50 protein-coding genes, 1 other RNA gene and 2 pseudogenes are annotated in these 41,546 nt (G+C 65.5%); 24 read left to right on the top strand and 29 right to left on the bottom strand.

The genetic code is table 11. The features are described 5' to 3' along the window. Positions 1–100: 100 nt before the first annotated feature. The 7 genes and pseudogenes from KBY83_RS11230 to KBY83_RS11260 all read right to left on the bottom strand — a co-directional run. Positions 101–421 carry a PAS domain S-box protein gene (locus tag KBY83_RS11230; protein WP_255019610.1) on the bottom strand — a complete coding sequence of 107 codons (321 nt, stop codon included), beginning with the start codon at positions 419–421 and terminating at the stop codon, positions 101–103. 71 nt (positions 422–492) lie between these two features. Next, positions 493–1,866, bottom strand: coding sequence for a class II fumarate hydratase (fumC, locus tag KBY83_RS11235; RefSeq protein ID WP_255019611.1), 1,374 nt, complete (start codon positions 1,864–1,866; stop codon positions 493–495). Next, entirely contained in the window at positions 1,866–2,480 is a 615-nt protein-coding gene (locus KBY83_RS11240; protein WP_255019612.1) for a thylakoid membrane photosystem I accumulation factor, read from the bottom strand. Before KBY83_RS11240 ends, fumC begins: the two co-directional genes overlap by 1 nt. 40 nt (positions 2,481–2,520) lie before the next feature. Next, positions 2,521–4,137, bottom strand: a complete 1,617-nt coding sequence (locus tag KBY83_RS11245; protein ID WP_255019613.1) for a DUF3685 domain-containing protein — start codon at positions 4,135–4,137, stop codon at positions 2,521–2,523. Positions 4,138–4,209: 72 nt separating this feature from the next. After that, positions 4,210–4,572, bottom strand: a complete 363-nt coding sequence (locus tag KBY83_RS11250; RefSeq protein WP_106501595.1) for a transcriptional repressor — start codon at positions 4,570–4,572, stop codon at positions 4,210–4,212. A 159-nt stretch (positions 4,573–4,731) separates the two neighbouring features. Next, positions 4,732–5,499: a 1-(5-phosphoribosyl)-5-[(5-phosphoribosylamino)methylideneamino]imidazole-4-carboxamide isomerase gene (gene hisA / locus KBY83_RS11255; protein ID WP_255019643.1), complete on the bottom strand. Its 768-nt coding sequence runs from the start codon at positions 5,497–5,499 to the stop codon at positions 4,732–4,734. Positions 5,500–5,529: 30 nt separating this feature from the next. Beyond that, a pseudogene (locus tag KBY83_RS11260) lies at positions 5,530–5,730 on the bottom strand (TIGR02450 family Trp-rich protein); the annotation flags it as partial. A 97-nt stretch (positions 5,731–5,827) separates the two neighbouring features. Here KBY83_RS11260 and KBY83_RS11265 point away from each other — a divergent pair. The 3 genes from KBY83_RS11265 to KBY83_RS11275 are packed head-to-tail and all read left to right on the top strand — an operon-like array spanning position 5,828 to position 7,924. Beyond that, positions 5,828–5,977, top strand: a complete 150-nt coding sequence (locus KBY83_RS11265) for a hypothetical protein (protein ID WP_255019614.1) — start codon at positions 5,828–5,830, stop codon at positions 5,975–5,977. 60 nt (positions 5,978–6,037) lie between these two features. Next, positions 6,038–6,955 carry an NAD-dependent epimerase/dehydratase family protein gene (locus KBY83_RS11270; protein WP_255019644.1) on the top strand — a complete coding sequence of 306 codons (918 nt, stop codon included), beginning with the start codon at positions 6,038–6,040 and terminating at the stop codon, positions 6,953–6,955. A gap of 45 nt (positions 6,956–7,000) precedes the next feature. Next, positions 7,001–7,924: an oxidoreductase gene (locus KBY83_RS11275; RefSeq protein ID WP_255019615.1), complete on the top strand. Its 924-nt coding sequence runs from the start codon at positions 7,001–7,003 to the stop codon at positions 7,922–7,924. Here the strand turns inward: KBY83_RS11275 and KBY83_RS11280 are convergent. Next, positions 7,910–8,437, bottom strand: coding sequence for a CDP-alcohol phosphatidyltransferase family protein (locus KBY83_RS11280; protein WP_106501598.1), 528 nt, complete (start codon positions 8,435–8,437; stop codon positions 7,910–7,912). The genes KBY83_RS11275 and KBY83_RS11280 overlap by 15 nt on opposite strands. Positions 8,438–8,515: 78 nt before the next feature. Here KBY83_RS11280 and KBY83_RS11285 point away from each other — a divergent pair, with 78 nt between their 5' ends. Then, the gene (locus tag KBY83_RS11285) at positions 8,516–8,953 is read left to right on the top strand and encodes a CBS domain-containing protein (RefSeq protein WP_254929578.1); all 438 of its coding nucleotides are present in this window, start codon (positions 8,516–8,518) and stop codon (positions 8,951–8,953) included. 23 nt (positions 8,954–8,976) lie between these two features. Here KBY83_RS11285 and KBY83_RS11290 read toward each other — a convergent pair whose 3' ends face one another. From KBY83_RS11290 to KBY83_RS11305, 4 genes are read right to left on the bottom strand one after another with little or no spacing between them, the layout of a single operon-like run. Next, complete coding sequence (locus KBY83_RS11290) at positions 8,977–10,371, bottom strand: hypothetical protein (RefSeq protein WP_255019616.1); 1,395 nt, start codon at positions 10,369–10,371, stop codon at positions 8,977–8,979. 38 nt (positions 10,372–10,409) lie between these two features. After that, the gene (gene pdeM / locus KBY83_RS11295) at positions 10,410–11,096 is read right to left on the bottom strand and encodes a ligase-associated DNA damage response endonuclease PdeM (protein WP_255019617.1); all 687 of its coding nucleotides are present in this window, start codon (positions 11,094–11,096) and stop codon (positions 10,410–10,412) included. Next, complete coding sequence (locus tag KBY83_RS11300; protein ID WP_255019618.1) at positions 11,093–11,707, bottom strand: glutathione S-transferase family protein; 615 nt, start codon at positions 11,705–11,707, stop codon at positions 11,093–11,095. Before KBY83_RS11300 ends, pdeM begins: the two co-directional genes overlap by 4 nt. 18 nt (positions 11,708–11,725) lie before the next feature. Continuing rightward, on the bottom strand, positions 11,726–11,941 hold the full coding sequence (locus KBY83_RS11305; protein ID WP_106501601.1) for a hypothetical protein: 216 nt from the start codon (positions 11,939–11,941) through the stop codon (positions 11,726–11,728). 6 nt (positions 11,942–11,947) lie between these two features. On the opposite strand from KBY83_RS11305, the gene KBY83_RS11310 reads away from it, so the two are divergent. Beyond that, the gene (locus KBY83_RS11310; RefSeq protein ID WP_161956100.1) at positions 11,948–12,085 is read left to right on the top strand and encodes a hypothetical protein; all 138 of its coding nucleotides are present in this window, start codon (positions 11,948–11,950) and stop codon (positions 12,083–12,085) included. 1 nt (position 12,086) lies between these two features. Here KBY83_RS11310 and KBY83_RS11315 read toward each other — a convergent pair. Together KBY83_RS11315 and KBY83_RS11320 are read right to left on the bottom strand one after the other, a co-directional pair. Further along, positions 12,087–12,290, bottom strand: a pseudogene (locus KBY83_RS11315) (GGDEF domain-containing protein); the annotation flags it as partial. Positions 12,291–12,302: 12 nt separating this feature from the next. Then, complete coding sequence (locus KBY83_RS11320; RefSeq protein ID WP_255019619.1) at positions 12,303–12,602, bottom strand: hypothetical protein; 300 nt, start codon at positions 12,600–12,602, stop codon at positions 12,303–12,305. A gap of 145 nt (positions 12,603–12,747) precedes the next feature. On the opposite strand from KBY83_RS11320, the gene KBY83_RS11325 reads away from it, so the two are divergent. Beyond that, the gene (locus tag KBY83_RS11325; RefSeq protein WP_255019620.1) at positions 12,748–13,182 is read left to right on the top strand and encodes a cupin domain-containing protein; all 435 of its coding nucleotides are present in this window, start codon (positions 12,748–12,750) and stop codon (positions 13,180–13,182) included. 76 nt (positions 13,183–13,258) lie between these two features. On the opposite strand, the gene KBY83_RS11330 is transcribed toward KBY83_RS11325, so the two are convergent. The 4 genes from KBY83_RS11330 to nadA all read right to left on the bottom strand — a co-directional run bounded on the left by KBY83_RS11330 (position 13,259) and on the right by nadA (position 19,594). Next, positions 13,259–15,760 (bottom strand): ligase-associated DNA damage response DEXH box helicase, encoded by a 2,502-nt coding sequence (locus tag KBY83_RS11330; protein WP_255019621.1) that lies wholly within the window; start codon positions 15,758–15,760, stop codon positions 13,259–13,261. Next, a complete protein-coding gene (locus KBY83_RS11335; RefSeq protein WP_255019622.1) occupies positions 15,757–17,388 on the bottom strand; it encodes an ATP-dependent DNA ligase in 1,632 nt (543 codons plus the stop codon). The genes KBY83_RS11330 and KBY83_RS11335 overlap by 4 nt, the downstream gene beginning before the upstream one ends. A gap of 7 nt (positions 17,389–17,395) precedes the next feature. Further along, complete coding sequence (locus tag KBY83_RS11340) at positions 17,396–18,409, bottom strand: ligase-associated DNA damage response exonuclease (RefSeq protein ID WP_255019623.1); 1,014 nt, start codon at positions 18,407–18,409, stop codon at positions 17,396–17,398. Positions 18,410–18,640: 231 nt separating this feature from the next. Beyond that, positions 18,641–19,594 carry a quinolinate synthase NadA gene (gene nadA, locus KBY83_RS11345; RefSeq protein WP_255019624.1) on the bottom strand — a complete coding sequence of 318 codons (954 nt, stop codon included), beginning with the start codon at positions 19,592–19,594 and terminating at the stop codon, positions 18,641–18,643. Positions 19,595–19,641: 47 nt separating this feature from the next. Here nadA and KBY83_RS11350 point away from each other — a divergent pair, with 47 nt between their 5' ends. Together KBY83_RS11350 and KBY83_RS11355 are read left to right on the top strand one after the other, a co-directional pair. After that, complete coding sequence (locus tag KBY83_RS11350) at positions 19,642–20,544, top strand: TIGR04168 family protein (protein ID WP_255019625.1); 903 nt, start codon at positions 19,642–19,644, stop codon at positions 20,542–20,544. After that, positions 20,538–21,611, top strand: coding sequence for a hypothetical protein (locus KBY83_RS11355; protein ID WP_255019626.1), 1,074 nt, complete (start codon positions 20,538–20,540; stop codon positions 21,609–21,611). Before KBY83_RS11350 ends, KBY83_RS11355 begins: the two co-directional genes overlap by 7 nt. Positions 21,612–21,639: 28 nt before the next feature. Here the strand turns inward: KBY83_RS11355 and KBY83_RS11360 are convergent, their stop codons facing one another. Next, entirely contained in the window at positions 21,640–21,867 is a 228-nt protein-coding gene (locus KBY83_RS11360; RefSeq protein WP_255019627.1) for a hypothetical protein, read from the bottom strand. On the opposite strand from KBY83_RS11360, the gene KBY83_RS11365 reads away from it, so the two are divergent. Beyond that, complete coding sequence (locus tag KBY83_RS11365) at positions 21,866–22,600, top strand: glycoside hydrolase family 104 protein (protein ID WP_255019628.1); 735 nt, start codon at positions 21,866–21,868, stop codon at positions 22,598–22,600. The genes KBY83_RS11360 and KBY83_RS11365 overlap by 2 nt on opposite strands. A gap of 5 nt (positions 22,601–22,605) precedes the next feature. Here KBY83_RS11365 and KBY83_RS11370 read toward each other — a convergent pair whose 3' ends face one another. Beyond that, positions 22,606–23,427 (bottom strand): TPM domain-containing protein, encoded by an 822-nt coding sequence (locus KBY83_RS11370; protein WP_106501610.1) that lies wholly within the window; start codon positions 23,425–23,427, stop codon positions 22,606–22,608. A gap of 47 nt (positions 23,428–23,474) precedes the next feature. Between KBY83_RS11370 and KBY83_RS11375 the strand changes: the two genes are divergently transcribed. Next, positions 23,475–24,653: an SAM-dependent methyltransferase gene (locus tag KBY83_RS11375; protein ID WP_255019629.1), complete on the top strand. Its 1,179-nt coding sequence runs from the start codon at positions 23,475–23,477 to the stop codon at positions 24,651–24,653. Here KBY83_RS11375 and KBY83_RS11380 read toward each other — a convergent pair. Beyond that, on the bottom strand, positions 24,613–25,311 hold the full coding sequence (locus tag KBY83_RS11380) for an SDR family oxidoreductase (protein ID WP_255019630.1): 699 nt from the start codon (positions 25,309–25,311) through the stop codon (positions 24,613–24,615). The genes KBY83_RS11375 and KBY83_RS11380 overlap by 41 nt on opposite strands. Then, entirely contained in the window at positions 25,308–25,493 is a 186-nt protein-coding gene (locus KBY83_RS11385; protein ID WP_315858971.1) for a DUF4079 family protein, read from the bottom strand. The genes KBY83_RS11380 and KBY83_RS11385 overlap by 4 nt, the downstream gene beginning before the upstream one ends. Before the next feature lie 95 nt (positions 25,494–25,588). On the opposite strand from KBY83_RS11385, the gene KBY83_RS11390 reads away from it, so the two are divergent. The 4 genes from KBY83_RS11390 (at position 25,589) to KBY83_RS11405 (ending at position 29,550) form a co-directional block, all read left to right on the top strand. Next, entirely contained in the window at positions 25,589–26,581 is a 993-nt protein-coding gene (locus KBY83_RS11390) for an ATP-binding cassette domain-containing protein (RefSeq protein ID WP_254999337.1), read from the top strand. Next, positions 26,578–27,366 carry an ABC-2 family transporter protein gene (locus KBY83_RS11395; RefSeq protein ID WP_255019631.1) on the top strand — a complete coding sequence of 263 codons (789 nt, stop codon included), beginning with the start codon at positions 26,578–26,580 and terminating at the stop codon, positions 27,364–27,366. Before KBY83_RS11390 ends, KBY83_RS11395 begins: the two co-directional genes overlap by 4 nt. After that, a complete protein-coding gene (locus KBY83_RS11400; RefSeq protein WP_255019632.1) occupies positions 27,363–28,175 on the top strand; it encodes an ABC transporter permease in 813 nt (270 codons plus the stop codon). Before KBY83_RS11395 ends, KBY83_RS11400 begins: the two co-directional genes overlap by 4 nt. A gap of 64 nt (positions 28,176–28,239) precedes the next feature. After that, positions 28,240–29,550: a Rieske 2Fe-2S domain-containing protein gene (locus tag KBY83_RS11405; RefSeq protein ID WP_255019633.1), complete on the top strand. Its 1,311-nt coding sequence runs from the start codon at positions 28,240–28,242 to the stop codon at positions 29,548–29,550. On the opposite strand, the gene aroB is transcribed toward KBY83_RS11405, so the two are convergent. Continuing rightward, positions 29,547–30,650: a 3-dehydroquinate synthase gene (gene aroB / locus KBY83_RS11410; RefSeq protein ID WP_255019634.1), complete on the bottom strand. Its 1,104-nt coding sequence runs from the start codon at positions 30,648–30,650 to the stop codon at positions 29,547–29,549. The genes KBY83_RS11405 and aroB overlap by 4 nt on opposite strands. A 37-nt stretch (positions 30,651–30,687) precedes the next feature. Here aroB and KBY83_RS11415 point away from each other — a divergent pair, with 37 nt between their 5' ends. The 4 genes from KBY83_RS11415 (at position 30,688) to ssrS (ending at position 34,382) form a co-directional block, all read left to right on the top strand. Beyond that, positions 30,688–31,578, top strand: coding sequence for a carbohydrate ABC transporter permease (locus KBY83_RS11415; protein ID WP_255019635.1), 891 nt, complete (start codon positions 30,688–30,690; stop codon positions 31,576–31,578). A 54-nt stretch (positions 31,579–31,632) separates the two neighbouring features. Continuing rightward, complete coding sequence (locus KBY83_RS11420) at positions 31,633–32,961, top strand: hypothetical protein (RefSeq protein ID WP_255019636.1); 1,329 nt, start codon at positions 31,633–31,635, stop codon at positions 32,959–32,961. Positions 32,962–33,012: 51 nt separating this feature from the next. Beyond that, positions 33,013–34,185, top strand: coding sequence for a 5-(carboxyamino)imidazole ribonucleotide synthase (locus tag KBY83_RS11425; RefSeq protein ID WP_255019637.1), 1,173 nt, complete (start codon positions 33,013–33,015; stop codon positions 34,183–34,185). A gap of 15 nt (positions 34,186–34,200) precedes the next feature. Continuing rightward, positions 34,201–34,382: non-coding RNA, 6S RNA (gene ssrS, locus KBY83_RS11430), on the top strand. A gap of 8 nt (positions 34,383–34,390) precedes the next feature. On the opposite strand, the gene KBY83_RS11435 is transcribed toward ssrS, so the two are convergent. After that, positions 34,391–35,038 (bottom strand): NAD(P)H-dependent oxidoreductase, encoded by a 648-nt coding sequence (locus tag KBY83_RS11435; RefSeq protein WP_255019638.1) that lies wholly within the window; start codon positions 35,036–35,038, stop codon positions 34,391–34,393. Between the two features lie 81 nt (positions 35,039–35,119). Between KBY83_RS11435 and KBY83_RS11440 the strand changes: the two genes are divergently transcribed. Then, positions 35,120–35,518: a hypothetical protein gene (locus tag KBY83_RS11440; RefSeq protein ID WP_254961288.1), complete on the top strand. Its 399-nt coding sequence runs from the start codon at positions 35,120–35,122 to the stop codon at positions 35,516–35,518. On the opposite strand, the gene KBY83_RS11445 is transcribed toward KBY83_RS11440, so the two are convergent. Together KBY83_RS11445 and clpS are read right to left on the bottom strand one after the other, a co-directional pair. Continuing rightward, positions 35,473–35,790 carry a DUF2103 domain-containing protein gene (locus tag KBY83_RS11445; RefSeq protein ID WP_106501619.1) on the bottom strand — a complete coding sequence of 106 codons (318 nt, stop codon included), beginning with the start codon at positions 35,788–35,790 and terminating at the stop codon, positions 35,473–35,475. The two genes, KBY83_RS11440 and KBY83_RS11445, sit on opposite strands and share 46 nt — an antisense overlap. Then, complete coding sequence (gene clpS / locus KBY83_RS11450) at positions 35,790–36,086, bottom strand: ATP-dependent Clp protease adapter ClpS (RefSeq protein WP_127431955.1); 297 nt, start codon at positions 36,084–36,086, stop codon at positions 35,790–35,792. Before clpS ends, KBY83_RS11445 begins: the two co-directional genes overlap by 1 nt. 70 nt (positions 36,087–36,156) lie before the next feature. On the opposite strand from clpS, the gene petN reads away from it, so the two are divergent. The 4 genes from petN to KBY83_RS11470 are packed head-to-tail and all read left to right on the top strand — an operon-like array spanning position 36,157 to position 39,057. Next, positions 36,157–36,258, top strand: a complete 102-nt coding sequence (petN, locus tag KBY83_RS11455; protein ID WP_106501620.1) for a cytochrome b6-f complex subunit PetN — start codon at positions 36,157–36,159, stop codon at positions 36,256–36,258. Between the two features lie 20 nt (positions 36,259–36,278). Beyond that, positions 36,279–36,431, top strand: a complete 153-nt coding sequence (locus KBY83_RS11460; RefSeq protein ID WP_193486092.1) for a hypothetical protein — start codon at positions 36,279–36,281, stop codon at positions 36,429–36,431. Beyond that, positions 36,428–37,765 carry a CofH family radical SAM protein gene (locus tag KBY83_RS11465; protein WP_255019639.1) on the top strand — a complete coding sequence of 446 codons (1,338 nt, stop codon included), beginning with the start codon at positions 36,428–36,430 and terminating at the stop codon, positions 37,763–37,765. The genes KBY83_RS11460 and KBY83_RS11465 overlap by 4 nt, the downstream gene beginning before the upstream one ends. Next, positions 37,762–39,057, top strand: coding sequence for a hypothetical protein (locus tag KBY83_RS11470; RefSeq protein ID WP_255019640.1), 1,296 nt, complete (start codon positions 37,762–37,764; stop codon positions 39,055–39,057). The genes KBY83_RS11465 and KBY83_RS11470 overlap by 4 nt, the downstream gene beginning before the upstream one ends. On the opposite strand, the gene psb29 is transcribed toward KBY83_RS11470, so the two are convergent. Beyond that, positions 39,017–39,733, bottom strand: a complete 717-nt coding sequence (psb29, locus tag KBY83_RS11475) for a photosystem II biogenesis protein Psp29 (RefSeq protein ID WP_255019641.1) — start codon at positions 39,731–39,733, stop codon at positions 39,017–39,019. The two genes, KBY83_RS11470 and psb29, sit on opposite strands and share 41 nt — an antisense overlap. Positions 39,734–39,809: 76 nt before the next feature. Here psb29 and clpP point away from each other — a divergent pair, with 76 nt between their 5' ends. Further along, positions 39,810–40,400 carry an ATP-dependent Clp endopeptidase proteolytic subunit ClpP gene (gene clpP / locus KBY83_RS11480; protein ID WP_106501623.1) on the top strand — a complete coding sequence of 197 codons (591 nt, stop codon included), beginning with the start codon at positions 39,810–39,812 and terminating at the stop codon, positions 40,398–40,400. 22 nt (positions 40,401–40,422) lie between these two features. On the opposite strand, the gene KBY83_RS11485 is transcribed toward clpP, so the two are convergent. Both KBY83_RS11485 and KBY83_RS11490 read right to left on the bottom strand, forming a co-directional pair. Continuing rightward, entirely contained in the window at positions 40,423–41,028 is a 606-nt protein-coding gene (locus KBY83_RS11485) for an outer membrane protein (protein WP_255019645.1), read from the bottom strand. 2 nt (positions 41,029–41,030) lie between these two features. Next, entirely contained in the window at positions 41,031–41,249 is a 219-nt protein-coding gene (locus tag KBY83_RS11490) for a hypothetical protein (protein ID WP_255019642.1), read from the bottom strand. Positions 41,250–41,546: the final 297 nt, after the last annotated feature.

Raw genomic sequence — 41,546 nt, forward strand, 5'->3', positions numbered from 1 at the left:
TCCGGGCATCGCTGGCAACGGCCTGAGGTCCTGGTTCATGTCCCCACGGCTGCGATCGGATATTCCGCAATCACAGGAGCTCAATCACCGCTTCCTGGCCTCACCGCAACTTGCGACACGCTCCTAGTCCCCAAGTGCGATGGCCATCGGCGTGCTCAAAGCGTTTCTCAAAGCTGCAGCTGTCCACCTTGCCACTGCTCAGTCTGGCGAGCTGGTCTTCCCCTAGGGCGACATCGTCGCGGTGCACCAGCTCTGCAAACGCCAGCCCCGTCAGCTCCTCCATCGAGCGGCCCGTAAAAAAGGCCATGGCCCCATTGGCTGACTGGATCAAGCCCAGACCACCCCGCTCATCGATGGGAACAACAAAGGCCATCGGGATGCCTGCATCAGCAAAGGCGCTGTCGCTCAAAAATATGGTCATCGTCTTATCTCTCCGCTTGGCCCGTGAAGGTATGAACGCTCTTGCTTAATACCGGCAGGTTTTTCAGCCCCTCACACCATCTGCTCGGGCTGCACCCAGCGATCGAATTCTTCAGCGCTGATCTCGCCGAGCACCAGGGCGGCCTCCTTGAGGCTGAGCTGGTGGTTGTGGGCGTGCTTGGCGATGGCGCAGGCCCGGTCGTAGCCGATGGCGGGGGTGAGGGCCGTTACCAGCATCAGGCTCTGATCCAGCAGGGTTTCGATGCGGCTTTCATTGGCCCTGAGCCCCTCGACGCAATGCTGGTGGAAGCTGGTGCAGCCGCCTGCGAGCAGCTCGATGCTTTCGAGCACGTTGTGGGCGATCACCGGCTTAAACACGTTCAGCTCGAAGTTGCCCTGGCTGGCGGCCAGCTGCACGGCCGTGTTGTTGCCCATCACCTGCACGGCCACCATGGTCAGGCTCTCGGCCTGGGTGGGATTCACCTTGCCCGGCATGATCGAGCTGCCTGGTTCGTTTTCCGGAATCACAAGCTCCCCCAGGCCGCAGCGGGGGCCACTGGCAAGCCAGCGGATGTCGTTGGCGATCTTCAGCAGTGAGCCGGCCAGCACGGTGAGGGCCCCGTGGGCCGCGGCCAGGGGCTCGTGGCCGGCCAGGGCCTGAAACTTATTGGGCGCGCTGCTGAAGGGCAGACCGAGGCGCTCGGCCAGCCGCGCCGCCACCGCTTCGCCGAAGCCGCTGGGGGCATTCAGCCCGGTGCCTACAGCCGTGCCGCCGATGGCCAGCTGGCGCACCTGGGGCAGGCTGGCGCGGATGGTTTCCAGGGCTAGATCCAGTTGGGCTCCGTAGCCACTGAATTCCTGGCCCAGGCTCAAGGGCACCGCATCCTGCAGGTGGGTGCGGCCGATCTTGATGATCGAGCCAAAGGCCTCGGCCTTTACGGCCAGAGCGGCGCGCAGCGCCTCCACGGCGGGCAGCAGGGTGCGCTCCAGCTCAATCGCCACGGCCACATGCAGGGCCGCGGGGAAGGTGTCGTTGCTGGATTGGCTGAGGTTCACATGGTCGTTGGGGTGCACCGGGCTCTTGCTGCCCAGCACCCCACCGGTGGCTTCGATCGCCCGATTGGCGATCACCTCGTTGACGTTCATGTTGGTTTGGGTGCCGGAGCCCGTCTGCCACACCTTGAGCGGGAATTCAGCGTCGAGGCGGCCGGAGGCCACCTCCTCGGCAGCCGCCACGATCAGGGCGGCCAGCTCCGGAGTGAGCTTGCCCTTGGCCATATTCACCTCGGCGCAGGCTGCCTTGAGCGCTCCGAAGGCGTGCAGCACCGCCAGGGGCATGGCCTGGCCGAAGGGGAAATATTCGATTGAGCGCTGGGTCTGGGCGCCCCAGTAGTGCTGCTCGGGCACCTCGATGGCGCCCATGCTGTCGCTTTCAAGGCGGCCCATCAGCGGCTTACCACCTCGGAATTGAGCTCGTTGAAGCTCTCGGTGGTGCTGGTGGTGCCCCCCTCGGGTAGGGGGATGCCGGTGGCCTGGCTGACGGCGGCATTAATGGCATCGACGCTCACGGCTCCCTGCTCATCGAAGACAACCTGCCCCTCGCTGTTGAACACCACCACCTGGGGGATCAGGCCCGACCAGTAGTGGGCCGGATCGCTGGGGCCGGTGTCGGCCCGGTTTTGGAGCGGATCGGTAACCAGCGGAATCAGTTCGATGTTGTTGAGCCACACCCGCTGCAGCTCCGAGACCACCGCTGAGAATTGCTTGCTGGCTGCGTCGTCGTCGAGGTAGTAGACGACAACGGTGGTGCGGTGGTCTTCCAGGGCTTTAGCAAGGCTGCTGCGGGGCGGCACCAGGGAGCCGTTGCCGGCGTAGAGGGCGTAGATGTTGCCGTCGTAGCTGTTGCTTGTGAGCGAGGCCTGGGCGGGACGGCTACCGAGGCCCACCAGGCCCACAGCCAGCAGCAGCCCCAGGGCTGAACTGAGCAGGAGTCGCAGGATGGGCTGAAGGGTTGAGGCCCGTGCCCCGATCCCGTATTGCCCGTTCTTATTTCGCCCCATGCCAGCCTGCAAGCTCGTTTAAAGCCATTGTGGCGGGGCGTCAGCTGCGGCCCACGCTCTTGGCGATGCCCCGGCCCATGCCCTGGGCAATACCTCGGCCCACCAGGCCAATGGCCCGGCCCAGCACCCTGGTGAGTAGCACCACCACCAGATCGCCGAGGCCTCGCAGCAGGCCCTGCACCTGGGGCGCCAGGGCATCGCGGCTTTCCAGGGCCAGGGTCACCAGTTGCTGCAGCCAGCCCAGTTGGCGCAGTTCAGCGTCGCGGGGTTCGGTGAGCTCCTGGCAGCGGATGGCGCCATCGCGCAGGCAGTAGAGCCGGCGGCGGCTTTCGTAGAGGCTGATTGGCCGCTCCACCCAGCTGCTCCAACGCAGTTGGGCGTTGAGCTGGTTGCGCAGACGCTCCAGGTTGCGGGTGGCGAGTAGCTCGGGCTGGAGCAGGTAGCGACGCAACTCTGGCCAGCTGGCGCAGCTGGCAAGCAGCTCGGCACTCACCAGTTCGGCGCTGCGCACCAGCCAGTTGCTCAGTAGCAGTTCGAGGTAGAGCACGGCCCGCGGTTCGTCGGCGGCCAGCAGCTGGCCATCCACCAGCAGGGGCTGGGCCCGCACCAGGGAGGCCAGCATCGGCTGGGCCTCGGGAAGCTCCGGGTCGCGGCCCGTCAGATCGCTGCTGCGAAGCAGGCTGTCGGCCACCGGCAGCAGGCTGCCTTCGCAGGGCAGCTGCACGTAGGAATTCACCAGGCTGCGCATGGCCTGCTGGCGTAGCTCGGGCTGCCACTGCTCCCAGCGCTGCTGCAGGGGAGCAGGGTCGTCAAGCAGCCGCTGGCGCAGGCTGTCTACTTGGCTGAGCAGGGCGAGCAGCAGGTCGCGCCGCCGCTCGGGGCTGAGGCCCTCCAAGGCCAGCAGCTGGCCGCTTTGGTTGCTGAGCTCGGCACCACTGCCGGCCTCGAGCCGCTGACGAATGGCGCGCCAGATGCCATCGGCACTGCGCTGCTGCAGGGTGATCGCCAGCACGGGCTCCGGGCTGGGGCAGGGATCGGGCGCGCCCCAGGCCACACTCAGCGGCCCCCAAAGCAGCAGCAGCAGCTCGCGGGCTGCCGAGAGTTCGCGCAGGCGGCCCTGCAGCACCAGCAGCTGCACCAGGTTGGTGGGCGGCGGCGTCAGCAGGCGCTTGATGGCAGCGAGGTCTGCGTCGATCTGCTGCAGGCCGCTGATCAGCAGCCACTGGCCCAGTCCCAGGGCCGGGCTGGCTGCTGGGCTGGCTGCTGGGCGGGGGGAGGCGCTGCCTGCCGCTGCTGCCAGCACGCGCCCGCCTGTTAGCAGGGTGGCGAGGGCCGCCAGCAACTCCTGGGGGTTGGGCGACTCGAGGATTCCAGCCGCCGGCAGCTGCAGCAGGGCATCACCGGCCAGACCATGGGCCGGCGGCAGCAGCAGCAGCAGCGGGGCCGGCTGCCAGCGCTCCTGCAGGCGCAGCAATTCTTCGGCCAGGCGCCCGCCCTTGAGGTCGCCGCTGCTGGCCTGCCAGATCACCAGTTGGGGCAGCCCTTGCAGCTGTTCTGGTCGCTCAGCGACGCTGTAAAGCCCCGCCTGAGCCGTGAGCAGGCGGGTGAGGCCATCGCGCAGCAGCGGTTCGGCAAACAGCAGCAGCTGCGAACTCACGGGTTTGGGCAGGGCATGCGTCAAAGGTACCGATGCTGGAGCGGATTCTCCAGTCCTGGGTGGCGCAGGGATTCAGCTGCGGCGCCGGCCGGTGAGATTCAGGGTGTAGGTCTCGATGGCGAAGCCGGTACGGCGCTCGATTTGGTCGAGCAACTCGCGCGGTAGCTCGACGTCTAGGTCTTGGATGGCGCCTGATTGCGAGCAGGTGAGGTGGCTGTGGGGATCGCTGCGATAGCCGTAAAGCCGGCCACTGGCCCGGTCGAGGCACTCGATCACCCCAGCTGTCTGCAGGGCTTCGAGATTTTGATAAACAGACGTGTGCCCGATATTGCGGCCCAGGTTGTTGAGCTTTTCAAAGATGTCGCGGGCGCTGAGATGGCTTTTCTCAACCCAAAGCAAATCGAGCACCATGCGGCGCTGGCGGCTGAGCCTCATGCCCAGGTCGCGGCAACGCTGGTAGACGTCGTCTACGCAGGTTGATGGATTGGTTGGGGGAAGGGCGTCGGCGTTCACGCGACACGCCTCAAAACAGATTCAATCTGTTATAGGGCAGGTCGCAGCGATCCGCTTTTGCCAATGGGGCAGGCTGCCGGTTCAGGCCATCATCGAGCCACCAGTGGTCGGATCCTGCAGGCGGCCCTCGTCGATGGCTTGCAGGGCTTCAGCTAGATCCACACGTCCGTCGTAGAGGGCCCGGCCCACGATCACCCCCTCCACCCCTAGGGGCGCCAGGCTCAACAGCGACAGCAGGTGCTCCAGGTTGCCTATGCCGCCGGAGGCGATCACCGGCACGGCGCTGGCTTCGGCCATGGCCCGCAGGGCTTCGAGGTTGGGGCCCGCCAGGGTGCCGTCTGTGGCGATGTCGGTGCTGATGATTGCGGCGATGCCGCTGGCGCAGAAGCGCTCGGCTAGGGCGGTGGCTTCGGTGCTGCTCTCTTCGATCCAGCCGCGGGTGGCCACCTTGCCGTTTTTGGCGTCAATGCCCACCACGATCCGGCCTGGATAGCGCGATGCCAGCTCATCGACTAATTCGGGTTGCTCAAGAGCCACGGTGCCGAGGATGACCCGATCCAGTCCGAAGCTCAGCAGCTCCTCAGCCCGTTCGGCGCTGCGCACCCCACCCCCTAGCTGCACGGGGATGCTGAGGGCAGTGGTGATCGCCTTCACTGCCGCATCATTGACTGGTTGGCCGCTGCGGGCGCCGTCTAGATCCACCAGGTGCAGCCGCCTGGCTCCCTGCTGCTGCCAGCTGAGGGCCTGGGCCACTGGGTCGTCGGAGAAGCGCGTTACCTGGTCGTAGTCGCCCTGGTGCAGCCGCACGCAGTGGCCATCGAGCAGGTCGATGGCGGGAATTATCTGCATGGCTGCTGGAGGCAATTGCTGCCAGCCAGGCTGCCAGAGCTGCCGGTTGCGCAGCTCACCAAGCGGCACCACCAACCGAAAGCCCCGCTCCAGCACCGCCTGGAGTTCCACGGCCCGTTCCGCGCCCTGGCCCCGCTCCCCCAATAACGAGAAGTGGCGATAGCCGCGGCTGCCGGCGGGCCACGACGTGATGGTGGCGGGCTGGGCGGTGTAGGCCTTGGCCAGACGCATCACTGAAAGGGGCAAACCAGAGCCAAAGTGTGGTTTACGGCGCCGTCTTGGCAGCCAAAATTAGATGCTCCGTCTGTGAGCCCGATGGCCCGAGCTGGTGGGCCAAATACGCAGCGGCGTGGTGAACTCCAGCGTGGCGACCAAGCCGAGGGCCCAGGGCTACTGGTCGATCTTGTCCCTCTGGCAGCAGACGCTGGCGGCGCCACCGATCGAGCGGATCGACACGGGGATCAAGGTGGTGGAGTAACAGCCTCTGCTGGCCGGGGGTTTGAATGGCGCCCAGTTTCGCGGCCCCGGTGGCAGCAGCATGAACATCCTGGTGATGGGCGGCACCCGCTTCGTGGGCAAACCGCTGGTGGAGCGGCTGCAGGCTGCAGGCCATGCCCTCACCTTGTTTACCCGTGGCAACAAGCCAGCGCCGGCCGGGGTGGAGCACCTGATCGGCGACCGCAGCACTGCTGGGGGGCTGGAGCCGCTGGTGGGTCGCAGTTTTGATGTGATCGTCGATAGCTCGGGCCGCAGCCTTGAGGATTCCCGCGCTGTGATCGAGCGCACCGGGCCTCCGGCCCATCGCTTTGTGTATGTGAGCTCGGCCGGCGTTTATGCCGACAGCGAGCTTTGGCCCCTCGATGAAAACAGCCCCATTGATCCGGCCAGCCGCCACGCTGGCAAGGCCGAAACGGAAGCCTGGCTGCGCAGCGAGGGCATCGCTTTCACCAGCTTCCGGCCCACCTACATCGTGGGGCCGGGCAACTACAACCCTGTAGAGAGCTGGTTTTTTGATCGCATCGTGCACGGACGGCCCGTGCCCCTGCCCGGTGATGGCAGCACGATCACCCAGCTGGGCCATGTGGCAGACCTAGCCGCCGCCATGGCTCGCTGCATCGAGGTGGATGCCGCCGCCAATCGCATCTACAACTGCACCGGCAGCCAGGGCGTCACCTTCTGCGGCTTGGTGCAGGCAGCGGCCCGGGCGGCCGGCAAGGAGCTCGCTTCTGTGGAAATCCGCAGCTTCGATCCCGCTGCTCTCGATAAAAAAGCCCGCAAGGCCTTCCCGCTGCGCCTGGCCCACTTCCTCACCGACACCACCCGGGTGCGGCGCGAACTGGCCTGGGAGCCGGCCTTTGACCTAGAGGCCACCATCGCCGACAGCTACACCAACGACTACGCCCTGCGGACTCCCGCTACTCCCGATTTCTCCGCAGACGAGGCCTTGATCGGCTGAGCACCCTTGCCGCAGGTGAGGGGCCTATTTCCATAAGCTCCTGCCATGAACTGGACTATCGACTCCATTCCCGATCAGGCCGGACGCTTGGCCCTGATCACCGGCGCCAACAGCGGCCTGGGCCTGGAAACGGCTCGGGCGCTCCTGGCCAAGGGCGCCACCGTGGTGCTCGGTTGTCGCAGCCTGCCCCGGGCAGAGCGGGCCAAGGATGAATTACAGGCAGCGGCCGCTAGCGGGGGTGGTGCCGTTGAGCTGCTGGAGCTTGATCTGGCCAGCTTGGCTTGCGTGCGTCGTGCCGCTGCGGAATTTGCCGATCGCTACGGCCGGTTGGATCTGCTGATCAACAACGCCGGCCTGATGGCCCTGCCGCGGCAGCTCACCCCCGACGGCTTCGAGATGCAGCTGGGTGTGAACCACCTGGGCCATTTCGCCCTCACCCTGGCCCTGCTGCCGCTGCTATCAGACCGCCCGAATGCACGGGTGGTGAGCGTGACCTCAGGGGCCCAGTATTTCGGCCGGATTGCTTTCGACGATCTGCAGGGCGAGCGCCGCTACGACCGCTGGGCCGCCTACGGCCAGAGCAAGCTCGCCAATGTGATGTTTGCCCTAGAGCTGCAGCAGCGGCTGCGCGATCAGGGACAGGCCGTGTTGTCGCTGGCGGCCCATCCGGGCTTTGCCCGCACCAACCTTCAGCTGGCCTCGGTGGCTGCCAACGGCTCGTGGTTTGAACCCCTGGCCTACCGGCTGATGGGCCCGCTGTTGCAGAGCGCGGCCATGGGAGCGTTGCCCCAGTTGTTTGCCGCCACCGCACCTGAAGCCACCCCAGGCGGCCACTACGGACCAAATCAGTTTGGTGGCATGCGGGGCTGGCCCACCGAGGTGCGCATTGCCCCCGCGGCCCTCGATGCCGATCAGCGCCAGCGGCTCTGGCAGCGCAGCGAGGAGCTCACCGCTTTAGGGCTTGCGTAGGTAGCCCCAGGCCGAGCTCAGCGCCAGCAGCAACGACGGCCAGAACAGCCAGAAGCCAGCGGTCTGGAATGCTGCCGCCAGTCCGAAACCCCAGCCGTTGGGCCAGAGCAGCAGCAGCAGGCTGGCGAATTGCAGGATCGTTTTGAGCTTGCCGCTCCAGGAGGCCGGGCCGCCGCTGGCTTCAGCGGCGCGCCACCCAGAAATAAGTAGTTCCCGGGCCAGCAGCAGCCAGATCGCCCACAGGGGCAGGATCCCCTCCGCTCCAAGCCACAGCAGCGGCGCGCTGATCAGGATTTTGTCGGTGAGGGGATCGAGGCGGGCTCCCCACACCGAGCCGCCGCCGGCCCGGCGTGCCAGGGCGCCATCGGCCCAGTCGCTCAAGCCGCCCAGTAGCAGCAGCCACCAGGCCAGGACTGGTTGGCCCCCCGCCAGAGCAACGATCAGCGGTAGTCCCAGCACGGCCCGGGCCACGGTGAGGCCGTCGGCCAGTTGGCGTATCCGTTGCGTCGCCATCGTGTCTGCCGTGCTCGGCCCCAGAATGGCTCCAGTCGTCTTGTTTGGCCCGTGGTGCAACAGCTGGTTTCCGCCGTGATGTCTGCACCGGTGTTGAGTGTCACAGCGGACAGCCCCCTGCAGGAGGCCGTGCAGTTGATGAGCGAGCACCACATCAGCGGTTTGCCGGTGGTGGATGGCAGTGGCGCCCTGGTGGGCGAGCTCAGCGAGCAAGACCTGATGGTGCGCGAAAGCGGCTTCCAGCCCGGTCCCTACGTGATGCTGCTCGATGCGGTGATTTACTTGCGCAACCCGCTCAACTGGGACAAGGAAGTCCACCAGGTGCTCGGCAGCACCGTGGGCGAGGTGATGGGCCAACACCCCCACAGCTGCAGCGCCGAGCTGCCCTTGCCGGCGGCGGCTGGCCTGCTGCATGAGCGCAGCACCCAACGCCTGTTTGTGCTGGATGGCGAGCGCCACCCGGTGGGTGTGCTCACCCGCGGGGATGTGGTGCGGGCCCTGGCGGCTGCGGGCTGAAGCGAAGCAGGGGTATCAGCCGATCAGGGCTGTGGCAGGCCCGGTGGGGGCGGCGCTCCCGGCAGCGGAGCCCCTGTGGTGATCTGGCCCGTGGGGCCGACCGCCGAATCCACCGTTGCTTCTGCCGGTTCGGCACCCTCCAGTTCGGCGGCCCCTGGCGCCCCTGGATCCGCTGGCGAGGTGTACCCGTCCGCGGCCGCGGCTTCCTGCTCAGGCAGTTCTGCGCCTTCTGGCAGTACCAGGGGCTGGGAGAGGTCGGATGGCAGGCCGAGGGTCTCGAACTCCACCCCGGTGATCGCCGGGGTGGCGGCGGCTTGCTCTTGGCGCTGGCGCAGGGCCAGGGGGTCCGCGCTGATCGGCGGCTCCCGCAGGGGGGCCTTGGCGTTGGCCCGCAGGGGATCCCGGGGGCCACGAGGGGCCCAGATCAGCTGGGCGATGGGTTCCACCCCCTGCTCCATCAGCCGGTTGAAGCCGGCCAGGGCCCGGTCCACCAGTTGCCCGCCGAGGGTTTGGCCGCACTGGAAGGGATTGCCGCAGCCCTCCGCCGCCGTTCGCCCCGCCAGGCTGGCCAGCAGCGACCCCTGCAGGGGGGTGCTGCGTCGGCTAAGCCGCAGCAGGTAGGGCACGTGCACAAAGCTGGTGGCGCCACCGCTGATCCAGTTGGCGTCAGCCGCGCTGAAGCCCTTTTTGCCGGGGATGATGAAACGGCTCTTGGAGGCGTGGTCGGGCAGGTAGGCGGCCCGCAGCCCGCGCTGCCGAGCCAGGGAGCGGGTCTGCTCGAGGGTGAGGCCATCGCGGCTCATCAGCACCTCCAGCCGGCCGTCGGGGCGCAGGCCGATCACCATGCGGATCCTGGGTAGGAAATAGCGGATCTGCTGGCCCATTGAAATGCTGTAAGCACCGCGATAGCTGGCCGGCGGCCGCTCCAGGTCGTTGTAGACGCTGTGAAGCCCGCCGATGAAGCTGTCGTAGCGCTGGGCGCGATTGGCCGTCAGCTCGCCGAAGCCGAAGTCAACGCCCCCATCGCGGCGGATGCCCACAAAGGCCCGCTGGCGGGCAGCGGTGCGGTTGCGGCCGCGCCAGATGCGATCGCCCAGCTTGAGATCGCCCAGCGGCACTGTGATTTCCCGCCCGCGCGCATCGACGTGGCGCTCGTACATCGGCCCCGAAAAGAAGGCCAGGGCCTGGCTGTCGGCGTAGGCCTCCTGTTCCCGATCCCAGCCCTCCAGCAGGTCGATCTGCACGGCCCGGGGATCGAAGTCGAGGGCATAGGTGCTGTCGTCCGGCTGGTAGCGGAACGGTTGGTCGTCGGCGCGGGTGAGTAGGGGTGCTCCGGCCCGGGGGCCGGACTCGGGCAGCGGTGGGGCAATGGCCACCAAAAAGGTGAGAAAGCCTGCCGGCAGAGCCACCGTTAGCATCCGCTTGTGTCGCCACAACGGGCGGCGGGACCTGGGGCTCAGGCGGCCCGATTGCTGCTGTGGGGTGCTTGCGTCCAATCCACGACGGCGCCGTCGGCCACCAACCAGATCCGATCACGTTGGGAGCAGGGATGGCCTCCCGTCAAGCGCCCGAAGGCTGGCATGGCTAAGCGCTCACTGGCTTCGCAATAGCTGAAGCAGGGCAGCCGCAGCCGATCGGCACCCCGGCCCACCACTGCTACTGGATGCAGGTGGCCGCAGAGGTTGAGCATGCCGGCCCGGGGTTCTGGAATGTGGCTCAGCCACCAGGGGCCCAGGGCTTGGGAAGGCTCCTGCGGCAGCCCCTCGATCCAGCTGCCCTGCTCATGGTTGCCGCCGATCAGGCGCAACGGGCAGCCCAGCAGCTCCGGTAGGGCAGCCAGCTTGGCGCGAAGTTCGCCGGTGAGCCCCAGGCGGCTGTGGATCAGGTCTCCCAGCACCACCACCTGCTGGGGCTCCAGCTGATGGGCCAACTCCAGGAGTCCATTGAGGGTCGCGCCGTCGCCATCGCTGGGCAGGGGAATGCCGTGGGCCTGGAAGGTTTCCGCCTTGCCTAGATGCAAATCGGCCACTAATAAGATTCGGCGCTGGGGATCCCATGCCGCCTTGGTTCCAAGCAGCTGCAGCTGCTTGCCCCGCCAGTCAAAGCTGACACTTGCTGCAGCAGCGCCTCGTGCCGAGTTCAAGCCCTGCCCATGCCGCGTTGGTAGGCCGGCCGGGCCTGGGTGGCGGCAATCGTGGCCTGCACGTTGGGGTAGGGAGTTAGGTCGATCTGGGGGAAGAAGATCGGCAGATAGGCCAGGTAGGCATTTACGGCGCAGTCGGCAACGCTCCAGGCTGGATCGCCCCAGGGCCCTGCCAGCAGGGAGCGGCCGCCTGCCAGCAGCCCATCGAGCACCCCCATCAGCTGCGGGAATTCCCGCTCCCGGTTGGCAGGCACAAACAGCGCCACGGCCAGGGTGGCATTGGCAAACAGGATCCACTGGTTTGCCAGGGCCCGCTGGGCTGCCATTTCAGCCTCCGTGCCAGTGAATTCGTTGGCGTGGTGATCCGCCAGATGCAGCAGGATTGCGCCGCTTTCAAACAGCTGCAGCGGTTTGCCGCCAGGCGCTCGCAGGGTTTCATCCACCAGCGCAGGCACCTTGGCGAAGGGGTTGATGGCACAAAAGTTTTCTCTCTTGTGCTCGCCTGCCTCCATGTCGAGTTGAATCCATTCGTAGGCAATCCCCTTCTCCTCTAGATACCAGCGGGGCATGGAGGCGCGGCTGCGGGCGCCGCCATAGAGCTTCAGGGTCATGGATTGGTGCTGAGTTGCTTAGGAGTTGCGGCAGAGCCGTTGGATGTCGGGGATGCGATAAAGGCTGTTGATGTCGCTGGGCTGAGCCTCGGCCAGCTTTGTGTTCTTGGTGAGACCGTTGCTTGCCCCAAGCCTGTTGGCGAGGCTGGCCTTTTCTGCACCTCGGGCTGAGCGCCATTGGGCGCAGAGCTCGAGGTTGCCAGGTGCCGATGGAGCAACCAGCAAAAATGACATCAGAAGGTGGATGGCTTTGACCCTTCAGCGGCGATAATTGTTGCAGTAGTAGACGCTTCAGCCATGACCATCGCCTTGTTGATTGCCCTGGCCGGTTCCTTGGCCCTGATGGCTCTGATCGTCAAGCGTTTGGAGCAGGCCTGAGCTAGCAGGTGCCTGAAGGGAGGCACGACTCAGCTGCACAGGATTGCTCTTGGCCAGCTTCTGGCACGAGCACCACTAATTCATCGCCGCCCTGACGGCAGAGCATGTCGCCCTCGCGGATCACATTCCGAAACCGATCCGCCACGATCTGCAGTACTTGGTCGCCCACGTTGTGGCCGAACTGGTCGTTTACAGACTTGAAGCCGTCGAGATCGAGCTAGAGCAGCGCGACACCGCGGCCATGGCGCTTGGCTAGGACGAGATGGCGCTCCAGCTGCTCCATCAGCATCGAGCGGTTTGCCAACCCGGTGAGGCTGTCGTGCTGGGCCATGAAGTGCACGGCCTGCAGCATGCCTACGTAGTACTGGGGCTCGAGGCTCTCGTCGCGCACCGTGGAGATGTTGAGGTGATGGCATCTGATCTCACCGCTGAGTACCAGGTTCCAGATGTCGCCCTCCCAGAAGCCCTTGTGGAGCACCTCATCCCACATCCGCTTGTAAAAGGCGTTGTTGGCCATCAGGATCCAGGGATCTACCCTAACGGCGGTATTCCTGACAACAATCAAACGCTAGCCATGGCGCCTTCGGCTCGCTCGGCTGCCATAGGAGGAACTTAATTAGAAAAGCCTGCCGCTAAGATTGGATTGACAAAGCTTTTAGTCCATGCTGACCCAAGATAGGCCCGGGTTTCATGTTTGGCATGTCTGGTGTGATCATCAAGGGGTGAGTCATCAAAAGAAGGAGTGGTTGGATGATTTTAAGCTGATCACATTTATCCAGGGAATAGCAAGTGTTTGGCAGTCTGGTCCTCGTGATGATGCAACTGGTGTTGTGTTTTTATCTCTGGTGCCTGGTCAAGAGTATGAATGGCATGAAAACCCTGTGCCTCAGTGGATCGTGCCAATTGTGGGGCGCTGGTTTGTGACAACGATGGATGGCGTGCGGGTAGAGATGGGGCCTGGCGAGATATCGTTTGGTGCTGATCAGAATTGCCGACTTATTGAAGGTCGTAGAGGTCATCTCTCTGGTGCTGTTGGCTCGGAACCTGCGGTGATCATGTTGATCCAGGTGGCCTCGAATCCGTTCGGAGATGTTTGAGAGTGGATGATCAAGATCGATAGAACCTGTGTTTTGGAAAGCCCAGTTCGCCCTCGGTGCTGGGATCTTTGATGTATCACCTCCCCTCCGCTGCCCCTGCGTCTTTGATCAACCGCTGAAGCCTGTCCAGCAGCGACTCATTACTCATGCGGTTGTTTAGGCGCTCCGCCAGTAAGGGGAAGGCCAGCGGGCCGGGCCGGGCGGTGCGCTCCAGCTGCAAACTGCATCGCTGCAGCCGCTGCAAGGCCAGGGTGATCCTGGGCAGATCCAGTTGGTCGGTGAGCACTTCTGATCTGGCCTGGGCCAGGAGGAGGTTGGCTGGTTCGTGGCGGCTGAACACATCAAAAAGCAGGGCGGCACTGATCTGCAGTTGACCGCCGGATTTGGACTGCCCGGGGTAGCCGTTCAGCACCAAGCCGCTGATCTGGGCAATGGCGCGGAAACGCCTCCGGCATAGCTCTGAGAGGTTGATTGCCTGCTCCAGATCAACCTTGAGATCGCTGTCATCGAGCAGTTCTTCGGCGTGTATCTCAAATAACTCTTCAAATGGATATTTTTTTGGCGCTAGCAGTTCAAAGCCGTAGTCGTTTACCGACACCGTGATCGTGCTGGGCTGGTGGCGGGCCAGGCGCCAGGCCCAGAGAAAACCCAGGCCCTCGTGTACAAAGCGCCCTTCAAATGGATAGGCATAGAGGTGGCTGCCCTCACGGCTGTTACACACCTCCACCAGTAGTTCGTGTTGCCTTGGCAGCCTTGAGAGCTGCACCTGGCGCTGAAGCAGGGCCTCCAGGGCCATAAGTTCGGGGCTATCGAGCTTGGCTTCCCCCTCCAGGGCGCGGGCGCAGCGATCCACTTCGGCACGCAGGTGCTGGCTGAGCAGGTCGGAAAGGGCCATCTGGCCGCCAGACCAGGCGGGCACGGTGCTGCTTTTTTTAGAGCTGGCCTTCACCTGGGCCGTCATCTCCCGCAGCCGCACGAATTCCAGTTGACGGCCGGCAAAGAAGAACACATCGCCGGTCTTGAGCCGGCCGATGAAGGCCTCTTCCACATGGCCGAGCACGGCGCCGCGCACAAAGCGCACGGTTACGGCCCGGTCGGCGGTGATGGTGCCGATGTGCAGGCGGTGCATCCGGGCGATCGCCTTTTCCTTCACCACATAGAGATCGCCTTCGCGCTCGAGCTTGCGGTAGCGCGGATAGGCGCCGAGGCAGTCGCCTCCGTGCTCAAGGAAGCGCAGGCACCATTGCCAGTCGTCATCGCTGAGCTGGCGGTAGCTCCAGGCGGTGCGGACCGTTGCCAGTGCCTGGGCCGGTTCGAATCCCGGGCCGCAGGCCAGGCTGGTGAGGTGCTGGAGCAGCACGTCGATCGGTGCCGCCGGTGGTCGGCGCGCCTCCACCAGCCCCTCGCTCAGACCCCGCCGCAGGGCGCTTAGCTCCAGCAACTCCAGGGCATGGGTAGGCATGAACAACACCTGGGAGGTGCCGCCGGGGAGGTGGGCGCTGCGGCCAGCTCGCTGCAGCAGCCGGGCCACATTTTTAGCTGAGCCGATCTGCACCACCCGCTCCACCGGCTGGAAATCAACGCCCAGATCGAGGGAGCTGGTGCACACAACCCAACGCAGATCACCTGCTTTCACCCCGGCTTCGATCGCTTCGCGCTCGGCCCGGTCGATGGCGCTGTGGTGCAGGGCCAGGGCGCCCTCCATCTCAGGGCAGGCGTAGCGGAGGCACTGGTGCCAGCGCTCGGCCTGGTTGCGGGTGTTGGTGAACAGCAGGGTGGAGACGCCCGGCTCCAGGGCCGCCACCAGATCCTCATAGCGCCGCAGCCCGAGGTGGCCGGCCCAGGGAAAGCCATCGATCGACTCGGGCAGCAGGCTACGGATCTCCGTTGCCCGGGCAATCGGTGCGGTGATCAGGCGGGGTTCGCTGGCTGGGGCACCTGCGGCACCCGTACCGACGGCGCTACGGGCCGCCTCGTCGAGATTGCCAATGGTGGCGCTGATCGCCCAGGTGCGCAGGGCCGGCCGCTGGCTTCGCAGCCAGCTCAAGCAGAGCTCGGTTTGGCTGCCCCGCTTGCTGCCCATCAACTCGTGCCACTCATCCAGCACCACCGCCTGAAGACCAGCAAATAGGGCAGGGGCCTTGGGGTTGGCCAGCAGCAGGCTGAGCGATTCCGGCGTGGTGATCAGAATTTCGGGCGGGCTGCGCAGTTGCTTGCCGCGCTCGTAGCTAGAGGTGTCGCCATTGCGGATGCCAACCCGCAGCGGCCAGCCCATCGCCTCGATTGGCTGCTGGATCGCCAGGGCCAGATCCCGGCTCAGGGCGCGCAGGGGGGTGAGATAGAGCAGGCGCAGGCCGGGGCTGGGCTCGGCCAGCAGCTCCGCGATCGGACCCATCACGGCGGCGTAGGTTTTGCCCGAGCCGGTGGGCACCTGGATCAGGCCGCTCTCGCCGGCCAGATAGGCCTGCCAGCACTGGCTCTGAAAGGGCAGGGGCGTCCAGCCCTGAAGCTCAAACCAGGCTTCGATCGGGGCCAGGAGATCGCCGGACTTGGGTTGGCGACGGGGCTTCCGGCTCATGGCTGGGATTCCAGTAGGGCCAGGGCGCTGGCCAGGGTGTCGGCTTCCGCGGCTGGTTTTTCTTGGCGCCAGCGGGCGATGCGGGGGAAGCGCACGGCGATGCCGCTCTTGTGGCGGCTGGAGCGCTGCAGCCCCTCGAAGGCCAGCTCAAAAACCTGCACCGGCTCTACCGCGCGCACCGGCCCGAAGCGCTCGGTGGTGTGGCTGCGGATCCAGCGATCCAGCGCCGTGATCTCACCATCATTTAGGCCGGAGTAGGCCTTGGCGAAACTCACCAACTCGCCCTCGGCGTTCCAGAGCCCAAAGGTGTAATCGGTGTACAGGTTGGCGCGGCGGCCACTGCCGGCCTGGGCGTAGAGCAGCACCGCATCGAGCGTGTAGGGATCGCGCTTGTGCTTCCACCATTGGCCCCGCTTGCGGCCGGCCAGGTAGGGCGAAGCGAGGCCCTTGAGCATCAAGCCTTCGGCGGCGGCGCTGGCGGCCTGCTGGCGCAGCGGCTCCAGCTGCTCCCAGGCCCTTAGTGGTAGGAGGGGGGATAGGCGCAGGAGCCCGGCTGCGGGGGTGGGTGTCGTTTCAGGCAGGTCTTGGAGCAGCTCCTCCAGGGCTGAGCGGCGCTGGCTCAGGGGTCGCTGGCGCAGGTCGTCGCCCCCCAGCTCCAGCAGGTCGTAGGCCACGAAGGCCGCCGGACACTCGGCCAGCAGCTTGCGCCCTGGCGCCTTGCGGCCCAGGCGGCGCTGCAGCTGGGCAAAGGGGGCGGGCTGGTCGGAGCCGGGGGGCCACACCAGGATCTCGCCATCGAGCACGGTGCCGTTGGCCAGGCACCCTGCCGCTGCGAGCAATTCGGGGAAGGCGGCACCGATTAATTCTTCGCCGCGGCTCCATAAAAAAACCTCGTTGGCGCGGCGGATCAGCTGGCCGCGGATGCCGTCGAACTTCCACTCCGCTTGCCAGTCGCTGGCGGGGCCGGCCGGCTGCTGCTCCAAGGGCGATGCCAGGTAGAAGGGGTAGGGGCGGCTGGGCACCGCTTCGGCTCCATCGGCTGGGGCCAGCAGGGCGGTGAGGGCGGCAGCACCGGGCTTGAAGCCGCCCATCAGCCGGTGCTGCAGCTGCGCTTCCTCCAGCCCGCTGAGGCGTGCCAGGGCGCGCACCACCAGCCCCTGGGCCACGCCCACCCGCAGGCCACCGGTGAGCAACTTGTTGGCTACCAGCAGTTCGGATCTGCTGAGGCCCCGCCAAAGCTGCCGCACCGCTTCTGCTTGCTCGCTGCCCTCTAAGGCGGCGGCGGCCGGCAGCAGCTGCTCCATCCAGTGCTGCAGGGAGTGCTGCAGGGGTTGGCTCGCCCCAGCTCCCACCTGGGCCCAGAGCAGGGTGATCGTTTCGGCCGAATCACCAACGTGGGCGTAGCAGTCGTCGAACAACCACTCCGGCAGGGGGGATTCCTCCAGGCAGATCTGGCGCAGCCGCCGTCCGGTGATCAGGCGCTTGCCCTGCTTGCCCAGCAGCACGTGCAGGGCCCAGGCGCCATCGGCGGCATCAACACCACTGAAGTAGGCGACGAGGGCATCCACCCGGGCCTGGGTGCCGCTGCTGGCATCAAGGGCGCTGTAGAGATCGGCGAAGCGACGCATGCCGGTCTCAGCCCGCCAGCGGTTCGGCGCTGATCCCTTCCACCTCGCTCAGGTAGCGGGCCAGGCCTTCGCTGTTGCCGTGGGTCACGTACACCTGCCGGGCGCAGCTCTGCTGCACGCTCTGGATCAGGCCGGGCCAGTCGGCGTGGTCGCTCATCACGAAGCCGCGCTCATACCCCCGGCGGCGGCGGGCGCCACGCACCGCCATCCAGCCGCTTACGAACGCCGTTTGCGGCAGCTTGAAGCGCTTCATCCACACCGAGCGGTGGGCTGAGGGCGGCGCAATCACCAGCCGGCCCGCCAGCGATTCCCCTTTAGCGATTGCGCTCACCGCCAGTGTGGGCGGCAGCCGCACCCCCGCCTCCCGGTAGGCCGGCATCAGGGCCTCCACGGCGCCGTGCAACAGGATTTCGTTGCCTTCCGCGCCGGGCTGCCCTGGCTCCCCCACCCCGATGGCGGCTAGCTCCGCCAGCAGCCGCTGGGCTTTGCCGAAGGCATAGGCAAACAGGATCGACGGCCGCTCCGGTGCTCCCTGCCACCAGGCAAGGATCTCGCCGGCCACCTCGGCGCCGCTCTGCCAGCGATAGATCGGCAGGCCGAAGGTGGCCTCAGTAATAAATACGTCTGCCTGCACCGGCTCAAACGGGGAGCAGCTGGGGTCGGCGCAGCGCTTGTAGTCGCCGCTCACCAGCCAGCTCTCACCGCCCGCCTCCAGTCGGATCTGGGCGCTGCCCAGCACATGCCCGGCGCTGTGAAACGACACCCGGGCCTCCCCAATGCGATGGGCGGCGCCGTAGTCGACCGGGATCAGGTTGATCGTGGCCCCCAGGCGTTGCCGCAGGATCGCTTCGCTGGCGCCCACCGCCCAATATTCGCCGCAGCCGGGCCGGGCGTGGTCGGCGTGGGCGTGGGTGATCAGGGCCCGGGGCACCGGCCCCACGGGGTCTATCCAGGCCGCCGCCGCCCGGCAGTAGAGCCCCTGGGGGGTGTGCTCCAGCAGGCTGCCGGTGGGGAGGGGCATCTGAACGGGTTATCCCAGTGCAGTCTGTCGGTTGGCTTGAGGGGGGCAAAATCAGCTACCGAGTTCTTGTTGTTTTCTCTCCACAGGGCTGGGTGGTGGTTGTTTAGACGTGTGCGGAGTTCTGTACGGGCTGTACAGAATCCTGCAGGCGGCGATCAGGGCCTATTGGCCGAGGAAAATCTTTCGCCGTTTGAACTAATGCCCTTTGCCAGGTGGCCCGCAGCGCCTGATTTAACGGCTCATGGCCAGCATCTTTTCGATCGGTGCCAGGGCCCTTAGCCGCAGCGCCTCATCCATCACGATTTCTGGTTCCATTCGATCGAGGCACTGCCACACTTTTTCCAGGGTGTTGAGCCGCATGTAGGGGCAGGCGTTGCAGCTGCAGCCGTCAGCGCCGGGCACCTCGAAAAAGGTCTTTTGGGGCAGTTTCAGCCGCATCTGGTGCAAGATCCCCGGCTCGGTGAGCACGATGAAGCTGGTGGCGGGGCTCTGCTCTGCTTGACGCAAAAGGGCGCTGGTGGAGCCGATGAAATCCGCCAGATCAAGTAGATGCTGCTGGCATTCGGGGTGCGCCAGCACCTCGGCGCCGGGGTGCTCCAGCTTGAGCTGCAGCAGCGCCTGCTCGCTGAAGGTTTCGTGCACGATGCAGCTGCCCGGCCAGAGAGTGAGCTGGCGGCCGCTCTGGCGCTGCACCCAGCGGCCCAGGTTTTGATCGGGCGCAAACAGGATCGGCCGGTCGGCTGGCAGCTGCTTCACCAGATCCACCGCGTTACTGCTGGTGCAGATCAGGTCGCTGAGGGCTTTCACTGCCGCCGAGCAGTTGATGTAGCTCACGGCGATGTGGTCTGGATGCTCGGCGCGGAAGGCGGCAAACGCTTCGGCCGGGCAGGCATCCGCCAACGAGCAACCGGCCTCCAGATCTGGCAGCAGCACGGTTTTGTCCGGGCTGAGGATCTTGGCGGTCTCCGCCATGAAGTGAACGCCGCAGAAAACAATCACCTCGGCGTCGGTGGCGGCGGCCTTGCGCGAGAGCTCCAGCGAGTCGCCGATGAAGTCGGCGATGTCCTGAACGGCTTCGTCTTGGTAGTAGTGCGCCAGGATCACGGCCTTGCGCTCCTGCTTCAGGGCGCTGATAGCGGCGGGCAGATCTTGCGGTGCGTGGTTCTTGGTGGCGGTGAAAACCAACCGGGGGCCTCAGCTGATGCAGGATGGCATCAGCCTAGGCAGCAGTGATGGCGGTATCCGGCGGGGGTAAAACGCTCCGCATTGCCATCGCCGGAGATCTGCATGGTGAATGGGACCACAGCGACCATGCGCTGCTGGACTGCCTGGCCCCCGATGCCCTGCTCGTCGTGGGCGACCTAAGCGATGGTCAGCAGCGAATTCCGGCCCTGCTGCGCCAACTGCCCATGCCAGTGGCCTGCATCCTTGGCAACCACGACACCGGCAAGGACGCTTCTGGGCGCACGCTGCAGCACCAGATCGACCTGCTGGGAGAGGTTCACTGCGGCTGGAAATTGCGAGCCCTGAGCCCGCCGGATCTGGCGGTGGTGGGGGGGCGGCCGGCCACCGCCGGCGGTGGCTTCAGGCTTTCTCGGGCGGCGCTAGCTGCCTTCGGCCCGGTGAGCTTGCAGGAGTCGGCCGATCGGATCACGGCCGCCGCCGCCACCGCACCCCCCGACTGGCCCCTGGTGTTGCTGAGCCATAGCGGACCCTCCGGACTCGGCAGTGATGCCACCTCCCCCTGCGGCCGCGACTGGAAGCCACCCGCCTGCGACTGGGGTGATCTCGACCTAGCCCTGGCCATCCGCCAGATCCGCCTCAATCGCCCGGTGCCGTTGGTGGTGTTTGGGCACATGCACCATGCCCTCAGGCGCGGCCAGGGGGATCGCCAAAGCTTCTGCCGCGATCGGGCCGGCACCTCCTACCTCAATACCGCCTGCGTTCCCCGCCACGGCACCGATGGCGCCGGCCAGGCCCTGCGGCACTTCAGCTGGGTGGAGCTGGTGGGCCAGGAGGTCGTGAGTGCCAGCCATCGCTGGTTTGGCCTGGGTGGTGAGCTGCTCTACGAAGAGCGCCTCTGGACTGCCCCCAACCCGGCCCCTAACCCAGCTCCCGAACTGGCGCCGTGCTGATTTATGCCTGCGTCAGTGCCCATGGTTTTGGCCATGGCTCCCGCACCGCTTCCGTTTTAACCGCCCTGCATGGGCTGCGCCCCCACTGGCGCTTGGTGTTGTCCACGGCCCTACCTGAGGCCTTTCTGCGCTCCGCCCTGGGGCCCGTGCCCTTTGAACATCGCCCCTGTCGTTGGGACGTGGGCGTGGTGCAGGCCGATGCCCTAGGGGCAGACGCTGGGGCAACCCTGGCCGCCCTATTGGCCCTGGAAGCTGAGCTGCCCGCCCAGCTGGCGGCTGAGCAGGCCTGGCTGGCCGCCCAAGCGATGCCGCTGCTTGTGCTTGCAGACGTGCCCCCAGCGGCGGCGGCCTTGGCTCGAGGCCTCGGGGCGCCTCTGATCTGGCTGGCCAGCTTTGGCTGGGAGGCCATCTACGGGGCGATGGGTGCCGCTTTCAGCCCCTGGGCCGACCGTTGCCTGGCTGCCTACCGCCAGGGCGACCTGCTGCTGCGCTGTCCCCTGGCGATGCCGATCGACTGGGGAATTCCCGAGCTGTCGATTGGGCTCACCGCCGGTAGCCCCCGGCTTGAGCCGGGCAGCCTGGCCCGCCAGCTGCAGTTGCCGGACGAGCGTGAACGCTGCGTGCTGGTGAGTTTTGGGGGGCTGGGCTACGACCTGGATCCGGAGTTGCTGCAGCTCTGGCCCGATCACGTGTTTGTTAGTCCCGATCCCCGTTTGGCCCCAGCTGCCAACTGCCGCCTGCTGCCTGCCGGGGTGCGGCCGCTGGAGGTATTAGGGCACTGCGCCCGCCTGATCACCAAGCCCGGATACAGCTCCTTTTGCGAGGCCTTGAGCGCCGGAGTGGGGGTGCATTTGGTGCATCGCGAAGGTTTTGCCGAAGCGCCAGTGCTGGAGGCGGCTTTGGTGCGCCACGGCTGGCACCGGCTGCTCAGCCAGGAGCAGGCCCGCCAGGGGGATTGGCAGCTCGACCAGCCTTTGCAGCCCCCCACTGGTGAGCCATTGGCTGGCCAGGGTGCTCTGCAGGCGGCCGAGGCGCTTGCAGCTTTTGAAGCGGGCTGTTTGTTTTAGTCAAAAATTCAGGCGCAATTGACCTGGCTCACAGTGATCTGAACTGTTCGCTGTAGTTGTTGACACTGGTGGACACCTGTGCGATTGGCACTAACTCCATCGTGTCTGGGCCGATTGATAGGCAAATTGGCACGAACAAATCTTTTCTACGCATTTCCAGATTTGGCCGCCTGCAGGCGGTCTGCCGTTTGATCCGCTCCGGTATGACCTTGCCCAGCAACTGTTTTAGATCCGCCCTCGCCTTGGCTTTAGGCATGGGCACCCTTGCCCTGTCGGCTCCAGTAGCCCAGGCCTCCGAGCTGCTCCAAGGCTCCGAGCTGCTCCAAGCATCTGGACCCTCTCAGCCCAGCTTCCCAACGGCTATTGCCCTGCCCCTGCCCCCACCGCCGGTGCGGATCTTCGCGATCACCGCTGAGCGCCGCGCCCTGCTCAACACCATTCGCTACGCCGAAGGCACCTGGGCCGATGGCGACGACATCGGCTACCGGATCATGTTTGGTGGCGGCCTGATGCCCTCCCTGGAGCGCCATCCCGACCGGGTGGTTCGCACTGCCCGCTATGCCAGCGCCGCTGCGGGTGCTTATCAGTTCATGCCCTTCACCTGGACCATGGTTTCGCGCTCCTTGGGAATCGCGGCCTTTGGCCCCCAGGTCCAAGACCAGGGCGCCATCTACCTAATCCAGCGTCGTGGTGCCCTGGCCCTGGCTGATCAAGGCGTGTTCTCGCCGCTGCTGGCGGCCAAATTGGCCCCCGAGTGGGCCAGCTTCCCCACCCTCGCCGGCCGCAGCTTCTACGGCCAGCCGGTGAAGCGCTTCCACGATCTCAAGCGCTTCTACGACGACAACCTCAGCCGTCTGCGCGATCAGCAGCCCCAGTCCATAGCAAGGGTTGAAATCAAGCCCGCCTGCGCGCCTGCGGGCTCCTTGCGCTGTCAGCTCGAGGCGCTCGAAAAGCTGGGACCGCGCAGCCGCAGCCAAAACCCCGGCTGAACGTTCTAACCCTGGTCGGCATCCTTGAGCCTGGCCTTACCCACGGTGGCTCCGGCGATTAGGTAAGCGCCAAGAGCTGCACCGAGGAAGGCCAGGGTGTTGCGGGCAACCGGCAGCAGGTCGTTGGTGCGGGTCAGGATCGGGCCCAGGCCTAGGGCGCCAAACAGGATCAGCCACAAAGGTGAGAGCAGCAGCACCCAGGCCCACTCCACCTTGCGACCCTCTTTGCGCGGATAGGAAGCGAAGCCCGCCACCAGGCCGCCGAGCATGGAAGTGGAGAGGGTGAGCAGCCACTGCTCGCGTGGCAGGCCTGGCACCACCTGGCAACCACCCCGCTCCAAACAAATTTCAACCGCTGCCAGGGCATCGACAATGGCGGCGTCCTGGCCGTTGTCGCGCACGTAGTACTGGTTGCCGAAGCGGGTCTGCAGCTCCACCCAGTAGGTGCGGGGCATCAGGGCAAACAGGGCATCACCCACGTTGAAGTTGAGCAGGTTGCCGCCGCGCTCATCGGCCACCAGCAGAAGGCTGCGTTCGTCCAGGTTCCAGAAGTCCTTCACCGCCTGGCCTGGGGTGCGGTCGTACTGGGTGAGCACCCGCAGTTTCCAGCCGGTATCGGCCTCGAAGCGGGTGAGATTTTCTTCCAGGCTGATGCGCTGACCATCGGTGAGGGCCTTGGCCAGGTCGATCACCGGGGTGGGATGGTCGGGTAGGAGGTCGGGGTTGTCGTAGGCCTGGGCCGGCGCGATGCCCACACCCAGCCAGCAGGCCAATACCAGCAACAGCGACACCAGCGCAGGCAGCACGGCGTTCCAAGCGCGACCCATACACCTGCCTCAGCGAAGATGCATTCTCCCTGAGCAGGCGTCTGAGCGTGAGCTTGCCCCCCTGGCTGCTGCAGCGCTTCGAGGCCGTCGGCGCAGCGGTCCCTTTCCGCACCTACATGGAATGGGTGTTGCACGATCCGTTGCACGGCGCCTATGGGGCTGGCCGGCTGCGCATCGGCCCGGCGGGGGATTTCGCCACCGCCCCCTCCCTGGGCCCCGATTTCGCCGCCCTGCTGGCACCCCAGCTGGCCGAGTGGCTCACTGCCCTGGCGGCCGGTCCCGGGCCCCTGGCCCTGGTTGAGGCAGGGCCAGGGGAGGGCAGCTTGGCCCTGCAATTGGCCGAGGCTCTGGTGGCCGGTTGGCCCCAGCTGGCCCAGCGCCTGGAGCTGGTGCTGGTGGAGCCCAACGAGGGCATGGCGGCCCGTCAGCGAGCCCTGCTGCACGACTGCCCCTTGCCCTGTCGCTGGGCCAGCTTCGCGCAGCTGGCGGCATCACCGCTGCGCGGTGTGGTGCTCGCCCATGAGGTGCTCGATGCCCTGGCGGTGGAGCGGATCGAGTGGGACGGGGTGCTCTGGCGCCAGCAAGTGGTGGCGCTGCACGAGGGTCCTGGGGCGGAGCTCTCGCTGCGGCTGGAGCCCGGCGCGCCCCTGGAGCCGGCAGCGGCCGCCCAACTCGAGCCCCTCGGACTCCTGCCCCCCTCGCCCCAGCGCCCTGCCGGCTGGTGCAGCGAGCTGCACCCGGGCCTGGCCCCCTGGCTGGCCGACTGCGCTGCAGCCGTGGCCGAGGGCCAGCTGCTGGTGATCGACTACGCCTTAGAGGCCTGGCGCTACTACGCCCCCCAGCGCTCTGGCGGCACCTTGATGGCTTATCGGGGCCAGCAGGCCAGCGGCGATCCGCTGCTGGAGCCAGGCGCCTGGGATCTCACAGCCCATTTGTGTGTTGAGAGCGTCGATGCCGCCGCCGCCGCCAGCGGCTGGCTGCCCCTGGGCCAGTGCCGCCAGGGCCAGGCCCTGCTCGCCCTGGGCTTGGCCGAGCGGTTGCACGGGCTGCAGCAGGAGGCCCCGGCTGAGCTGGCCTCCGTGCTGGCCCGGCGCGAGGCCCTGCTGCGGTTAGTGGATCCCGTGGCTCTGGGAGATTTCCGCTGGCTGGCCTACGGCCGGGGTGTGGCCCCAGAGCTGCCCCGCTTCAGCCGGGAGCCGGGATCGCTGCCTCCAGCCACTGGTTGAGGGCTTGGGGCTGCTGGGTGGGACTGCTGGTGATTTCGATGATTCGCCCGCTGGCGGCCGGGGTTTCCAGGGCCTCTAGGCACACCCGGGCCACCAGGCGGCGGGGCAGGCTGCTGCTCTCCTGCTGGTTGGGGCCGGAATAAACCACCCCCTCCCTTTCGCTGCGACTGTCGTCCTCGCTGAGGCCGCCGGGGCGCACCACGGTCCAGTCGAGTCCGCTTTCTTCAAGCCAGCGCTCGCCCAGGCGTTTCCACACCAGGATCAAGCCAAACAGGTTTAGGGGGTGCTGCCAGCGACCGGCGCAGAGCGAACTCACCAGGACCACCCGCTTCAGGCCCACCGACTGGCAGGCGCGGATCTGGTCGCGCACCCCGAAGGCATCCACCTTGAGGGGGCCGGCCAGATCCACTGATGGCCGGGCGCCAGTGGCGATCACCAGGGAGTCACAGCCGCTCAGGGCGGCATGCAAGGCCTCGGTGGCACTGAGATCCAGACGCCGCACATCGAGCCGCCCTTGCTGCTCTGCTTCAGCCAGGGCCGCTGGCAGCACCGAGCCGGGCCGCACGATCGCCCGCACCGCCAGGCCGCGCTTCAAGGCTTCATCCACCACCCGCCAGCCGGTCTTTCCGGATGCTCCCGTTACTGCCACCAGGCTCATCGCTGCATCTCCGCCATCACAGCTCCATGTTGCTCGCTGCCGGAGCTTGCCGGCGCCTTGCCTGGGTTAAGGCGGCGCCGGCGGGTCTGGATGGCCAGCTGCAGGACAGCGCCCAGCAGGGGAAAAACCAGGGCTACCGCAAGGGCGGGGTGTAGGAGCCAGAGCCAGTCGACGCTGGTCATTGTCCTAGGGGCTGAAGGGATGCGATTCCTAAACCCTAAACAGCCCAGCTGGCTGCCTACGGTGCGCTGGACTGCAAAACGTTGTGGCAGGGCCAATCATTCGCGCTAGTGGGTTGAGCAAGACCTACCGAATCAGCGAGAAGCAGCCTGGCCTGGCCGGCACAATTCAGCATCTGCTGCGGCGGCGCCATCGCGATGTGCTGGCGGTGGATGGAATCAGCTTCACGATCGAGCCGGGGGAGATCGTTGGCTTCCTGGGCCCCAACGGCGCCGGTAAGACCACCACCTTGAAGATGCTCACCGGTCTGATCCACCCCAGCGGCGGCGAGCTGGAGGTGGCAGGTCACCAGCCCTTTCGGCGTCAGGCCCGCTTCTTGCGCCAGATCACCCTGGTGATGGGCAACCGCCAGCAGCTGATCTGGGACCTGCCCGCCCTCGATTCGCTGAGGGTTAATGCCGCGGTCTACGGCATTGCGGAGGCGGAGGCCCAGCGGCGCATAGGCCAACTCGCCGAGATGCTGGAGCTGGGCCAGGAGCTGCGGCGACCGATGCGCAAGCTTTCCCTCGGCCAGCGGATGAAGGCCGAACTGCTGGCGGCCCTGCTGCACGAGCCGGCGGTGTTGTTTCTCGATGAGCCCACCCTGGGTCTGGATGTGAATGCCCAGGCGCGGGTTCGGGATTTCCTCGCCGACTACAACCGCCGCACCGGCGCCACCGTGCTGCTCACCAGCCATTACATGGGCGACATCACCGCCCTCTGCCCGCGGGTGCTGCTGATCCATCAGGGCCAGCTCTTCCACGATGGCTCCCTGGCCGATCTCACCCAGCGGTTGGCCCCCTGCCGCCAGGTGCGGCTGGAGCTTGCCGACCTCCATCCACCGGAGGCCTTTGCCGGGTTCGGCCAGCTCGAAGCCCATCAGGGCCACCTGGTGCGGCTGCTGGTGCCGCGGGCCCAGCTCGCCGAGCAGGTGGCGGCGCTGCTGGAGCGCTTTGCGGTGGTGGATCTGGAGGTGAGTGATCCGCCGGTGGAGGAGCTGATCGGCGGTTTGTTCCGCCAGCGCGATTCAAACTCCGAGGCCTCCCAATGAGCTGGGCCTGGCGGGTGGCGCGGGCGCTGCTGGGCAGTCAGTACGCGCTGATGCTCGAATACCGGGCCGAAATCGCCCTCTGGGCCCTATCTGGGGTGTTGCCCTTGATCATGCTCGGCGTCTGGAGCGGCTCGGGCGCGGCGGCGGCGGCTGGCCTCTCACCCCAGCAGCTCAGCCACTACTTCCTGGCTGCCTTTGTGGTGCGCCAGTTCACGGTGGTTTGGATGATTCAGGTGTTCGAAGACGACGCCCTGCAGGGCCGCCTGTCGCCCTTCCTGCTGCAGCCGCTTTCGCCACTCTGGCGATACCTGGCGGCCCATTTCAGTGAACAGGCGTCGCGAATCCCGTTTGTGGCCGTGATGCTGCTGGTGGTGGGGCTGGCGGCGCCCGGCTTGCTGTGGCTGCCGTCAGCGGGGGCTTTGCTGCTAGGAATCCTGGCGATTGTGGCGGCCTTTCTGCTGCGCTTTCTGCTGCAGGTGCTCGTTACCACCCTCTGTTTTTGGAGTGAGCGGGCAGCGGCCCTCGACCGGCTGTTGATGATCCCTTATCTGTTTTTATCGGGCATAGTGGCCCCCCTAGACACCTTCCCTCCAGCGGTGCGGCGGCTGGCCCTGGCCACGCCCTTCCCCTGGATGGTCGACTTCCCCGCCCGGCTGCTGGCCGGCGAACCGGTGAATGTGGCTTTGGGTTTTGGGGCGATCGCCGCCTGGTGCCTGCTGCTGCTGCCGATCGGCCACTGGCTGTGGCGGGCGGGCCTGCGCCGCTACTCGGCGATGGGCGCGTGAGGGAGTTTGCGCGCTACTGGCGCAGCCTGCGCCGCTTCTGGGGCACCTCCCTCGCTGCCGAACTCGAATACCCGCTCAATGCCTGGATCGAGCTGCTGTCGGTGCTGGGCAACCTGGCAGGCAGCGTCTTTGTGCTGCAGCTGCTGTTTGGTGGTGGGCCCCAGCTGGGGGGTTGGAGCTGGAGTGGCGCTTTGGTGGTGCTGGGCCTCTACACCGTGCTGGATGGTTTCACCACCTGCGTGCTGCAGCCCAACCTCAGCCGCATCGTCAACCACGTGCAGACCGGCACCCTCGACTACGTGCTGCTCAAGCCGATTGATAGCCAGTTTTGGCTGTCGGCCCGCACCGTGTCGCCCTGGGGGCTGCCAGGAATATTGGCTGGCTTTGGCCTGATCGTTTGGGCCCTGCTCAACAGGGGTCCTGGGGCTCCATCCGGCCTGCCGGCGGCTGGGCCCGTGCTGCTCTCGCTGGCGCTGCTGCTTGCAGCCCTGGTGATTCTCTACAGCCTTTGGTTTGTGTTGGCGGCCCTCAGCATCTGGTTTGTGAAGGTGTGGAATGCCACCGAGGTGTTGCGCTACACCCTGGTGGCGGGCCGCTACCCGGTGAGCGCCTATCCGCCGGCGCTGCGGCTGCTGTTCACCTTTGTGCTGCCGGTGGCCTTCCTCACCACCGTTCCCGCCGAGGCCCTGCTGGGGCGGGGTTCGGCCATCTGGGCTTTCGGTTCATTGCTGGCCGCCGGGCTTTGCCTGGCTGGCAGTCGCCTGCTGTGGCGCTACGCCCAGCGCTTCTACACCTCTGCTTCTAGTTGAGCGGAGCTGCGGCTCAGCGCGCCATCATCGGACCATCGTTTCTCCTTAGTTGCTGCCGCACCCCATGGTGATCCCCGCTCCTGCCAATCCCACCGCCAGCATCAGGGAGGAGCACTGGTTGCGGCGCTGGTATACGGTGGCCTATCTGCAGGATCTTGACCCTCGCCGCCCCACGGCCTTCACCCTGCTGGAGATGGATCTGGTGCTGTGGTGGGACGCTGCAGGTCAGCAGTGGTGCGCCTTTGCCGACGTCTGCCCCCACCGGCTCGTGCCCTTGAGCGAAGGCCGCCTCAACGAAAGGGGGGAGCTGGAGTGCCCATATCACGGTTGGAGTTTCAACGCCCAAGGAAGCTGCACCGCGATCCCCCAGTCCGAAGCCGCAATCGGCGCCAACCCCCGCAGCTCCTGCCGCCGCTACGCCACAGCCAGCGCCCAGGGGCTGCTGTTTGTGTTTGCCGGCGACCCGATAGCGGCTGTGGCGGTGCCCCTGCCGCTGGTGCCCGTGCTCGAGGCACCCGGCTGGCTGGTGCAGGACACCTTCCGCGATCTGCCGATGGATGCCCTCACCCTGCTGGAGAATGTGCTCGATGTGAGCCATGTGCCCTTCACCCACCACCGCACGGTGGGTAAGCGCCAGAACGCTGCTCCGGTGGTGGCCGAGCTCACAAGCTTCGGGTCGGAGGGGTTCACTGCCACTTGGCCCGAGGGCCCGCGCCGGGGGCGCCTGGGCAGCCAGTACACCACCTTTCAGGCGCCGGGCCTGATGTGGCACGACCTCACGGCGAAGGGATTTGCCCGCTTCCTCACGGTTGTGTATGCCACGCCGATCCGGGCTGGGGAATGCCGCTTGTTTGCCCGCTTCCCGTTTCAGTTCCGCTCTGTTTTTCCCCGGCTGCTGCTACGGGCTCGGCCGGTGTGGTTGCAGCACATCGGTAACCACACGGTGCTCGAAGACGACCAGGTGTTTCTGCACTGGCAGGAACGGGTTCAAAGCCAGGCGAGCTTCCTGCCCACCAGCGCCGACACCTACGTGCGGGCGTTGCACAAATGGGTCAAAGATGTTGCTGGCCAGCCATGCCCTGGCTCCGCCCTGCCGCCCCGGCTGGGTCGGGCAGCCCTGATGGATCGCTACGACAGCCACACCCGCCACTGCCGTGCCTGCTCCGGTGCCCTGCGGCAGATACGCCGCTGGCGGCCGCTAGTGCTGGTGGCTTTGGGGGTGGAGCTGCTACTGGCTGCCTGGCTGCCCGGGCTGACGGCGCGGTTGACCCTGCTGGTGCTGCTTGGCGGCAGCTCCCTGCTGCTGCGGCAGCTAAATCGCTGGGAGCGCCAGCTATTGCGCGGCGACGGCCACCCACCCCGCAACGCCCTCTAGGCGCAGCTGGCGAGGGCGCTGCGGATGGTTGCTTCGCTGACGTCGCTGCGGATCTCAACCCTGCCGATGCCGGTGGGCAGCACGAAGCGCACCTGACCCTCCCTCACCTTCTTGTCGCCCTGCAGGCAGGCCAGCACGGCGTCGGGATCAAGGGCTGGCAAGGCCAGCGGCAGACCTGCGGCTGCGATCACGGCCCGCTGGCGGGCCTGGTCGCTAGCGCTCCACAGGCCCATGGCCAGGGAGATTTCGCCAGCCGCCAGCATGCCCAAGCCAACGGCTTCGCCATGGAGGTAGGTGCCATAGCCGCAGAGGGTCTCCACCACGTGGCCCAGGGTGTGGCCGTAGTTGAGGATCGCCCGCAGGCCCCCTTCGTGTTCGTCGGCGGTCACCACCTTCGCCTTGGCGGCGGCGGAGCGCACCAGAATTCGCTGCAGCAGCTCGGCTGACAATGTGTTCAAGCTGGCCAGCTGGGGGCCGCTCGCCTCTAGCTCGGCCAGCAGCTCCGAGTCGCCGATCACGCCGTATTTGATCACCTCGGCCATGCCAGCGCGAAATTCGCGCTCCGGCAGGGTGGCAAGGCTGCTGGGGTCGATCAGCACCAGGCGCGGCTGGTGAAAAGCGCCGATCAGGTTTTTGCCGCCGGGGTGATTGACGCCGGTCTTGCCGCCGATCGCCGCATCCACCATCGCCAGCAGGGTGGTGGGCACCTGAACCACGGCAATGCCTCGCAACCAGGTGGCTGCCGCAAATCCCGCCATGTCGCCCACTACGCCACCGCCAAGGGCAACGATCAGCGAGCCCCGCTCCAGCCGGCGGGCAAAGGCTGCGTCATGGATCAGGCCCACGGTGGCTGGGGTTTTCTGATCTTCTCCCGCCTCGATCACGAGGGTGCTGGCATCGAGGCCAGCCTCGCTGAGGCTTTGCATGGCAGTGGCGCCGTAGTGGGCTTCCACCACGGCGTTGGTCACCAGCAGCACCTTGGTGCCGGCTTTAAATCCCAGGCCCCGAATCTGGTCGCCCAGACTCAGCAAGGCTGCCGAGCCGATGATCACCGGGTAAGGGGAAGCCTGCAGCTCCACCCTGATCGTTTGCAGATCCATTGGGCGATCATCCTCCAGCCCAGGTACTTTGCCCTGTATGAGCGAGGCCAATCTCCGCAAGCGCACCGCCACGGCCTGGGGCTTCTTGACGCCTGCCCTGGTGCTGATCGGGCTGTCGGTGCTGATTCCGGCAGCGATGGCCTTGGTGATGAGCTTCAGCCAGGCCGGCCTCGATGTCAGCGAGCCGCTGCGCTTCGTTGGCCTGGCCAATATCCGGCGCCTGCTGGCCGACCCGATGTTTTTCCGGGTCACCGGCACCACCTTTTTGTATCTGCTGGGAGTGGTGCCCCCGATCGTGGTCGGCGCCCTGGCCCTTGCCGTGCTGGTCAACCGCCAGTTGCCTGGGATCCACTGGTTTCGCGGTGCTCTGTACACCCCGGTGCTGGTGTCGATCGTGGTGGCGGCCATTGCCTTTCGCTGGATCTATGCCGAAAACGGCCTGATAAACGGCTGGCTCACCGCCCTGTTGGGCAGCCGCTTCGATCCCATCGGTTTCCTCTCCTCGCCGCTGCTGGCCCTGCCGTCGGTGATGCTCGTGACCCTCTGGAAGGGCCTCGGCTACTACATGGTGATCTTTCTGGCCGGGCTCCAGGGCATCTCCCCCGATCTCTACGAGGCGGCGGCCCTCGATGGCAGTGAGGGCTTGCGCAAGCACCTAGACATCACCCTGCCGCTGCTGCGGCCCTACATCACCCTGGTGGCGGTTATCTCTGCAATTGCGGCCACCAAGGTGTTCGAAGAGGTGTATTTAATGACTCAAGGTGGCCCTGCCGATTCCACCCGCACCCTCGTTTACTACGTCTACGACCAGGCTTTTTCCGAGCTGGAGATCAGCTACGCCTGCACGATTGGTTTGGCATTGTTTTTAATCGTGCTGATGCTGAGTTTGGTGCGCTATCTCTTCGCCGGTGATCGCGGCCTCACTTGAAGAGCCTGTTACTAGACCAGTCCCGGAAGCCTGCCTAGGGTTCATTTGCCTGAAATGAAGGCAATTGCTTCCTCCGGTGGCAAACCCCGCTCCAGCCTCAGCGAGCGCCAGATGGTGGGCCTGTTCAGCCTTGGGCTGGGCGTGGTGCTGTTTCTACTGATCCTGATGCGGGGCCAGCAGGCCGCCCGCGAGGGAAACCAGGAGATCAGCAACGACACCTACTGGGTGCTGGTTTCGCCACTGGTGTTTTCCGCTTTTGGCGTGGTGTTGTTGCGCTCCCCTAAGGCTGGGGCTGGCGCCCTGGGACGGGCGCTGGAGCAGTCGCAGCGCACCACCCAGTCGGCCCAGGCCGCCCTAGCCAGGGTTGACGACGGAGCTACCCAGCAGCTGGCCCAGGCTCGCGCCGAGGCGGCGGCGGCACTGGCAGCGTTGGAGTCGCTCCAGGGCGAACAGGACCGAACCGCAGCCCAGGCGGGCGCAAAAATTAGGGCTTTGCAGGCTGAGCTCTCCGCAGCCCAGCAGGCTCGTGTTCAGTTAGACGCCAACCTGCGCCGTGATCTGGTTACCCAAACAGCCGACACCAGCGGTGCTTTGGCGGCCGTCCAGTTGGTGGAGGGTCAGCTGGATGCTTTCGCCGGTGGCTTCAATGATCAACTGGCAGCGGCTCGCCGTCAGCTCGATGGGTTGATTGCCAGTCAGGAGCAGCAGCTGGCCGGGCTACGCAGCGAGGCAAGCCAGGCCCAGGCGGCCCTAGATCGACTTCGCGGCGACCAGGAGGCCCAGCTGGCCCGATTGCGCAGCGAAGCTTCACGGGCGATCAGCTCAGCGCAGGCTGCCCAGGCAGATACCCAGTCGGTCGCTGCAGATGTGTCCGCTCAGATGGCAACGATGGACCAGCAGATTCAGCAGGCCCAGCAGAGCTGCAGCCGGGCTACGGCCAGCCTCGATGCTGCTGTGGCCAGCAGTGGCCAGGGGCGGGTCGAGGCCCTGGCCACTGCCCAGCAAGCCCAACTACAGGTGGAGAAGCTGGCCGGCAGCCTGGCGGCTCAGATGGATACGGCCCGCCAGCAGCTGGCGGCGGCGGTTCAGGCCAGCAAGCTGGCCCAGCAAGTGGTGGACCGTTTGGAGCAGGGCGCCCCAGCTTTTGTGGCTGCCGCCCCAACAGCCGCTACCGGTTCCGATGCCTTCCTGAGTTGCTACCGAGAGGCTTGCGAAGAGCTGGGAGTGCTACCGGGTAGTGGTTGGCAGGAGGTGCGCGCTACCTGGCGCCGTAAAGTGATGGATTGGCATCCAGATCAGGGTGGTGACTCCAGGCTTTGGGTCCGCCGCAATGCTGCCTATCAGCTGCTTGTGGCCTGGTACGAGTTCAACGGGGCGTCCTGATTCATACGCTGCACGCTGGGAGTTCCAAGATCCGTGGCTGGTGCCAACCCTGTGACTGAGCCAGTTGCTAGCGCTGCAGTCGCTATCGGTGTAGTTGGTGGCGGCCAATTGGCCTTGATGCTTGCCGCCGCTGCCCGCAAGCTCAATGTGCCCCTGCATGTTTTGACACCAGGGGCTCAGGATCCCGCCACTGCCCTTGCCAGCAGTGTGGTGCTTGCTGAACTCGACGATGTGGCGGCCACCCGGGAGCTGGCGCGCCGCAGTGGCGCGATCACCTTTGAAAACGAATGGGTAGACCTGCCGGCCCTGGCGCCGCTCAGTTTTGACGGAGTCGTCTTTCTGCCAAGCCTGGAGGCCCTCGCTCCCCTAGTCAGTAAGCGGGGCCAGCGGCAGTTGTTGCAGGATCAGGGGCTGCCTTGCCCGCGCTGGTGCGGTCTGCCCACCAGTGGCCTGTTGCCTGAAGGCTTCAACTACCCATTGATGGCCAAGGCCTCCACCGGCGGCTACGACGGCAAGGGGACAGCCGTGTTGCGCAGCCCTGAAGATCTCACGGCCCTGCTGGCAAGGGTGCCCCTAGGCGACTGGATTCTTGAGGAGTTTGTCAACTTTGAGCAGGAGCTCTCCCAGCTCGCCTGCCGCGACCGGGCTGGCAACGTGCGCTGTTATCCCTTGGTGCAGACCCACCAGCACCAGCAGGTATGCGACTGGGTGCTGGCGCCGGCCTCAGTGCCCCATGCGGTGCAGGCCTATGCCCGCAATATCGCCGCTTCCCTGCTCACGGCAATCAATTACGTGGGCGTGATCTCCATTGAGCTTTTTTATGGCCCGGGTGGTTTGCAGGTTAATGAAATCGCCCCCCGCACCCACAATTCCGGCCATTTCACGATCGAGGCAGCCCATACCAGCCAGTTCGAGCAGCAGGTGAGGATCGTTGCTGGCCTGCCGATGGGGTCTGTCGAGTTCCAGGTGCCGGGGGCACTGATGGTGAATCTGTTGGGCTTTGAAAGTTCGGAAGCCGACTACCAGGCTCAGCGGGATGATCTAGCTGCCATACCGGAGGCCACCGTGCACTGGTACGGCAAGGAGGGCTCCAGCCCAGGACGCAAGCTTGGTCATGTCACCCTGCTGCTGTACGGGGTCACAGCTGGGGAACGGGCTGGTCAGGCGGAGCAGCTTTTAGAGCGGGTCAGATCCATCTGGCCCCTGCCCCCGCAAAACCCGTAATCGGCCTACACTTACAGAGGACTGCCTTGTTGGTGACTGCCTTTTACAGTTTTCTGATCTGACTCCCTTTTCGACATGGGGGTCTGCAGCGGAAGCAACGTAAACCGGCCTCGTAGCCGGAAACGGCGCCCCGTCCTTGACCCTCTTCTGGTTCCACCAGGTCGAACACTGGGGCAAAACGGCACGGCGGTCCACCCCTTTCAAATCAACGCCTCTCGATGAGTTCGGCGGGTGCGTAGCGAACCTTCGCCAGTGAGGCGTACTTATCGCTGCTATCGCGATAGCCAGCCGCACACACCACACAGCTGCGGTAGGGCGAGTCCGCCAAGTTGAGAATGCGGTCGTAAGCAAGGGGATCGAAGCCTTCGATGGCACAGGTGTCCACTTCGAGCAGGGCTGCAGCTGTCATGAAGGTGCCCAGGGCGATGTACACCTGGTTGCTGGCCCAGCGGTCGATCTGCTGGCTGCGAGGCCCATTGATCAGGTCGACATCGATCATCTGGCGGTAGGTGGCCAGGGCGGCTGAATCGAGGCCGCGAACGGCTGCCATCGTTTCGATTAGACGATCGGCTTCGGCGGCGCCGATCTGGCGTTGCACCAGGAACACCACCAGGTGGGAGCAGTCGGTGATCTGGCTCTGGTTCCACGACTCGGGGCGCAGCTGCTGGCGCAGGGCGGGGTCGTTTATCTCCAGAAATTTCCAGGGCTGCAGGCCATAGCTCGATGGGCTCTGCACGAGGGCGTCCTCCAGGGCGGCCCAGGTGGTGTCGTCAATGCGGCGACTGGGGTCAAACACCTTGGTGGCGTAGCGCCAGGCCATGGCCCCATTGAGCTGCTGGGGGGAGATCGGCATGGTGGGGTGGCGACAACGGTGGGGATCAGGGGCCATTCTGGACCTTGTTACTGCCGTGGTCGGGTTCGGCCGCCAGCCTCGATGGAGTCCTTTCAGCAGGCCTTTGAAGCCCTTCTGGCCCTCGCCCCTGGCCCGGTTTTTCCTCGCGCTCGGGAGCTCTACTTGCGCAAATACTGCCTCGAGGGACGCGACGCCCAGGATCGCTTCCGCACCTTCCTGTTTGAAGAGGAGATTCAGGAATCAGAAGGGGGCACCGTGCGGGTAAGCGCCCTGAGCTTTGCGGTGGTGCATTGGCAGGCAGCCCAGAGCACCCCTCAGGAATATGCCGCCTACCTTCAGCAGCGCTGGCAGCTGCAGCCCGAAGGGCTCAGCCTTGAGCTTGAGCCCTGGTTTCGGGAGGGGGGCGCCTTTGCCCTGTTTCAGGCAACGGCGTCCTACGAGCGTTCCCCTTCCGGTGAGTTGCTGTTGGGTGGTGTCTGACCCAGCAAGCGATCTAGGCACTGCTGCAGTTGCTCGCGGCTCCAGCCGGTGACTACAAACACCTCCTGCACGCTGCTGCCGCGGCGGGCGACGAGCTTGTGCCCACCGGTGATGGGCGCTGAAACCCGCAGCCGCATCTGGCTGCTGCGGCCACGCACGCGGCTGATAACCGCCGGGGTGACGGTGTCGATGCCAGGGCAGAGCGCAAGTTGCTTGAGCAGCGGAATCAGCCCCTCCACGTAGGTGCTGTGGGTGATGACCACCCGGCCCATCAGGCCCGCTCCAAAGGAGCCATGGTCAGGCCGGCTGCTCCCAGCTGCTGGTGGTAGAGCTCAGCCTGTTCCTGGGGGCCGCACCACACCACCGCCGAACCCTCCCCGTCTATGCGGTGGGCCAGATCCCAGGCCTTATCAGCGAGCATGCCCGGGATGATGCGCACCAGTGATTCCACCACGTGCTGAAAGGTGTTGAAGTCGTCGTCAAGCACCACCACCTTGAAATCGGGGTATGGCTGGCGCAGGCGCAGTCGCTCCTGAACGGGGCTGGCGGAGGAAAGGACCACAACCACGGACTGCAACGACGAACACCTTTAGGGCTCCAGCCTAGGTAAAGTGCCTTCAACGACTGCAAGCTGCACCATGTTGATCTCTGCTGGTTGGGCCTCCTTGGCTGCTCTTTTCAGCTTTTCCATCGCCATGGTGGTCTGGGGTCGTCACGGCGACAACAGCATCAAGTTCTGACCTGGCTTTGACGATCCTCTGTGCCTGAGCTGAACCTCTCCGCCTCCCAGGTGCTTTCCGCAATCGCGGTGTTGCTTCTGGTGTTTGTCAGCGGAGGCGTGATCTATCTCTCCATCATCGAGTGGAGCGATCGTCGCCGTCGCAACGCCCTTCAAACCAAGCGCCGCAAGTGAGCCCAGCCGGCTCTTCGCCACCATCCCCCACTCCCGCTGGGTTAGCGGATTGGGCCTGGCAGAGCGCCGCAGAGCTGCTGGTCCCACCCCCAGCTGAGCCATCTAGCCCTTCGGCAGCCCCCGACCTAGATGCTCTTGACCTAGAGCCCCTCGACCTAGATGACCTTGTTGCGGCCATTGACTCGGCCCAGCCGAAGCTGCCGCTCAGTGGTGATAGCGATAAGCACGAACCGGGCAGCTGGGATCCGGCCTTGCTTGCCTCCCTCGGTCTGATCCTGCTCAGCCGCACCGCTGATGCCGAGCAGGATGAATTGCTGCGCCGCGCTGCAGACGGCTTGCGTCAACAACTGGCTGGCAACATCGTCACCTACGTGGTGAACCGCAACCTCAACGTTTCAAACCACTGCATCAAGCACTGCAGCTTCTGCGCCTTCCGCCGCGATGCTGGCGACCCCGGCGCCTACTGGCTTAGCGAAGCCGACCTGCAGCAAAAAGCCGCCGAGGCGCTTGAGGCTGGAGCCACTGAGCTCTGCATCCAGGGTGGACTCAACCCAGCCGCCACGGTGGCAGGCAGTCAGCTGGCCTATGCCGAAAGGTTGCTTGGTCTGTTGCAGCAGGCAGCACCGGGGTTGCACCTTCATGCCTTTTCGCCCCAGGAGCTGCTTTATTTCGCCCAGCACGACGGGCTGCCCCTCGATCAGGTGCTGGCGCGGCTGCAAGCAGCTGGTCTGGGATCGGTGCCGGGTACGGCGGCCGAGGTGCTCAGTGAGCAGGTGCGGCAGGTGCTCTGTCCGGAGAAACTCACGGCCAGGGAGTGGGTGGCGGTGATGCTTCAGGTGCACCAGCACGGCTTGCCTGCCACCAGCACCCTTATGGCAGGCCACATCGAGTCCCCGGCAGACGTGGTGGCTCACCTGCTCACCCTGGTGGCGGTGCAGCGCTACGCCTGGCAGCATCAGCGCCAGGGTTTCACTGAGTTTGTGTTGCTGCCTTTTGTGGGCGCCTCGGCGCCAGCTGCCCTGCGCTCCCGGGTGCAACGGGACCAGCCCGACCCTGCAGCGATGTTGCGGCTCACGGCCCAGGCCCGGCTGTTACTGGGTCCCTGGTTTCGCTTCCACCAGCCCAGCTGGGTGAAGCTCACCCTCCAAGGAGCCACCGAGGCCCTGCGCTGGGGCTGCAATGACCTGGGCGGCACCTTGATGGAGGAACACATCACAACGATGGCGGGTGCCAGCGGCGGCACCCGCCAGTCCCCCCAGGCGCTTGAGGCGGCTGCCCAGCGGCTTGGCCGTCCGGTGGGGCGCCGCACCACCCCCTACGGAGCTGTGGCGTGACCCGCTTGCGCTGGACCCTCACCCTGACTTTTCTGCTGCTGCTGCTTCCCGCTGGCTTGCTGCTGCGATCCCCCCGGCCCCGGGCCGAGGGCCTGGAGCGGTTGATTGGCCAGGCTGCCCTGCTGCAGAGCTTTCCCGCCGCCCCGGAGCGACCGGTGCCAGCCCTGTGGAGCCAGCGCCTCGGCGCTGCTCAGGCGCGTCGGATTTGGCGTCAGCAGCGCCGCTTCTGGTGGCAGTTCTGGGGGCGCGATGGCGATGGTGGCGCCTATTTGGCCTATCAGTTCCAAGCAGGAAGCCCCCTGCCTCCCCATGGAATTCGGGTTGATGACCTCGTGGTCGTGGCAGCCGATCCCCTTGCCAAGCGGCTACTGCAAGACCAGCTCAAGTTGGCTCAACGTCAGCGCCGCGGTCTGGAGCAGCGCTGTCTGCAGCGGTTGCAGCAGGAGCAAGCGGTTTTCTGGGCCCCCCTTGGCCTCGGCGTGATGGCGGGCCCTGCAGCCCCTTTGCTGCAACGCTTCCAGGAGGGATGTTTGAGTCTCGAGCTCGAGGGGGCCAACCTGGGGCTCGCTGGAGAAGCAGCTGCCGCCAGCGGCCTGCTGGCCGCCCCAGGTCGTGCAGCGCGAGCTGTTGTCCCTCCCCCCCTGCCTTCAGGGTTGCTGCTTGAGTGGCGCGGTCCTGGCCTTGAGGGCTTACTGCAGGGGCTGTTGAGCCGCCAGCTGATCCGGGAACCGCTGTCGGCTCGCTACGGCATCGGTGATGCCCAAATAACCATGCTGCGTCGTGTGCCCTTTGTCTTGCGACTGCGCCAGCTGGCCCAGGGGCCCTTCCAGACGGGTCTGGAGCTGCAGTTGGTGGTCTCAGGGGATCGGCGTCCCTGGAACCAGATGCTCGCCGGGCTGGTTGAACCGCTGGAGACCCAGGGACTCGAGGCTACGCAATCTGGCTCCAAGGCCTTAGCCGCGACGCTCTGGCGCCAGCAGGATGGGCGAGTCGTGGGAGGTTGGCGCTGGGTGCTGGCTGGTTCAGGCAGCCCCCAGCTGCTGCTGTTCCTTGGCCCCGAACCACCTGCCGGATCTCCTGCAGCAGCCACGCCTGTGCTGAACCAGCCCGGCCTCGGCGCTTCGATGCAGTTGCGGCTGCGGCCTGCAGCTCTTGCAGAGCGGGGCTTGCTGCCGCCCGAATTGCCCAAGCCCGTCAAATTGGCTAGCCAGCTCAGCCTGACGGCAGTGCCAGCTGCTCCTGGCTCAGCCCTCAGCCAGCTGACTGGGCGGCTTCAGCTGCAATCTCGGTAGGTGCCTCGTTGGCTTCCTGTTGCTGCCGTTCCCGTTTACGGCGTTCAGCAGCAACGGTTTCCGCCATTAGCTCAACGGCCTGGGCCATTTTCTCGAGGTTGGTGGCATAGAGACTCAGGTCCTTGTCGAGTCGCTCGCGCAGTAAGCCCATGGCGCCGCCCAGCTCGTGGGCATAGCTGCGCAGGGCGGAGGCATCCAAGGCGTCTGCGCCCTGAGCCTGCTCCAACAAGCTCAGCAGGCCTACGGCCATCAACCGTGAATAGTGGAAATCGGGGCGGCGGATGTCAGCAAGAGCTGCCGCAAGGGGTTCGGGTGCGCCCGAACCCTCCTGTTCGATCCATTGCTTCACCTGCTCGACGCTGTGGCTGCCCATGGCTGCCATGGCGCTGTCACGCTGCTGGCGCAACTGGTTGGCATCGAAACCGGAAGCGGAACAAAGGGCCTGGAGCAGGGGGAGGCGCTGGGCGTCAGGGCGATAGCCCCGGGCAAAACTGTCGAACACCTGAATCAGGCCGCAGGCAAACAGGGAATCACTGCGAAAGCCGGTTTGACGGCTGAGCAGGTGCAGCTCCACAAGCAGCTCATCCACCATGCGGCGATAGAGCGGCGCGATCACGTAGGGGAAGGCGCGATGAAACTCCCGCTTGCTGTCGGCAACGGTGAGGGCTGCACTCACGCTGGATTAGGCCAAGGTTGTTCGACCCTAGCCGCCCGGGCTCAGTAGGATCGGAACCATTCGTGAATTCAGCTCCATGATCCCGATCGTGATTGAAGAGTCGGGCCGGGGTGAGCGCGCATTTGACATCTATTCCCGGCTACTGCGGGAGCGCATCATCTTCTTGGGTGAACCGGTCACTGCTGAGTCGGCCAACCGGGTTGTGGCCCAGTTGCTTTTCCTAGAGGCAGAAGATCCCGAGAAGGATATTTTCATGTACATCAATTCTCCGGGCGGTTCGGTATACGACGGTCTGGGAATTTTTGACACCATGCAGCACATCAAGCCAGATGTGCAAACCGTCTGCGTAGGTCTGGCCGCTTCGATGGGTGCCTTTCTGCTTTGCGCTGGCACCAAGGGCAAGCGCAGCAGCCTCACCCACTCGCGGATCATGATCCACCAGCCCTTGGGCGGCGCCCGCGGCCAGGCCAGCGATATCCGCATTCAGGCCAACGAAATCCTCTACTTGAAGCAGAAGCTCAACCAGGAGCTCAGCGATCGCACGGGCCAAGCCCTGCCCCGCATCGAGGAAGACACCGACCGCGACTTTTTCATGTCACCCGCGGAGGCTGTTGAGTACGGCTTAATTGACAAGGTGATCGAAAAGCGACCAGTGCGTCCCGTTTGAGGTCTAATTTACAAGGGCACGATTAAAACGAGTAGCGCAAACTCAGCTGCACCCCATGGGCTTGCAAGGCGGCCGTCGTTCCTCCGATAGGGATAGTGGTGCCTGCTGGCAGCGTCGGCCGCGACAAGCCAGCCTGACCCCTGCTGGTGCGCACATCCCCAAGGTCGCTAAAGCGATAGGCCAGATCGCTGGAGCTGCCATCGGGCGTGACCGTGGCAGCATTGGCAGCGATGCCAGGGAAGCTATAGGTAACGGAGCTAAGGCTGTTGCGGGCGACACCCAGGCCGGCACCAAGGAAAGGGCGAACCCGGCCCACTTTTGGCAGATCCACATAGGCAACCCCAAAACCGGCCACTGAGGAGCAGCTGAGGAGGTAGCGGATTAGGGGCTGCTGGCTCTGGCCATAGCGATCGATCCGGCCATTGCGCTGCTGCAGAGTCATCAACGACCAGGGGATGTCGACATGCACCAGCCGATGGCTGAGGTAGTGCAGGTTCAGGCCCTCAGACGCCACCTCGGTGGCCACCAGGATTCGCACCGCCTCCTTCTCCTGGGCGAACTGCTCAACGACGCGGGTTTGTTCGACATCCGATGTTCCACTGGCATTGCCACCACGACCACGCAGCACCTTCAAGCCCTTCCCCAAGTTTTCTTCGCCCGCAGCAGCCTGTAGGCGTGGATGGCAGCAGCTTGGCGTTTGGTCTCTGCCCTCACCCTTAGCGCCTCCAGCAGCCCCACCTCCTTGCCATTGATGAGGGGTTGATACGCCATCAGGCTGCGGTCAAAGGTGCCCTGGCAGCAGTCACTCCAGATCTGGGCGGCGATGGCGTGGGCTTTAGCGACTGCCACAGGGTCACTCCAGCGACCCAGGCGATTTATGAAGGCATCACGCCCGTCAATCCGCACCCGAGAGTTTGCCGCCAAACGGTAGGCAAAATCCTCAAACGAGAGCTGATGACGAGGATCAGATCAGTACACGCGTAAAGCTCTGAGCATTTATTAGGCAAGAATATACAGGTTCGTGATTACCCATAAGCCTCCGCAAGCCTGAGATCGCGCTCCGTGCAAGGCGTGCAGCAGCAGACTGCATTGGCGATCCGTTCCGTCATCGCAACCATTGAGAAACGCCGGTTGAAGCGGAAGCAG

It is taken from the genome of Cyanobium sp. WKJ7-Wakatipu, assembly GCF_024345355.1.
Lineage (GTDB): Bacteria > Cyanobacteriota > Cyanobacteriia > PCC-6307 > Cyanobiaceae > Cyanobium_A > Cyanobium_A usitatum.

What these genes read in the sequence shown, in the direction of transcription:
- KBY83_RS11230 (WP_255019610.1), bottom strand. Translation starts at nt 421, where the DNA reads ATGACCATATTTTTGAGCGACAGCGCCTTTGCTGATGCAGGCATCCCG.
- fumC (WP_255019611.1), bottom strand. Translation starts at nt 1,866, where the DNA reads ATGGGCCGCCTTGAAAGCGACAGCATGGGCGCCATCGAGGTGCCCGAG.
- KBY83_RS11240 (WP_255019612.1), bottom strand. Translation starts at nt 2,480, where the DNA reads ATGGGGCGAAATAAGAACGGGCAATACGGGATCGGGGCACGGGCCTCA.
- KBY83_RS11250 (WP_106501595.1), bottom strand. Translation starts at nt 4,572, where the DNA reads ATGAGGCTCAGCCGCCAGCGCCGCATGGTGCTCGATTTGCTTTGGGTT.
- hisA (WP_255019643.1), bottom strand. Translation starts at nt 5,499, where the DNA reads ATGCAGATAATTCCCGCCATCGACCTGCTCGATGGCCACTGCGTGCGG.
- KBY83_RS11270 (WP_255019644.1), top strand. Translation starts at nt 6,038, where the DNA reads ATGAACATCCTGGTGATGGGCGGCACCCGCTTCGTGGGCAAACCGCTG.
- KBY83_RS11275 (WP_255019615.1), top strand. Translation starts at nt 7,001, where the DNA reads ATGAACTGGACTATCGACTCCATTCCCGATCAGGCCGGACGCTTGGCC.
- KBY83_RS11280 (WP_106501598.1), bottom strand. Translation starts at nt 8,437, where the DNA reads ATGGCGACGCAACGGATACGCCAACTGGCCGACGGCCTCACCGTGGCC.
- KBY83_RS11285 (WP_254929578.1), top strand. Translation starts at nt 8,516, where the DNA reads ATGTCTGCACCGGTGTTGAGTGTCACAGCGGACAGCCCCCTGCAGGAG.
- KBY83_RS11290 (WP_255019616.1), bottom strand. Translation starts at nt 10,371, where the DNA reads ATGCTAACGGTGGCTCTGCCGGCAGGCTTTCTCACCTTTTTGGTGGCC.
- KBY83_RS11300 (WP_255019618.1), bottom strand. Translation starts at nt 11,707, where the DNA reads ATGACCCTGAAGCTCTATGGCGGCGCCCGCAGCCGCGCCTCCATGCCC.
- KBY83_RS11305 (WP_106501601.1), bottom strand. Translation starts at nt 11,941, where the DNA reads ATGTCATTTTTGCTGGTTGCTCCATCGGCACCTGGCAACCTCGAGCTC.
- KBY83_RS11320 (WP_255019619.1), bottom strand. Translation starts at nt 12,602, where the DNA reads ATGGCCAACAACGCCTTTTACAAGCGGATGTGGGATGAGGTGCTCCAC.
- KBY83_RS11325 (WP_255019620.1), top strand. Translation starts at nt 12,748, where the DNA reads ATGCTGACCCAAGATAGGCCCGGGTTTCATGTTTGGCATGTCTGGTGT.
- KBY83_RS11330 (WP_255019621.1), bottom strand. Translation starts at nt 15,760, where the DNA reads ATGAGCCGGAAGCCCCGTCGCCAACCCAAGTCCGGCGATCTCCTGGCC.
- KBY83_RS11335 (WP_255019622.1), bottom strand. Translation starts at nt 17,388, where the DNA reads ATGCGTCGCTTCGCCGATCTCTACAGCGCCCTTGATGCCAGCAGCGGC.
- KBY83_RS11340 (WP_255019623.1), bottom strand. Translation starts at nt 18,409, where the DNA reads ATGCCCCTCCCCACCGGCAGCCTGCTGGAGCACACCCCCCAGGGGCTC.
- KBY83_RS11350 (WP_255019625.1), top strand. Translation starts at nt 19,642, where the DNA reads ATGGCGGTATCCGGCGGGGGTAAAACGCTCCGCATTGCCATCGCCGGA.
- KBY83_RS11365 (WP_255019628.1), top strand. Translation starts at nt 21,866, where the DNA reads ATGGGCACCCTTGCCCTGTCGGCTCCAGTAGCCCAGGCCTCCGAGCTG.
- KBY83_RS11360 (WP_255019627.1), bottom strand. Translation starts at nt 21,867, where the DNA reads ATGCCTAAAGCCAAGGCGAGGGCGGATCTAAAACAGTTGCTGGGCAAG.
- KBY83_RS11370 (WP_106501610.1), bottom strand. Translation starts at nt 23,427, where the DNA reads ATGGGTCGCGCTTGGAACGCCGTGCTGCCTGCGCTGGTGTCGCTGTTG.
- KBY83_RS11380 (WP_255019630.1), bottom strand. Translation starts at nt 25,311, where the DNA reads ATGAGCCTGGTGGCAGTAACGGGAGCATCCGGAAAGACCGGCTGGCGG.
- KBY83_RS11385 (WP_315858971.1), bottom strand. Translation starts at nt 25,493, where the DNA reads ATGACCAGCGTCGACTGGCTCTGGCTCCTACACCCCGCCCTTGCGGTA.
- KBY83_RS11395 (WP_255019631.1), top strand. Translation starts at nt 26,578, where the DNA reads ATGAGCTGGGCCTGGCGGGTGGCGCGGGCGCTGCTGGGCAGTCAGTAC.
- KBY83_RS11405 (WP_255019633.1), top strand. Translation starts at nt 28,240, where the DNA reads ATGGTGATCCCCGCTCCTGCCAATCCCACCGCCAGCATCAGGGAGGAG.
- aroB (WP_255019634.1), bottom strand. Translation starts at nt 30,650, where the DNA reads ATGGATCTGCAAACGATCAGGGTGGAGCTGCAGGCTTCCCCTTACCCG.
- KBY83_RS11415 (WP_255019635.1), top strand. Translation starts at nt 30,688, where the DNA reads ATGAGCGAGGCCAATCTCCGCAAGCGCACCGCCACGGCCTGGGGCTTC.
- KBY83_RS11420 (WP_255019636.1), top strand. Translation starts at nt 31,633, where the DNA reads ATGAAGGCAATTGCTTCCTCCGGTGGCAAACCCCGCTCCAGCCTCAGC.
- KBY83_RS11435 (WP_255019638.1), bottom strand. Translation starts at nt 35,038, where the DNA reads ATGCCGATCTCCCCCCAGCAGCTCAATGGGGCCATGGCCTGGCGCTAC.
- KBY83_RS11440 (WP_254961288.1), top strand. Translation starts at nt 35,120, where the DNA reads ATGGAGTCCTTTCAGCAGGCCTTTGAAGCCCTTCTGGCCCTCGCCCCT.
- KBY83_RS11445 (WP_106501619.1), bottom strand. Translation starts at nt 35,790, where the DNA reads ATGGGCCGGGTGGTCATCACCCACAGCACCTACGTGGAGGGGCTGATT.
- petN (WP_106501620.1), top strand. Translation starts at nt 36,157, where the DNA reads ATGTTGATCTCTGCTGGTTGGGCCTCCTTGGCTGCTCTTTTCAGCTTT.
- clpP (WP_106501623.1), top strand. Translation starts at nt 39,810, where the DNA reads ATGATCCCGATCGTGATTGAAGAGTCGGGCCGGGGTGAGCGCGCATTT.